The organism is Flavobacteriales bacterium (genome assembly GCA_019694795.1).
Taxonomy (GTDB): domain Bacteria; phylum Bacteroidota; class Bacteroidia; order Flavobacteriales_D; family UBA2798; genus UBA2798.
Window position 1 is genome coordinate 1 of record JAIBBF010000003.1, and the last position, 57,671, is coordinate 57,671.

The 57,671-nt window shown below is 39.6% G+C and carries 49 protein-coding genes and 1 riboswitch (1 of these 50 running past the window's edge); of the genes, 36 read left to right on the forward strand and 13 right to left on the reverse strand.

The window, feature by feature from the left end; translation table 11 throughout:
* From K1X56_02140 to K1X56_02155, 4 genes are all read left to right on the forward strand, one after another.
* Positions 1-1,061, forward strand: a 1,061-nt coding sequence (locus K1X56_02140) for a quinol:cytochrome C oxidoreductase (protein ID MBX7093492.1), incomplete at its 5' end; no start/stop codon positions are given.
* A 30-nt stretch (positions 1,062-1,091) separates the two neighbouring features.
* Positions 1,092-2,354, forward strand: a complete 1,263-nt coding sequence (locus K1X56_02145) for a cytochrome c oxidase subunit II (protein MBX7093493.1) — start codon at positions 1,092-1,094, stop codon at positions 2,352-2,354.
* Positions 2,355-2,391: 37 nt separating this feature from the next.
* Positions 2,392-4,200, forward strand: a complete 1,809-nt coding sequence (locus tag K1X56_02150) for a cbb3-type cytochrome c oxidase subunit I (GenBank protein MBX7093494.1) — start codon at positions 2,392-2,394, stop codon at positions 4,198-4,200.
* 51 nt (positions 4,201-4,251) lie between these two features.
* A complete protein-coding gene (locus K1X56_02155) occupies positions 4,252-4,878 on the forward strand; it encodes a hypothetical protein (GenBank protein ID MBX7093495.1) in 627 nt (208 codons plus the stop codon).
* Between the two features lie 40 nt (positions 4,879-4,918).
* Here K1X56_02155 and K1X56_02160 read toward each other — a convergent pair whose 3' ends face one another.
* The 6 genes from K1X56_02160 to K1X56_02185 form a co-directional block, all read right to left on the reverse strand.
* On the reverse strand, positions 4,919-5,596 hold the full coding sequence (locus K1X56_02160; protein ID MBX7093496.1) for a TonB family protein: 678 nt from the start codon (positions 5,594-5,596) through the stop codon (positions 4,919-4,921).
* A gap of 62 nt (positions 5,597-5,658) precedes the next feature.
* Positions 5,659-6,045 (reverse strand): VanZ family protein, encoded by a 387-nt coding sequence (locus K1X56_02165; GenBank protein ID MBX7093497.1) that lies wholly within the window; start codon positions 6,043-6,045, stop codon positions 5,659-5,661.
* A gap of 1 nt (position 6,046) precedes the next feature.
* Positions 6,047-6,424, reverse strand: coding sequence for a glycine cleavage system protein GcvH (gene gcvH, locus K1X56_02170; protein ID MBX7093498.1), 378 nt, complete (start codon positions 6,422-6,424; stop codon positions 6,047-6,049).
* Positions 6,425-6,461: 37 nt separating this feature from the next.
* Complete coding sequence (gene sprA, locus K1X56_02175; GenBank protein ID MBX7093499.1) at positions 6,462-13,835, reverse strand: cell surface protein SprA; 7,374 nt, start codon at positions 13,833-13,835, stop codon at positions 6,462-6,464.
* A 9-nt stretch (positions 13,836-13,844) separates the two neighbouring features.
* On the reverse strand, positions 13,845-14,417 hold the full coding sequence (ruvA, locus tag K1X56_02180; protein ID MBX7093500.1) for a Holliday junction branch migration protein RuvA: 573 nt from the start codon (positions 14,415-14,417) through the stop codon (positions 13,845-13,847).
* Entirely contained in the window at positions 14,417-16,696 is a 2,280-nt protein-coding gene (locus K1X56_02185) for an NADP-dependent malic enzyme (protein MBX7093501.1), read from the reverse strand. The genes ruvA and K1X56_02185 overlap by 1 nt, the downstream gene beginning before the upstream one ends.
* Before the next feature lie 100 nt (positions 16,697-16,796).
* On the opposite strand from K1X56_02185, the gene K1X56_02190 reads away from it, so the two are divergent.
* On the forward strand, positions 16,797-17,507 hold the full coding sequence (locus tag K1X56_02190) for an NAD-dependent deacylase (GenBank protein ID MBX7093502.1): 711 nt from the start codon (positions 16,797-16,799) through the stop codon (positions 17,505-17,507).
* Here K1X56_02190 and K1X56_02195 read toward each other — a convergent pair.
* Positions 17,497-18,261 (reverse strand): T9SS type A sorting domain-containing protein, encoded by a 765-nt coding sequence (locus K1X56_02195; protein ID MBX7093503.1) that lies wholly within the window; start codon positions 18,259-18,261, stop codon positions 17,497-17,499. The two genes, K1X56_02190 and K1X56_02195, sit on opposite strands and share 11 nt — an antisense overlap.
* A 330-nt stretch (positions 18,262-18,591) precedes the next feature.
* On the opposite strand from K1X56_02195, the gene K1X56_02200 reads away from it, so the two are divergent.
* The 7 genes from K1X56_02200 to K1X56_02230 all read left to right on the forward strand — a co-directional run bounded on the left by K1X56_02200 (position 18,592) and on the right by K1X56_02230 (position 25,377).
* Positions 18,592-20,502: an Omp28-related outer membrane protein gene (locus tag K1X56_02200; GenBank protein MBX7093504.1), complete on the forward strand. Its 1,911-nt coding sequence runs from the start codon at positions 18,592-18,594 to the stop codon at positions 20,500-20,502.
* 67 nt (positions 20,503-20,569) lie between these two features.
* Positions 20,570-21,274, forward strand: a complete 705-nt coding sequence (locus K1X56_02205; protein MBX7093505.1) for a T9SS type A sorting domain-containing protein — start codon at positions 20,570-20,572, stop codon at positions 21,272-21,274.
* 140 nt (positions 21,275-21,414) lie between these two features.
* The gene (locus tag K1X56_02210; GenBank protein MBX7093506.1) at positions 21,415-21,933 is read left to right on the forward strand and encodes a TlpA family protein disulfide reductase; all 519 of its coding nucleotides are present in this window, start codon (positions 21,415-21,417) and stop codon (positions 21,931-21,933) included.
* Between the two features lie 19 nt (positions 21,934-21,952).
* Entirely contained in the window at positions 21,953-23,590 is a 1,638-nt protein-coding gene (locus K1X56_02215) for a hypothetical protein (GenBank protein ID MBX7093507.1), read from the forward strand.
* Between the two features lie 11 nt (positions 23,591-23,601).
* Positions 23,602-24,501 (forward strand): Omp28-related outer membrane protein, encoded by a 900-nt coding sequence (locus K1X56_02220; protein ID MBX7093508.1) that lies wholly within the window; start codon positions 23,602-23,604, stop codon positions 24,499-24,501.
* Entirely contained in the window at positions 24,494-25,093 is a 600-nt protein-coding gene (locus K1X56_02225; protein MBX7093509.1) for a PorT family protein, read from the forward strand. The genes K1X56_02220 and K1X56_02225 overlap by 8 nt, the downstream gene beginning before the upstream one ends.
* A 98-nt stretch (positions 25,094-25,191) precedes the next feature.
* On the forward strand, positions 25,192-25,377 hold the full coding sequence (locus K1X56_02230) for a hypothetical protein (protein ID MBX7093510.1): 186 nt from the start codon (positions 25,192-25,194) through the stop codon (positions 25,375-25,377).
* Here K1X56_02230 and queG read toward each other — a convergent pair.
* Positions 25,372-26,313 carry a tRNA epoxyqueuosine(34) reductase QueG gene (queG, locus tag K1X56_02235; GenBank protein ID MBX7093511.1) on the reverse strand — a complete coding sequence of 314 codons (942 nt, stop codon included), beginning with the start codon at positions 26,311-26,313 and terminating at the stop codon, positions 25,372-25,374. The genes K1X56_02230 and queG overlap by 6 nt on opposite strands.
* Positions 26,304-27,329: a Holliday junction branch migration DNA helicase RuvB gene (gene ruvB, locus K1X56_02240; GenBank protein MBX7093512.1), complete on the reverse strand. Its 1,026-nt coding sequence runs from the start codon at positions 27,327-27,329 to the stop codon at positions 26,304-26,306. The genes queG and ruvB overlap by 10 nt, the downstream gene beginning before the upstream one ends.
* A 136-nt stretch (positions 27,330-27,465) precedes the next feature.
* Here ruvB and K1X56_02245 point away from each other — a divergent pair, with 136 nt between their 5' ends.
* Positions 27,466-28,959 (forward strand): hypothetical protein, encoded by a 1,494-nt coding sequence (locus K1X56_02245; protein ID MBX7093513.1) that lies wholly within the window; start codon positions 27,466-27,468, stop codon positions 28,957-28,959.
* Here the strand turns inward: K1X56_02245 and K1X56_02250 are convergent.
* Genes K1X56_02250 through cysC form a run of 4 tightly spaced genes read right to left on the reverse strand, consistent with a single transcriptional unit; the run spans position 28,956 to position 32,547 of the window.
* Complete coding sequence (locus K1X56_02250; GenBank protein ID MBX7093514.1) at positions 28,956-29,750, reverse strand: hypothetical protein; 795 nt, start codon at positions 29,748-29,750, stop codon at positions 28,956-28,958. The two genes, K1X56_02245 and K1X56_02250, sit on opposite strands and share 4 nt — an antisense overlap.
* Positions 29,751-29,763: 13 nt before the next feature.
* Positions 29,764-31,023 (reverse strand): sulfate adenylyltransferase subunit CysN, encoded by a 1,260-nt coding sequence (cysN, locus tag K1X56_02255; protein MBX7093515.1) that lies wholly within the window; start codon positions 31,021-31,023, stop codon positions 29,764-29,766.
* Between the two features lie 17 nt (positions 31,024-31,040).
* The gene (gene cysD, locus K1X56_02260; GenBank protein ID MBX7093516.1) at positions 31,041-31,946 is read right to left on the reverse strand and encodes a sulfate adenylyltransferase subunit CysD; all 906 of its coding nucleotides are present in this window, start codon (positions 31,944-31,946) and stop codon (positions 31,041-31,043) included.
* Positions 31,947-31,953: 7 nt separating this feature from the next.
* Complete coding sequence (gene cysC / locus K1X56_02265) at positions 31,954-32,547, reverse strand: adenylyl-sulfate kinase (GenBank protein MBX7093517.1); 594 nt, start codon at positions 32,545-32,547, stop codon at positions 31,954-31,956.
* 136 nt (positions 32,548-32,683) lie between these two features.
* Between cysC and deoC the strand changes: the two genes are divergently transcribed.
* The 23 genes from deoC to K1X56_02380 form a co-directional block, all read left to right on the forward strand.
* Entirely contained in the window at positions 32,684-33,598 is a 915-nt protein-coding gene (gene deoC / locus K1X56_02270) for a deoxyribose-phosphate aldolase (protein ID MBX7093518.1), read from the forward strand.
* A gap of 4 nt (positions 33,599-33,602) precedes the next feature.
* On the forward strand, positions 33,603-35,057 hold the full coding sequence (locus K1X56_02275; protein ID MBX7093519.1) for an aldehyde dehydrogenase family protein: 1,455 nt from the start codon (positions 33,603-33,605) through the stop codon (positions 35,055-35,057).
* A 12-nt stretch (positions 35,058-35,069) separates the two neighbouring features.
* Positions 35,070-35,951: an aldehyde dehydrogenase family protein gene (locus K1X56_02280; protein ID MBX7093520.1), complete on the forward strand. Its 882-nt coding sequence runs from the start codon at positions 35,070-35,072 to the stop codon at positions 35,949-35,951.
* A 3-nt stretch (positions 35,952-35,954) separates the two neighbouring features.
* The gene (locus K1X56_02285) at positions 35,955-37,730 is read left to right on the forward strand and encodes an SLC13 family permease (protein ID MBX7093521.1); all 1,776 of its coding nucleotides are present in this window, start codon (positions 35,955-35,957) and stop codon (positions 37,728-37,730) included.
* Complete coding sequence (gene cysQ, locus K1X56_02290; protein ID MBX7093522.1) at positions 37,727-38,524, forward strand: 3'(2'),5'-bisphosphate nucleotidase CysQ; 798 nt, start codon at positions 37,727-37,729, stop codon at positions 38,522-38,524. The genes K1X56_02285 and cysQ overlap by 4 nt, the downstream gene beginning before the upstream one ends.
* A gap of 68 nt (positions 38,525-38,592) precedes the next feature.
* Positions 38,593-39,681, forward strand: a complete 1,089-nt coding sequence (gmd, locus tag K1X56_02295) for a GDP-mannose 4,6-dehydratase (GenBank protein MBX7093523.1) — start codon at positions 38,593-38,595, stop codon at positions 39,679-39,681.
* A complete protein-coding gene (locus K1X56_02300) occupies positions 39,674-40,609 on the forward strand; it encodes a GDP-L-fucose synthase (protein ID MBX7093524.1) in 936 nt (311 codons plus the stop codon). Before gmd ends, K1X56_02300 begins: the two co-directional genes overlap by 8 nt.
* Positions 40,597-42,246 carry a hypothetical protein gene (locus tag K1X56_02305; protein ID MBX7093525.1) on the forward strand — a complete coding sequence of 550 codons (1,650 nt, stop codon included), beginning with the start codon at positions 40,597-40,599 and terminating at the stop codon, positions 42,244-42,246. The genes K1X56_02300 and K1X56_02305 overlap by 13 nt, the downstream gene beginning before the upstream one ends.
* 3 nt (positions 42,247-42,249) lie before the next feature.
* Positions 42,250-43,323 (forward strand): undecaprenyl/decaprenyl-phosphate alpha-N-acetylglucosaminyl 1-phosphate transferase, encoded by a 1,074-nt coding sequence (locus K1X56_02310; protein ID MBX7093526.1) that lies wholly within the window; start codon positions 42,250-42,252, stop codon positions 43,321-43,323.
* The gene (locus K1X56_02315) at positions 43,313-44,884 is read left to right on the forward strand and encodes a hypothetical protein (GenBank protein ID MBX7093527.1); all 1,572 of its coding nucleotides are present in this window, start codon (positions 43,313-43,315) and stop codon (positions 44,882-44,884) included. Before K1X56_02310 ends, K1X56_02315 begins: the two co-directional genes overlap by 11 nt.
* A gap of 109 nt (positions 44,885-44,993) precedes the next feature.
* Entirely contained in the window at positions 44,994-45,848 is an 855-nt protein-coding gene (gene cyoE / locus K1X56_02320) for a heme o synthase (protein MBX7093528.1), read from the forward strand.
* Positions 45,845-46,597, forward strand: coding sequence for a cytochrome c oxidase subunit 3 (locus K1X56_02325; protein MBX7093529.1), 753 nt, complete (start codon positions 45,845-45,847; stop codon positions 46,595-46,597). The genes cyoE and K1X56_02325 overlap by 4 nt, the downstream gene beginning before the upstream one ends.
* A gap of 24 nt (positions 46,598-46,621) precedes the next feature.
* Positions 46,622-47,389, forward strand: a complete 768-nt coding sequence (locus K1X56_02330; protein MBX7093530.1) for a cytochrome c oxidase subunit 3 — start codon at positions 46,622-46,624, stop codon at positions 47,387-47,389.
* A gap of 29 nt (positions 47,390-47,418) precedes the next feature.
* Positions 47,419-47,793, forward strand: coding sequence for a cytochrome C oxidase subunit IV family protein (locus tag K1X56_02335; protein ID MBX7093531.1), 375 nt, complete (start codon positions 47,419-47,421; stop codon positions 47,791-47,793).
* A 1-nt stretch (position 47,794) separates the two neighbouring features.
* Positions 47,795-48,445, forward strand: a complete 651-nt coding sequence (locus K1X56_02340; protein ID MBX7093532.1) for a hypothetical protein — start codon at positions 47,795-47,797, stop codon at positions 48,443-48,445.
* The gene (locus K1X56_02345) at positions 48,426-49,058 is read left to right on the forward strand and encodes an SCO family protein (protein MBX7093533.1); all 633 of its coding nucleotides are present in this window, start codon (positions 48,426-48,428) and stop codon (positions 49,056-49,058) included. The genes K1X56_02340 and K1X56_02345 overlap by 20 nt, the downstream gene beginning before the upstream one ends.
* On the forward strand, positions 49,045-49,587 hold the full coding sequence (locus tag K1X56_02350) for a DUF420 domain-containing protein (GenBank protein ID MBX7093534.1): 543 nt from the start codon (positions 49,045-49,047) through the stop codon (positions 49,585-49,587). Before K1X56_02345 ends, K1X56_02350 begins: the two co-directional genes overlap by 14 nt.
* Before the next feature lie 39 nt (positions 49,588-49,626).
* The gene (locus K1X56_02355; GenBank protein MBX7093535.1) at positions 49,627-49,896 is read left to right on the forward strand and encodes a hypothetical protein; all 270 of its coding nucleotides are present in this window, start codon (positions 49,627-49,629) and stop codon (positions 49,894-49,896) included.
* Between the two features lie 43 nt (positions 49,897-49,939).
* A riboswitch (SAM riboswitch) is annotated at positions 49,940-50,052 on the forward strand.
* Positions 50,053-50,126: 74 nt separating this feature from the next.
* Positions 50,127-53,810, forward strand: coding sequence for a methionine synthase (gene metH / locus K1X56_02360; protein ID MBX7093536.1), 3,684 nt, complete (start codon positions 50,127-50,129; stop codon positions 53,808-53,810).
* 52 nt (positions 53,811-53,862) lie between these two features.
* Positions 53,863-55,230, forward strand: coding sequence for a lysophospholipid acyltransferase family protein (locus K1X56_02365; GenBank protein MBX7093537.1), 1,368 nt, complete (start codon positions 53,863-53,865; stop codon positions 55,228-55,230).
* Between the two features lie 63 nt (positions 55,231-55,293).
* Positions 55,294-55,707, forward strand: a complete 414-nt coding sequence (locus tag K1X56_02370; GenBank protein MBX7093538.1) for a BlaI/MecI/CopY family transcriptional regulator — start codon at positions 55,294-55,296, stop codon at positions 55,705-55,707.
* A gap of 144 nt (positions 55,708-55,851) precedes the next feature.
* The gene (locus tag K1X56_02375; protein ID MBX7093539.1) at positions 55,852-56,925 is read left to right on the forward strand and encodes a TonB family protein; all 1,074 of its coding nucleotides are present in this window, start codon (positions 55,852-55,854) and stop codon (positions 56,923-56,925) included.
* Positions 56,926-57,096: 171 nt separating this feature from the next.
* Positions 57,097-57,671 carry the 5' end (the start) of a 2-oxoglutarate dehydrogenase E1 component gene (locus tag K1X56_02380; GenBank protein MBX7093540.1) on the forward strand. Its footprint extends 2,182 nt past the window's final position, so 575 of the gene's 2,757 nt are visible here — the first part of the coding sequence; the start codon lies at positions 57,097-57,099; its stop codon lies off the right edge, out of view.

Below are 57,671 nucleotides of genomic sequence, written 5' to 3' on the forward strand. Positions count from 1 at the left end.
GGGCCAACCTTCTGGTGAATGGATTCTTTTTCTTTGCAATTGCAATCGCTGCATTATTTATGCTGGCACTGCAATATGCAACAGAATCAGCATGGGGTGTAGTAACTAAGAGGGTATATGAGGCAGTAATGTCCTATATTCCGGTAGGTTCTATTTTCCTTCTGATTGTATTAATTGCTGGCTCACTTCACTTGAATCATCTTTATCATTGGATGGACCCTGAAGTAGCAAAGCATGATGAATTGATTGCAAACAAAGGAGCATTTCTTAACCTGCCTTTCTTTTGGGTAAGAACACTGGTTTACATCGCCACGTTTATCCTGTTTGCACGTTCATTCAGAAAACGCTCTTTACTGGAAGATCAGGTAGGCGGAACTGATATTCACTTTAAAAACTATCGCCAAGGTGCATTATTCCTTGTGTTTTTCGCAGTATTTTCCTCAACCTTATCGTGGGATTGGTTAATGTCAATCGACACCCACTGGTTCTCTACATTGTATGGATGGTATGTATTCTCCGGAATGTGGGTTTCAGCAATTATCGTTATTATTCTTACCGTATTCTATTTGCAAAGTCAGGGTCACCTCAAAGTGGTAAACGAAAGTCACATCCACGACTTAGGAAAATGGCTGTTTGCAATTTCATTCTTGTGGAGTTATTTATGGTTCTTCCAATTCATGTTGATTTGGTATTCCAACATCCCTGAAGAAGTAACGTATTTCATGTTCCGAATCGAGCATTATAAAGTTCCGTTCTTCCTGATGTTTGCGATCAACTTTGTGCTTCCAATGCTCTTCCTGATGAGCCGTGAATCAAAACGTCAGCGCACTTTGTTAACCATCATTGCCTTGGTGCTTTTCATTGGTCACTGGTTTGATACGTATTTGTTGGTTATGCCGGGAACCATGTTTGCCGAGCAGCATTATGGAATCCTTGAAGTTGGAATGTTCCTTGCGTTTTTAGGCTTGTTTATGTTTGTTGTACTTCGTGCACTTACAAAAGCACCATTAATGCCGGTGCATCATCCTTACCTGGAAGAAAGCATTCATCATCACATTTAATTCATTTAGCACCTTAATACACGACATATCATGGTTAAGCTTTTCATTGTTCTGATCATTCTGCTTGGGATTATCACTATTGCACAGTTGATGAGGGTTCTCGAGCTTTCGTCAGATCTTAGGAACAAAAAGGAGGAAGAAATTTCCGAAGGAGACAACAAACTGAATGCAAATCTCATGTTTGCGTTTATGATTTTCTTTTTTGGTTCCTTTATTTGGTTGATGGCTAAATATGGTGGAGGATCTTTACCTGTAGCTGCATCAAAGCATGGTGCTGAAACAGATTGGTTATTGAAAATCAATTTTGCAATTATCATTCTGGTGTTTTTTGCAACTAACTTTTTGCTTTTCTTTTTTGCAAACCGTTATTACTACCGTAAAGACAGAAAAGCGCTTTACTACCCGCATAATAACAAGCTAGAGTTATTGTGGACCGTTGTTCCTGCCTGTGTACTTGCCGTGATTATCATTCTTGGTTTGAAAACATGGAATGATATTACAGCCGAATCCGATCCTGAAGCTATTCGCATTGAATTATACTCTAAACAATTCGAATGGGTGGCACGCTATTCTGGAGATGACAATCAACTTGGAAGAAGTGATTTCCGTTTGGTTAGTCCTGAAAATCCACTCGGTGTACAAACCAATGCTACAATTGATTCTGCCATCGTAAGAATCGAAAAAATGATTGTAGATCTTGATTCTGCTTTAGCACATAACGAGAATCCCCGCACAACGGCTGATGTTATGACTGATGCTACTGCTGCAAAAACAAAAGCGAAAAAAGAACGAATGATGCGTCACCTTAAAAAGGTGATTGAACTGAAGAAGACCATGAACGCTGATCTTGATAAAATGGCCAATGACGACCGCGTTATCAAATTGAAAGAAATTCATTTAATCCAGGGTCAGGAATATGAATTCCTGTTCAGATCGCAAGACGTAATTCACTCAGCTTATTTCCCGCATTTCCGTGCACAAATGAATACAGTGCCTGGTATGACCACCCGTTTCAGAATTACTCCAACTATTACTACAGATAGTATGAGAACGGTTACCGGAAATCCTAAGTTTGATTACATTTTGCTTTGTAATAAAATTTGTGGAGCAGCGCATTACAACATGCAAATGGTAATTAAGGTTGATAAGCCTGCAGATTATAAAACATGGTATGAAGCTCAACCTATTTTTGCTGGAGCGCCTGTTGCTCCGGTAGAAAATTCAACTCCGGCAGATAGTATTCCTGTAGTGGCTGCAGATACTGCAAAAGTTGCAATGGTTGAAGGACATTAATTAAGAAGAATCAGAATCACAATTATACTGAGAGAAAATGGCAGAAGTTAATCACTCAAATGGAAATGCTCACCACGATGACGCGCATGGTCATCACCATCACAAAGAGCATTTTATTACAAAGTACTTTTTTAGCCAAGATCATAAAATGATCTCCAAGCAGTTTTTATTGACTGCAGTTTTTATGGGGGTTGTTGCTATGATTATGTCTGTATTGTTCCGTTTACAATTAGGCTGGCCAAATCAGGAGTTTGATATTCTCAACTTCTTTTTAGGAGATAAATGGGCACCGGGCGGAATCTTAGATCGAAACATGTACTTGGGTCTGGTTACCCTGCACGGTACAATCATGGTATTCTTCCTGCTTACTGGTGGTTTAAGTGGAACATTTAGTAACCTCTTAATTCCCTTACAAATTGGAGCAAGAGATATGGCCTCGGGCTTGTTGAATATGTTGTCTTACTGGATGTTCCTTGTTTCTTCTATTATAATGATTTATTCATTCTATGTAGAAACCGGACCAGCAAGTGGTGGTTGGACAGTTTATCCTCCATTAAGTGCCCATGCGGACTTCATGCCTGGTTCAGGATTAGGAATGACACTTTGGTTAGTTTCTATGGCCATTTTCGTTGCATCTTCTTTATTAGGTTCATTGAACTATATTGTTACGGTGTTGAACCTTCGTACTAAAGGAATGAAGATGACACGTATGCCGTTAACCATTTGGGCATTCCTGGTAACTGCAATTCTTGGGGTGTTATCATTCCCGGTTCTTCTTTCTGCGGTGTTACTGCTTATTATGGACCGTACTTTCGGAACAAGTTTCTACTTGTCTGATATCATAACCGCTAATGAAGGTATGTTAGATGCAACGGGAGGTTCACCAATTTTATACCAACACTTATTCTGGTTTTTAGGTCACCCTGAGGTATACATCGTTTTATTACCTGCATTAGGTATCACTTCCGAAATCATTGCAACGAATGCCCGTAAGCCAATTTTCGGATACAGAGCGATGATCGGATCAATTTTAGCAATTGGATTCCTTTCGTTCATTGTGTGGGGTCACCACATGTATGTAACGGGTATGAATCCATTCTTAGGAGGAGTGTTTGTATTTACAACACTTTTAATTGCCATTCCTTCGGCGGTTAAAGTATTTAACTACCTGACTACACTCTGGAAAGGAAATATCGTTTATACACCCGCGATGTTGTTCTCCATCGGATTGGTATCTACATTTATCACTGGTGGTTTAACAGGTATCATCCTTGCCGACTCAGCTTTAGATATTAATGTACACGATACTTATTTCGTAGTTGCCCACTTCCATATTGTGATGGGATTATCTGCAGTGTTCGGTATGTTTGCCGGGGTTTATCACTGGTTCCCTAAAATGTATGGTAAAATGATGAATACTAAATTGGGTTATGCTCACTTTTGGTTAACCATCATTTGCGGATACGGTGTATTCTTCCCAATGCACTTTGTTGGATTATCCGGTGCACCACGTCGTTATTACGACTATACTTCATATCCAATGTTCGACAGCATTCTTGATTTGAACGTAATCATTTCTGTTTCTGCGATTATCGGTTCACTTGCACAAATCATTTTCTTGTTCAATTTCTTCTACAGTATTTTCCGCGGAAGAAAAGCAAGTCAAAACCCTTGGAAATCGAATACACTGGAGTGGACCACACCGGTGGAACATGTACACGGAAACTGGCCTGGTGCTATTCCGGAAGTTCACCGTTGGCCGTATGATTATAGTAAACCAGGTCTGGCAGATGATTATTGTCCTCAAACCGTTCCTCTTAAGGATGGTGAGGAAGAAGGTCACTAAGAATAATATTTTCCTTATAAATGTCCGTACTTTTGTACGGACATTTTTTTTATGTATTTGCGGCTGACCATCTTTTTATATTTCATTGCTATTCCATTCTGCAATGCACAATTGATGGATAGTATTGCGCGAAGCTTTGAAGAAAAACCTAGTCTTTATTTTAATTACGGATCACAGTATTCCTTTATTTCAAATAAGCTAGCCACTATTTCTAATTTTAAGATTGGTGTAGATTATTCCGGAACGTTTAAACTAGGATTAGGTTTTAATTGGTTATCTAAAAAATATAAGGAGCGCAATCGTTTTTTGGAAGCGGACATGCGCTTATCCCAATTGCACATGTATTACTTTTCTGCATTTGCAGAATATACATTTTTCAAAACCTATCATTGGGAAGCAACTATTCCCGCACAAATTGGATGTGGTTGGGCAAATTACAGTTACAGTAATTCTTCTAATGCCAATGTTCATTCAGCGAATAAGCTATTTGTTTTGTATGAACCGATGATGACTATTCAATACCGCTTTTTGAAGTATTTTGGAATAGGTTGTGGAATAGGATATCGATTGGTGGTAATCAACAGAACGGTAATTGAAGAACAAATGACGTCACCACTTTTTGTATTAAAGAGCAAGTTATTTGTTGGGGATTTATGGCGGGATTTCACAAAAAAATAGGGATCCGAAGACCCCTATTTTCAATTGAAATTATAAGCGATTAATTCAATTTGAAATTGATTGGTAATGTAAAGCGGGAACTTACCGCTCTTCCGCGTTGTTTACCAGGTTCCCATTTCGGCATTGATCTTACTACACGGATAGCTTCTTCATCGCAACCGGAACCGATTCCGCGAAGAACGCGGATATCACCTACTGTTCCATCTTTAAACACTACGAACTGTACGAATACTTTTCCTTGTACGCCTGATTCGCGTGCCATTTGAGGGAATTTCAGATTGTCTTGAAGATATTTTTTCAATGACTCCATTCCGCCTGGGAAAGAAGCTTGTTCTTCTACAACGTCAAAAATTTCTTCTACAACCGGGGCTTCTTCAACTTTTACATCGAAAATTTCAACTTTATCGTTAGCGTCTGTTTCGTTAACGGTAATTTGATTTTCTTCAACTTTAACATCGTCATCTTTAATTTCAATGTCAGTCATAATTGCCGGTGGCGGTGGGGGAGCCGGTGGTGGTGGTGGTGGTGGGATGTCCTGTACAGTTTCATCCATTAAGTCGTCGTTTTCTACCGATTCATTTGAGGCTGTATATTTTTTTTCATATACAGTGTATTCAAACGCAGAAAGGGTAAAACCTAGGGCGACTAAAACTCCTAACATCATAAGCGAAGTACGCTTATTCTGTATGTTGGCTTCTTGACTTTTCTTGATTTCCATACGCTGAGGTATTGAATGGTAAATTTAAGTTTATTATCTGTACACTGCAAATGCAAAATGGTTCACCATGATAATTCTTTTCCATAAATCAAACGGAATAAGCTGATTCCCAAAAGGCTGCCGGCCACATCGGCCACTGCATCCTGCCAGTCAAAATGGCGTCCGGTAGAAATGAGTAATTGAACGGTTTCAATAATCAGTCCGTAGACAGACCCAATGATCAAAGCATACACCTTTGAATGGTAACGCAACTCAGAATACCTGTATTGTCTTCTAAATCCAACAATGATGAATAAACTCAATATGGCAAATAGAAAAATATGAATGGCTTTATCGGCAGAAACAAATGCCCACAAAGTCGCATCAGGTAATTGATCTGATGGAGAAGCGCAGAGCAACAGAATAAAAATTGCCCAGGAAATGCCTAAAATATTGCATCTCCAAAACATCTTAACCTAGCAGCTCTTTGTATTGCGAATCGCTTAACAGTTCGTTGACTTCGGATGAATTTGATAGTTTCACTTTAATCATCCATCCATCTCCGTATGGATCTTTATTTACAGCGTCGGGATTTCCTTCCAATGCAGAATTTACTTCTAAAATTTCTCCACTTACAGGCATAAATAAATCGCTCACTGTTTTAACAGCTTCAACAGTACCGAATACTTCTTCTTTATTCAGTGTTTCTCCACCGGTTTCAATTTCTACATAAACGATATCGCCAAGTTCACCTTGAGCAAAATCAGTAATGCCTACAAAGGCAATGTCTCCTTCTACACGGATCCATTCGTGATCTTTTGTGTACTTGAGATTAGCAGGAATATTCATGTTTCTTGATTTTTGCCAAAAGTAGGATTTTTTTAAATCACAAAGTGAATCTGATGGCAATACCTGCATTAGTATTTGCAGTAGGGAAGGAAGTTGATACAACAGGTCTGTTCAGTACTTTGTCGTAAAAGAAACGAACAGTCAATTTCTGGTTGATGGCATAATCTGCAGATGATTTAATGGAAATCATTCGCTGACCAGCTGTGGCCTGATTTTGGTTTTCCACCACTTTACGGGTGTATGTTACGTTGTTGCGAATAGAAAGGTCGATACGGCAATTTAAATCGCTTTCCAGAGGCTTATTCCCGATTTTGAATGGAAGTTTTACCTGGTTGAAACGATAGCCGGAACCAACCACAAATTCATTTCCGCGGATTTCCGTTACCTGATTATTTACCAAACTCAACGATAAATTGCGGTCTCTTTTGATTTCGACTTTAGTAATCAATCCACCAGGCTTCCCTTTGTTTTTTAAATTCCAGGTCATGTCGATGTTGATCAGCGGACTGAATTGCTCGGAAATCGCAATAATGCTGATTTGTTTTGGGTTGATAAAGTTACCTGTAATATCGGTAGCGTTTAGATTTCCATTGGCGTCTTTAGTACCTAATAAGTTGGTAGTATAATTTGCGATGGTCATGGTTGATCTGTAACCATGCGAAATGGAGAATGACTTAAACCATTTTTTCATGAATTTAACTTTCGTCTTCGCCATAGGATCGAAGGTTACTCTCCAGTTAGGTAGTGGAGTCATGCCAAATGGATTGGTATGCGAATTAGATACGTTTTTCCCTGTGTATGCGGCCAGGAATGAAGCGATCATTACGTCTTGTTGTGTTCCACCATATCCATCTCTGTATCCAGGTTCGGAAGAACTTTGACCATTTGAATTTGAATTGGCTGATCCCAGTAATTGAGAGGCATCTGCCCGGTTATCGCGGAAGTTTTCAAATACAGGGGAAACATGGTTGTCTTTATTGGCAACAAAAGCAGTTTTCCAGGTGATAATGGACATTGACATCATTCCATTAGTCATTGGATTTTGCGCCGCATAATCTAAGAATGGGGAGCCGCCTAAGGTGTCCACCCACCTAAAGAAGGTGGTATAGTTTTCAGTGATATTTTTATCTGCATTCAATTCAATTCTGAATCCTGTGAGCGGTTCAATGGATGTTCTTGCAGATAAATTGGAATTGTGATTTGAAGTGTATTGAGTATTTAAGAATTGATTTTTTACAAGCCAGCCCTGGTCAGCGGCATAAAAAGCATAGTCGTTAAATCCGGGAGCCCATTCAGCTTCTCTTCCGAATAAATCTTTGTTTTGTTTACCAGAAATAAATCCGAATCCGGGAGCATTCCATGCAGCATCCATTCCCATCAGATAATTTCTTTGGTTGTATCCCGGTAATAAAATACCATCGGTTGTGCTATAGGTAAAAGAGAATGTTTTTACACTCATCAACACACGTGCAATGTTTTCACCTACGGTGAAAATAGGTTCCCGTTCTTTCTTGTTTGTTTTGGTTGAGTCTGAATTATTTTTATCTGAATTATTATTCTCCTCAGCTTTTCCATTTTTACCTCGACCACCTTTTACTGCTTCTTTACCCCCATTTTTACCTTTTCCGCCACCTCCACTTTGAAGCTTGGTGTTTACTTTTTTCAGGTAAGGAACTTTATTGTAAAGCGTGGTCATGTTAAACTGTGCATTCCAGTTCACATTCCGGGAATTTTGGATGGTATTTCCTAGAGTGTCCTGACCAAATGCTGCACGTTGCCAATCGTAAGAGGTGCTGTAACGGGTAGTAACAGTTATCCAATCCAGAATTGGAATTTTATTGATGGGCCATGTGACATTTACATTGGCAGTATGATTGTATTGTTTATTGATACCGAATGTTTTTATGCTTTGCATCACACTATCCTTGAATACCTGATATTCGTCGCGGTATTGTTTGTCAACACGACCAATAGGTTCTCCGATAACACCGTTGTTGGTAGCATTAAAATCGAATTTGATGTTTTTGGTGAAGTCATATTTTAAATCATATGATCTCACCCAGGTGAAGTTCTTGTTATAGGTTGGGAAAACAATGGCATCAAAATTATTCCGGATTTGATTGGCATTGTAGGAGCGATTTAAATCTGTTCTGAACGCAATTAATTTCGGTCCTTTAGAAATATTAATATCCTTAATCAGCGTAAACCATTTTGATTTAGCCATGAATTTATTTTGCTTAAATGGCTCCCAGGCTTTTGGTGTAGCGTTATAGGTGTAATTTAAACCACCTCGGATAGTTTTGTTGATGTTGTATTCGGTATTGATATCTCTTTTGAAAATTTCGCTGTAGGAATAGGTAAGACTGACATTTTCTACATCGTAGAAGTGAGCTTTTTTTCCATTGGCTCTTTCTTTACGGACATTCGTAAAGTTCATACTTCTCCTTCGGGTATAATCGATTACTTTATCTTTAGAAATCGCTTTTTGATCTGAAGGAAGCTGATCAAATAGAATGTCCGGATTTAAAGGATCGTATTGGGGTTTAATGACCGTTTGCGAATAGCCCAGGAACATCGGAATTTTTAATCCCCATTTATCCGGGAAGAATTTGCCCATTTCAAAAGATGTGGATCCGTCCCAACCGTAACGGGTATCGCGTTGTCTTTCGCTAACCTTTTTTTCGATGCTTCCCCAATAAGGAGTACTGTAATTACCGGAAATGGCTACTTGTGCAAAATCTGCGAGATTTGCATTCACTCTTCCAATGGCAGCCCATCCGCCATGCTGATCGAAATCGGTGAGTCGTAATTCGTTAATCCAAACTTCGAAACATTTTGGATCGCCTAAATCTGTTGTAGAAAATTCGTTGCTGTTTTTATTCGGATTGCGCACACCGACCATTACCACTTTTAATCCCTGAAGATTCGGATTACCTATAATTTTCATTAACCGGTCGGGATAATTCGGGTCATGGATGGAGTACATCTGATTATTGGCCATTAGTCCCGCCAGCACTTTTGCATTTCTCTCCAATTTTAATTGGCGGAATAATTCGAACTCAATATCAATCTCGTTGGATGCCGGCCAAATATCCGTATCTACCGAAGCTCCCCAATTGGTCATGGTTAATGGCAACTCATATTCATAGTAGTTATCTGTGAAATCAGTTCCCATTCTAACGAAGAGGGTTACATCTTTACTGTTGGTTACTTGTTCTGTTAATGATGAAGTTTCTGCATGAACGAACATTTTCAAACGTTTGTACGAGCGGATATCAAACGCTACATTTCTGTAACAAGCACGTGCATCTCCATCTTCGAGTCCGCATACATCAAATGCCAATGATTGCTCATTCAGATTACGGAGGTTGGCAGTGGCTACATCCACCTGGCGGTTAATTCCCGGAGGTAGTACATAGGGTATTGGAACGCGGTTTCCGTTTTCTTCGATGTTTACTGCAAATAAATTGAAGGTGGTATTGGAAGGATCATCCTGAATATATTCTCCCGGTTGTAATAACGATTGCTGATAGGTTCTCCACTCACCGCGAATCATTTCAAGACGTGCAAAGCGTAAAACAATAGGGGTAGTGTGGTTTTTAACGAACATCCGGATAAAGCGGATTGAACGGAAATCTGAAATTCCATTGACCACCTTTTCGTATTTGCGAATCGGAACTTTAAACTGGTACCAGGTGATTTGTTTTGTTGACCCATCCGGTAACGTAACATTCTTTGTGAGCTTGTCGGTGATGAAGTTTTGACCAACGGTCATGTCTTGCGGACGCAAACTGATTTTATATTGGAAATAGGATTCAGCTTCGCTCAGGTTATTATCCTGATTGATATCTTCCACATTAGGAATGGTAGAAGCTGAAGTAGGATAACCATCCGCATTTAACCCCTGAGAAAATTCATTGGTTGGCGAGTTTCCTTCGTGACCATTGTATCTTTTGTAGCGCTGAATAATATTTAATTGGGCAGCGTCATAATCATCATCGCGATAATAATTATAGTCATCATTCGAAGGGTCGTTGATCAGCGCATCTTTAGCTGATTGTGATAATCCGGAAGAATTTACCCATGCTACATATTGCTGGAAAAATTGTTGTTCCTGCGCATCCGGTAATCCGTCTAATCCAACATCCTGACGAAGTCGCACGCTCGGGTCGGAAGAGTTTTCAAATGCATTTACGATGGGTTGGGTGGTAGCTACAATTCCCCAGGCAGTTGTATCCAGAATAGAGGGATCAAAAACATCACTTGTGGGCAAACCATTTTCGAAACTTTTTCTTGAATCGGCGAGAATATCTTCTGAAACATTTCCAAGATTGAAATACAAATCACCACCCGTGGTGCCATAATCACTTACTGCATCCACGTTGAATGGATCCATTAACCAAAACTGGATGAATTCAATATTTGCTGCTTCGAAATCGGTCGTTTGGAGCTGACGCATAATTCCTCCCCAGCGAGATCCCGGATCGGCTAAGGTCCCATCGTTTAATAATCCTGCAGAATATGCCGAAGCTGCTGTATCGAAATTGTATGGTCCTCTTTCATTCGGCCAGAAAGAAACATCGAAAACCGCAATGTTGGTGGGTTGACCCTGTGCTAATTGTCGATTCGGAAAAACCTCCTGCTCAAAAATCTGACGCATGGTGTGATTAGATTGCATCGGGGAATTTTTGATATGATCCGGAGTAAGGTTGTTATTGTTATAGAACAACGGATCTACAACGTGCCAGTTAAATAAAGCTCTGTTTTTACCGTAATCTCTATTGTTGGTTAGACTTGCTTCCGGAAATAAATCTGGTTGTCCTTTAGGAACACTTGCCAGATGCCACATGGAAAAAGAACGGATATCGATAGCAGATTGTGATCCTTCAAAATCGTCGATATACGAAATTCCGTTAATGGCTCTTGCAGTTCCGGGAATAATGGTTGCATATTCCGCTGATGCCGTTACTACTGATTTTTCTTTGGTGGAGATCAATGGAAGTTTATCTACCAAGCGAGTGAGAAGTGGGACTTCTTTTTTGAAACTTCCATCAACACCTAACATGGTATTGCTTACAGGTTCATCACCAATATTTATTTTTTGTGTAAGCGGACGCTCTGTCATATTCAAAACGGTTCCGCCAACACTGATGTCTTTACTCAAGCGATAGTCGAATCGTGTTCCGATCATCGTTTTAGTAAGCATGCTAAATAATGTATTACTCTCAACAGAAACTTTAATGGGAGTTTGTGATTCAAGTAAGCCCTGATTAATTATTCGCACTCTTCCCAGGTTGTAATCTACGGTATAATCGGTGTTTTCTACAAGTGTTCTGCCACCTGCGGTGACGGTAACTGCGCCTTGAGGAATGTTCAGTGCGTTTAATGAAATTTCAGAGCTGGTAGAAGATTGATATTTCCCTTTTAGTTTAAAGCGATTTAATTGAGGAATCTGTTGTGCGGCAGTTTTGGTGGAATCGTATAAGGGTTGATACACGATAGTGTTTACGACATTAGGATCAATGCCGGCGGCCAATAATTTATTTTTCAGTGTCGTTCCAAATGGTTCAACGCTGGTAAAAATTACACGACCATTCACCGGGTTTATAGTACCACCTCCATTTGCCTTATTTCCTGTAAAGGTTAAAGGCATAAAATCGAAAACCCCATCCGGAAAAGGATTGTTGTTGGGGTCGAATTTATCCATGTTTAAAATCTGGATGAGCGGTTTATCATCCACTCCCGTTTGAGGAATGAAGTTGACATCTACAGATGTAGCAGGATTATTATACCAAACATCTAATCTGAAATTGTCTTTGTTTACCTGATAAGCACCAATGGAATAAATGTTTTTCATCATTAAATCCCAGCGTTTAAAGCGTGGATTTGTAACGGTACCTTTCAGTAATTTTAAAATCAATGCTTCCTGACCGGCAACACCATCGGTGGAAAACTCACCCACCTGGAAGGTTTGTCCCTGATACGTGTACTGATAAGCTACAGCGAGAACCTCGTCGTTATTTAGCGGTTGATTTAAAGTGATGAATCCGAGTAATGGATTGTATTGGTATTCCTGTTCGGTCAGCTTTCGCGAGTTCTGCACTTTTTCATAATGTACCGATTGTTGGAATGGTCCGGGAGAAGTGATGACTGAATTTAAAGTTGCAGTTGCATTATTGAAACCGCGAACGCCGGAGTTATTTGCTGCAAAGGCGTAAATTCCATTGGCGGAATTGTTTGGCAGCGTTCCGGAAATAGAACCGGGACTTCCCTCCAACACTGAAGTTTCGCCGAGGTCGGCAAATGCGATGATGTTCCGTGTATTGTCGACCGTGTTATTTGTATTTGTAACCCAAACTTCAATTCTGGTAATGTTAATTTGAGAAGCAACTTGTGGCAATGCCATCATGGCATTATCGTAACTATTTCTGAAATGATGAGCAAGGAAATAGTGTTTGTTAGCCTCGTAATTATCGGCAGTGATTTCGAAGGTGCTTACCTGTGCTCCACCCGAAACCTCTACTTCCGTACGCTTACCTTTCTGCTGCGAGAATACGGTTGTGGCAGTTAATTTCCCGAATTTTAATTGGGTTTTGATACCGAATAATGACTGACTACCCGTAATGAGCGAACCTGATAATGGTAATTGAACGTTACCGGCTTCAATACTTTGAATGATTTCATCTTCATCGCCTTTGTATTCGAGTTTCATTTGATTTTCGAAATCGAAGGTGGCTTCTGTATTGTAGCTGGTATTGAGTTTAAGTTTGTTTCCAATGGTACCAACCACATTCAGCTGAATGCGCTGGTCGAAATCGAACACTGTGATTTTTCTTTGCTTTTCCGGTATTTGAGGATTTTCTGTTTTTGAAGTATTGATTCCAAATCTCAACTCAGCTGTTCCCGAAGGTTTAATGTCGATAAAATTACTTCCAAAGATTCCTTCCATTCCTTTTACATTTAGCGTAGGAATCGGGCTTTTGGAAGAATTGCTAGGAGATAGTTCGTTATCTAAGTCTTGCCAACCTTTTTTCAGCGCATTTTCCATGTCGTAATCGATGTACTCCTCGAGCGTCATGCTTTGTCCGGGTTGGTAGGGAACACCGTTACTTAGGTTGTAGTTGAAATTATAATTTCCTGTAGTAGGATCGTAAACTACATTGTTTTGAAGGTTGAGAGGATCCTGCAGGTTGATGTTGCTCGAATTGGGAGCATTTGGATCTCCCTGGGGATAAATGGGGAAGGGCAGGTTTACAGTTGGGGAATCGAGGGCAGAGTAAAAATATTCAGCATCACCCTCACTTACAAGCATTAACTCATCTATACCAAAGGTATAACTTGCGATCAAAACAGTCGCAAGAATGCCCAGGAAAGGCAATGCTTTCAGTTTATTTTTTCCTTTTGCCGCCACGCTGTGGTATTACATATTTTTCAAAGCCAGTTTAATTAACTCTTCAACGGCCAGATTATTTTGTGAAGCTAATACTTTATCAATTCCTTTTTCTGCGGTTGACTTATCAAATCCTAAGGTAACAAGAGCCGACAAAGCCTCTTGGCGCACGGCGGAGCCTTGATTTCCAGCTGATAAGTCTAATTTTTCCAGTTTTCCGGACAGGTCAACGATGATTCGTTGTGCTGTTTTTCCTCCAATTCCTTTTATTTTTTGAAAGGCAGAAACATTTCCTGTACCAATGGCAGTTTGTACTTCATCGGGTGTCATGGAGGATAAAACCATTCGGGCAGTGCTTGCTCCAACACCGGAAACATTCAGCAGTGAGCGAAAAACCGATCGCTCTTCTTTGGATTTAAAACCGAATAATATATGTGCATCTTCACGAATCACCTGGTGGGTGAAAAGAAGAACGTTCTCCTCATTCCCTAATTGTGTATAGGTGTTGAGAGATATATGAAGGAAATACCCAAGGCCATTACAATCGATTACTACATAGGCAGGATTTTTTTCAGTCATTCTGCCCTTAACGAATTCGTACATTATTTTTTGCTTTTGGTTTGAGCGTCGAGAACGGCGATTTTTACCATGTTTACAATTTCACGAACCGAACATCCGATTTGAAGTACATGGAATGACTTTTTCATACCAAGCAGGATGGGTCCGATAACCTCGGCATTGGTCATTTCCTGAATCATTTTGTAGGCAATGTTTCCAGCCGACAAATTCGGGAAAATGAACGTGTTTGGTTTTTTTCCATTGAGGTCGGAAAAGGTGAAAAACTCTTCCAGCAGTTCCTGATTGAATGCAAAATTGGCTTGCATTTCACCATCCACCACCATGTTCGGATGTTCTTTATGAAGAATAGAAACAGCTTTCCGCATTTTTTCCGGATCATCACCATTGGCAGATCCAAAATTGGAATACGAAAGCAGCGCAATTCTCGGATTGATTTTAAAGTTTTTTACCGCCTTTGAAACCATCAGTGTGATATCAACAATTTCTTCGGCAGATGGATTATGGTTCACAGTGGTGTCGGCAAAAAACACGGGACCTTCTTTTGAAAAGATTACATACATTCCAGCAACACGTTTAACATCTTCTGCGGTTCCGATAATTTGCAAAGCAGGTTTAATGACCTCTTTATAGCTTCGGGTAATCCCGCTGATTAAAGCATCTGCAGCACCCACCTCTACCATCATTGCACCAAAGTGATTTCGCTCACGCATGATTTTTTGTGACTCAAACAAAGTCATGCCTTTTCTCTGGCGTTTCTTAAATAACAACTCGCCATATTTCATTCTGCGTTCCTGTTCGGAAGGATCGCGGGGATCTATTATTTCGGCCTCTTCAAGATCCAATGAATATTCTTTAATAAGGCTTTCTATTTTTTTACGGTCTCCAAGTAAAATCGGTATTGCGATTCCTTCTTCAATTGCTGTTTGAGCCGCTTTTAAAATTTTATAATTATCGCCCTCTGCGAAGACTATCTTTTTAGGGTTTTTACTCGCTTTTTCGGTGATATTACGAAGCAGTTTATTATCGTGACCCGTTTTCTTTTTTAGTTCCTCGATGTATAAATCGATGTCCTCAATTGGCTCGCGCGCCACACCGGATTCGGAAGCGGCTTTTGCCACTGCAGGAGCAACGGTCCATAATAAACGTGGATCTAGTGGTTTGGGAATAATGTTTTCTTTTCCGAATGAAATGTTTTTTTCGCCATAAGCTTCATTCACTTCTTCCGGAACAGGTTCCTTGGCTAAGGATGCAATAGCGCGTACTGCAGCCAGTTTCATTTCTTCGTTAATGGTGGTTGCTCTAACATCAAGTGCTCCTCTGAAAATGTAGGGGAAACCAAGTACGTTGTTTACCTGATTGGGTTGGTCGGATCTCCCTGTTGCAACAATAACATCTTCGCGTACAGCACGTGCATCTTTATATGAAATTTCAGGATCGGGATTGGCAAGTGCAAATACAATCGGATTTTTTGCCATGCTTTTAATCATCTCACGGGTTAGAATGTTCCCTTTTGATAAGCCTAAAAACACGTCAGCATTTTCCATCGCTTCCGATAGGTCAGCTACTTTTTTACTCGTTGCAAAATATGATTTGTATTCATCAAGGTCTTTTCTTGATTTTGTAATAGGCCCTTTGGAATCGAGCATGATTACATTCTCTTTTTTAGCACCTAATGCAATGTAAAGTTTTGCGCAAGATATGGCAGCTGCTCCGGCCCCGTTAACAACAATCCGTACTTTTTCAATCTTTTTACCTGCGAGCTCAAGTGCATTTAATAAGGCTGCACTGCTTATAATTGCCGTACCATGCTGGTCGTCATGCATGATAGGAATATCCAGCTCTTCTTTCAGCCGTTTTTCTATTTCAAAGCATTCGGGAGCTTTAATATCCTCCAGATTAATTCCACCAAAAGTTGGTGATATTGCTTTTACCACCTTAACGAATTCATCAACGCGGTTTTCAGAAATTTCGATATCAAAAACATCAATATCCGCATATATTTTAAAGAGCATTCCCTTACCCTCCATGACAGGCTTTGAAGCTTCTGGTCCAATATCTCCTAAGCCCAGCACCGCTGTTCCGTTAGAGATTACTGCCACCAGATTTCCTTTGGAAGTGTATTTGTACACGTCTTGTTTTCGCTTGTGAATAGCCAAACAAGGTTCTGCCACTCCGGGTGAATAAGCCAGGGAAAGATCGCGTTGCGAGGCGTATGGCTTGGTGGGAATTACTTCAATTTTACCTTTTCGTCCTTGCGAATGGTAATCGAGTGCTTCCTGTTTTTTGAATTTAACTTGCGTCATGAGTGGTTCCGGGTAAGAACGGTAAAAATAACAATTTGGATCATATGCCCTTCAATCAATATTTGGCACGATTGGCAAAAATCTTATCTTAACGCCTTGGATGAAAAAGAAACTTGTCGTTTTCTCTGGAGCTGGTATCAGCGCTGAAAGTGGTTTAAGGACCTTCCGCGACTCCGATGGTTTGTGGGAGGAGTATAATGTAATGGATGTTGCTACCCCAGAAGCCTGGCAAAAGGATATGGCGCTGGTTTTAGAGTTTTACAATAAACGAAGGGTCCAGATTTTAGAGGCCAATCCAAATCCGGCACATCACGCTGTGAAATTGCTGGAGGAGAAGTATGATGTTACCGTAATTACCCAAAATATTGATGATCTGCATGAACGTGCGGGTTCATCTCATGTGGTTCATTTGCATGGAAATATTCGCTTTGCCCGAAGCACAAATCCATCCGACGCTGATCGTTTATACCCGATAAAGGGGAATCATTTAAACCCGGGGGATAAATGTCCGGAAGGTTTTCAGCTTCGGCCCCACGTCGTTTGGTTTGGCGAAGAAGTTCCCTTATTGCCCGTAGCTCAAAAAATCGTAGAAAGAGCGGACTATTTAATTATTTCAGGCACTTCTTTAACTGTATATCCAGCAGCTAACCTGATTTATGCCGCTAATTATAAATGCAAAAAGTATCTGGTGGATCCCGGGTCCATCCATGTTACCGATATCGAGAACCTTTCCTTTATTAAAGAAAAAGCCAGTCTCGGGTTACCGAAACTGGCTGAAATGTTATTAAAGGAAGAAGTGATTAACGGCTAATAACTAATCTTTTAGTTGAAACAGCTTCTCCGTTGCGAACAATCGTTACAAAGTAAATTCCGGTAGCTAAATCTTCAGCGTTTAAGTTTACGGTTCCTTCCTGACCATTCAGTGAAATAGATTTCTTGCGGGCACCAATCATATCTGTTACGATCAATTGCTGTTCCTGGGCAATGCTGTTGAATTGATAACGAATCATTGCATTTGAGTTAGCAGGATTTGGCCAGATATTAAATAGAGCAGGACTCGCATCCACATCATTTACACCTACACTGGATGAAATGTTGAAAGTAACATCTACATAAACGGAGTCGTTAACGTTATTACCATCAAAGGCAACAAAACGATAGGTAGAAGTTCCTGTAGTTCCATTGGGCTTGTGGTAAGCGATCAATTGATTAGGCGCATACGATGAAGCACTTGCTGTTACGAAATCAGCATAGGCACCGTCGGATGGTAAAGGGAAAATTGGTTTTACTCCGGCGTTCATCGGGGGATAACAAACTGTCCAGCAAAAATAGTTGATGGAAGTAGGTACCACTGTTACCTCGTAGCGTTTGATTTTGATGTTTTTTGAAGCGCCACTTGTATTCATTACCTTGATATAGGTATCTAATTCGTAATCGGTATCAATACCTGTTAATACAACTTCGGTACCTGAGATATTGGCGTTAGACTGGTCGTGAAATTGAAAACTCTGAGCATTTGCTCCAAATGCAAACAGGAATGCTGATCCAAGTAAAAGTGCTTTCATAATTGTGTTTTTTTCAAAAATAATCATTTATCCTTCAGTTTTTTAGTCCGCCAACAAGGTGAATAAAGGTAGGAAAGCAAGGCAAAAGCCCCTTTTTTAATTTCCTTTACTCAGGAAACGGCCAGTATTAAGCTTTAAACGGTAAGATTTTTGAAATGTTTCCGGTGCTGATGGATTGGCTGCATTCGAAATCAAAAAATTAGCTTCCCAAGTTTAGGACTTCAATTTTACCAAAACTAGGATTCAAAGAATCTGGCCAATAAAGGCTGTTTTAGTTTTTTTTTCTCTTCTTTTTCCTTAAAATTTGTCTGCATCAAAAAAAACAGGAACATGAAAAAACTATTACTATCTGTAGGTTGTGTGTTGGCTGCATCGGTTTCATTTGGCCAAACCACAATTCTTAATGAAGATTTTGAAGGAGGAGCTCTTCCTTCAGGATGGCAAAACACGCACTCCAGTCCTTCTGTGGGATGGGAGTTTGGTAACGCTTTAGGTTCAACCTATTGGGCTGTTCCTACACATACCAAATATGCTGCATCAAATGATGATGCGCACGATAACAGTTCAATGACTGCAAATGTTGCTGATAAAGACCGTTTGGTTACCACCTCACTTGATTTAAGCGCATTTTCTGTTGTTTTCTTAAAGTATGATGCATATTTCAATGGAACTTATGGTTCAGTTGCAACTGTAGAGGTTAGTACCAACGGAGGAACTTCCTGGACAACTGTTTCTACATTAACCGGTGTTGACGGTGCTTGGCAGGAAGATTTAGTAGTAAATCTATCTGCATATGCAGGAAATGCTAACGTATTGGTGGCATTCCGTCATAATGATAGCGGACAATGGGCATCTGGTTTTGCAGTGGATAACGTAAACATCTACTCGCCTGCTGCTAACGATGTGGCTTTAACTGACCTTTCTTATACTCAGTACGTAGTTGGTCCATCTAACTTGTCTATTACAGGAACAATCACTAACCTTGGTTCGAACACGATTACTTCTGTAGATATCGACTGGAATGACGGTTCTGCACACAATCAAACTTTCAGCGTAAGCATTCCGCCACTTGGAACGTATAACTTTACCCATGGTACACAATTAGCGGTTGCTGCCGGTACTAACTATAACATCACTGTTACAGTTACCTTAGGTGGTGATGCAAATACTGCAGACAACACAATGGGCAGAAATGTATACGGACTTACTTTTCTTCCTACTAAACGCGTAGTTGGTGAAGAAGGTACAGGTACATGGTGCGGATGGTGTCCACGTGGTGCTGTTTTCATGGATCAAATGGCTACTACTTATCCAAACACTTGGGTTGGAGTTGCGGTTCACAACAGTGACCCAATGACCGTAACTGCTTATGACAATGCAATTGGCGCATTAATTTCTGGTTATCCTTCAGGAGTTGTTGACCGTGATCTTTTGGATGTTGATCCAAGCGATTTCCCAACTGCCTACTCTCAATTAATTACCAAAGTTGCTCCAGCAAACATTGGTGTTACTTCAGACATTAATCTTGTTACTCGTGCAATGACTGTAACCGTTACTGCTGACTGGGCTGGTTCTTTCACTGGAATTGACTATCGTTTAGCTGCTATCGTAATTGAAGATAACGTTCACGGAACTACTTCTGGTTACAATCAAACCAACTATTACAGCTCAACTTCACAAAACCTTCCACTTAATGGTGCTGGTCACAACTGGCAAACTGAACCAAATCCGGTTCCTGCTGCGAATATGGAATATGACCACGTTGGACGTGCTTTATTAGGTGGCTTTGCTGGTCAGGCTGGATCTGTACCTAGCTCTGTAACTGCAGGATCATCTACTAGCTATACATTCAATCACACTCTTCCAACTACACAAAATGAAAACAACATTAAAGTAGCTGGTATTTTGATTGACAATGCTACCGGTAAAATCCTTAACGCTGCTGAGGCTGACCTCGTACTTGGAATTGCTGAGGACGCTGCTCCAAACTTTGACATGAATATTTTCCCTAATCCTGCAAATGATTTCGCAGCGATTAAATTAAATATCCTCGAAGCAGGAGAAGTTAACATCAGTATCGTAAGCGTAACTGGTGCTTTAGTTAGCAGCTTTAACTATGGTACTTTAAGCGGAGAAAACACATTCATGATTGATGGAAATCGTCTTGATGCAGGTATTTACTTCGTTAACGTTAATGTAAATGGTTCTGTAATTTCTAAGAAAGTGGTTATTACTCACTAATAGAAATAAATAATAATTGAAAAGGCCCCGGTTTTTGCCGGGGCTTTTTTATACCTAACTTTCAGCTATGAAAAATTTGTTTACAGTTGCAGGAATTTGTTTCCTACATATTGTATCCCTTGCTCAGGGATTCGGTGTAGATACAGTGTATAAGGATATTCATAAAACCACAACTTCGATTACACCCCCGCATGAATATTTTCAATTATTTAATTATTCCGGCGATGATATCCATATGCGCTGGAAAGTTAATCAACATTATACCTTTTATCCTTCTCAATGGGGAATTGCCATTCAGGATAATGTAACCTATCACAATCCCGCTCCCGACAGTGCTGATTTTTTATTACCTGCTGTTACGGGTACCATGGACAAAATAATCATCAATGTTTTTACAAATTCAACACCCGGTCATGGTGTTTTTGCTGTTGATTTAATTAATCTTGATTCCACCGCCCAACAAATAACAGTGTTGTTTGATATTTATATTACGGTTGCCACATCAATTACCGAAACAGAAAATTCGTTCATCGAATTATTCCCAAATCCATTCACCGACGTGATAACATTGAAAGCGAACCAAGAGTTGCCATCTCCTCTTTTCATTGATTTGTACACGATAGATGGTCGCCATTGTATTCAATCTTCTGTATCCTCAGGAAGTTTAAGTCAGGAATTAAATCTTTCGGAGCTACTTCCAGGGTTGTATCTTGTAAAAATTTCGGGCTATAACACTGATTTTGTTACATATAGAACGGTGCTTAAGAATTAAATTTAAAATAAAGACCCTCTATATTTTTAAATAGAAATAAAAGAATGTTTTGCATTATTAGAATCATAAAACGGCGCAATTAATTACATTTATACCTGTAGATGGCCTGATATTTGATTTTGAAAAAGAAAACGAAAAAAATGAAAAAGTTATTGATCCCTTTTGTTGCATTTTGCCTGATGGCTTTTACCCAGGTTGATAATGCTGACCTTGCTGTGAATGATAAAAAAGTTCCGTCCGTAAAAGTAAAAACACTGGATGGTGGAACGTTTGATATGGCAAATATTTCTAACGACGGAAAACCAATTGTAATTTCTTTTTGGGCAACCTGGTGTTCGCCTTGTAAAAAGGAACTTGAAAACATGGCTGAGGTTTATGAAGAATGGCAAAAGGAAACTGGCGTAAAAATTATTGCAATTTCTATTGATGATGCAAGAAATTCTTCAAAGGTTAAACCGTATATCATGTCGAAAGAACTTCCTTATGATGTATATATCGACGAGAATCAGGATTTCAAACGTGCAATGAATGTGAACAATGTTCCCCATACTTTTTTGGTGGATGGGAACGGTAACATCGTTTGGGATCATAACAATTATTCCGAAGGAGATGAAGAACATCTTTATGAGGAAATCAAAAAATTAGTAGGTAAACACTAAATTCCACCAATAGAGTTCAATGAAAAAATTTTTACTTGCCGCTTTATCATTTGGAGTAGCGGGGAGCATTCAAGCTCAAAGCAATTTTGGACAGGTAAGCGGAAACTTCGGTTTGGATGCGCAATATTATTTTGCAGACTCGCTGATTAATGCAAAAGAAGTACAAGAAAAAACAAGAATGAACTCGTTCGCGAATATCAATTATTCGCTTGGGAAATTTAAAGCCGGATTTCGTTATGAAGCCTATCTGAAACCATTACAAGGTTTTCTTCCTGGATGGGAAGGCCAAGGGGTGATGTATCGTTATGCTCAATTTACTGAGGACAAGTTTGACATCACCGTAGGTGGCTTTTATGAGCAATTCGGTAGCGGAATGATTCTTCGTACCTATGAAGAAAGAGCTCTGGGTTACGATAATATGCTTGATGGAATTCGCGTAAAATTTAATCCTTACAAAGGGATTTATTTAAAGGGTATTTACGGAAAACAGCGCTTGTTCTGGGAATTGGCTCCGGGAATTGTGCGGGGCGCAGATGCTGAAATTATCGTTAATGAAGTACTCGATAGTTTAATGGCAAATTCAAAAACCCGCGTAATTATTGGCGGTAGTTTTGTAAGTAAATATCAGGATCCTACGGATGTAAACTACATTATGCCGGCTAACGTTGGTTCATTTGCTGCACGGATGAATCTGATTCGTGACAAATGGAATTTAAGTGCTGAATATGTGCATAAAGTAAATGATCCATCCAACGATAATGGATACATCTATAAAGATGGACAAGGATTATTGATCCAAACCAATTATGCCACTAAAGGATTTGGTGTGTCGTTGTCGGCAAAATACATTGACAACATGAGTTACAGATCCAACAGGTATGAAGGATTTACCAATGTATTTATCAATTATAATCCTGCTTTAACCCGACCGCATACGTATAATCTTGCCGCTACTTTATATCCTTATGCGTGTCAACCCAACGGAGAAGTTGCATTTCAGGCGGATGTGAGTTATAAATTTAAAAAGGGAAGTTTGTTAGGTGGTAAATATGGAGCTTCCGTTGCAGTTAATTTCTCTTCGGCCAATGGTCTGGACTCAACAAAATACAATCCGGAAAATGATTCTGCGCGAAAAAGTTACACCGCGAAATTTTTTATGCCCGGTGCCAATAAATATTTCCGGGATTTCAACGTTGAATTTAAAAAGAAGGTAAGTGATAAGTTCAAATTTACTTTGATGTATGCCTATTTTGAATACGACATGGAAGTTGTACAAAATCTAATCGGTAAAGGAACAATCTATTCTCACATTGGTGTTGCTGAATTAAATTATAAAGTGAATAAGCGCAATAATTTAAGAATGGAATTGCAGCATTTATATACAAAACAAGACAAGGGAAGTTGGGCAACTGCATTACTCGAATATACATATTCGCCCAGTTGGTTTGTTGCGGTGTTAGATCAGTACAATTATGGAAATCCGGATGAACATCATCAATTACACTATCCTTATTTCACGTTAGGTTACATTAATAATTCATCACGTATCAGTATTGGTTACGGTAAACAACGTCAAGGTTTATTTTGTGTAGGAGGAGTTTGCAGAGCGGTACCTGCCTCGAATGGATTTATTATTTCAATTACTAGTAGCTTCTAATTTCTTGGGTCATGAAAAACAAATTAATTTTTACAGGAATTGCGGGAATTTTAATTGGCTTTTCTTCATGCGACAGAGTGGAGCAACCTTATTATGATATTGCTGCTTGTCCGCCGGTTTCATTTCCGGATACAAGTGGAACAGTGCGCAACATGTTGTTTGAGGAATTCACAGGACATACCTGTGGGAATTGTCCTTCCGGAGCCTATGATCTCAGAGAAGTTTGGCAGCCCTTATATGGAGAACGATTGGTGATCGTTTCTATTCACGCCGGTGCATTTGCCTATGTAGATGCTCCCGGTGGATACACAGCCGATTACACCACTGTTGCTGGTGAGGAATACAACACATTTTTTAATGTAACCGGATATCCCTCCGGAATGTTAAATCGTGTTCCTTATGCAGGAAGTGCTGTAATCGGGAAAGCGAACTGGGGAAATGCGTTTAACATCGAAGCACCGAAACCATTAGAAATTGATCTTCAAATGTATCTTGAATATGATTCAATTAATGATCCGTATTCATTGTGTGTTCACATGCGTTCTAAATTCCTGACGTCTAAAACGGGGACATATAACGTTGTGGGATATTTTGTAGAGGACAGTATTGTATCTAAACAAAAAAACTATCCCGGTGCACAAGGTGATCCCACTTATGCTAATCCATATGATGTAAATTATGTTCACCGTCACGTTTTACGTGATAATATTGGAGGAACATGGGGAGTGAACATGTGGAGCGGAAATGCATCGGCAGGAACAGATACAACCATCAGTTTAAAGTATAACTTTACAGCGCGTGATACGGTAGATTTTGATCATCGTAAACATCATTATTATTTTGTTGGTTATATTTTTGATTTTGACACAAAAGAAATACATCAGGTTATTGAGAAGAAGTTTATTGAATAAGACTTTTTTAATCCTGTTTTTACTTTTTAACTCAACGTCTTATTCTCAGGTTTCTTTTTCTGCAGGTCCCGTATTAGGCATACAGGGTAGTCAGCTTTCGGGCGACACTTATGCAGGTTATAACAAGCCGGGACTTTATGCCGGTTTGTTTGCCAATTGGAGTTCTAAAGATGATTATTTCTGGCAATTTGAAATAGCATTTTCTCAAAAGGGCGCAAGGCATATCCCGAATCCGGGCAAAGGCGATTACACCAGTTATGATTTACGACTGAATTATATTGAAATCCCCTTTTTCTGGCGCCCACATTTTAAAGGATTTACATTTGATGTAGGATTATCCTACGGCCGATTATTAGGCTATTCAGAATATGATCAAAATGGCGTTCGAAATCCTGTTCGTCCGTTTCGCAAATCTGAATTTGCCGGATTAATTTCTGCCGGATATAAATGGGGCGATCACTTTATTTTTTCCGTCCGTGCAACACGATCCCTGATTCCGGTGCGCGATCATCAATCAGCGCAATACTTTTGGTGGAATCCCGGTCAGATGAACTCGGTTTTGTCCTTCAACCTGTGTTACATATTGCTGTAATCACATTTAACACATTTTCCTAAAATTCGTTAAAGAGAAAATCTTTTTGGCTTTTGCGCGTTTTATATGTAAATTCAATAGCGTAAAACCAGAATCTTATGTTGGAATTCAGCAAGAAAATTTTGCTTAAGGTAAGTTTTGACCGATTGTTGTTTGAAAAGGAACTTCGGAAATCCATCAAGTGGATCAGGAAGGAAGAAGTCCTGGTTTTAAAGGCCTGGTGTGTTGCCACATTCGGACAACAATATTATGACGTGATTGCCCGAACCTTTGAAAATTTATAAATCAAGAAATTCAATATTACGTTTCAGTCCTTCGAATTTAGTTCGTTTTACGGCAGAACGTTTAAATAATTCCTGATATACATCTTCAGTCAGATCTTTCCAGTCCGATTTCGATAAGGAAAGCAAATCGGGATGCGGGTTAAATTTATTTTCCCTGTGTGGTTTCGAAAAGCGATTCCAGGGACAAACATCCTGACAGATATCGCAACCGAACATCCAGTTTTCGAATTTGCCTTTGTAATCCTGAGGTAAAACGGCGTCCTTTAATTCAATCGTGAAATAGGAAATACATTTTGATCCATCCACTTCATAGGGGGCAGATATGGCATCGGTAGGACAAGCATCAATGCAAGCTGTGCATGTTCCGCAATAATCTTTAATCGGACCATCAGGAAGTATCATTAAATCGGATATGATTTCGGCAATAAAGAAAAAACTACCCTGATTTTTTGTAATCAGATTTGTGTTTTTGCCCATCCATCCTAAACCTGATTTTACTGCCCAGGCTTTATCCATTACCGGTGCGGAGTCAACAAAAATCCGATAATTAAAATTTCCAATTTTTTCCTGTGCTCTTTCTACGAGTACTGCAAGTTTTTCTTTTATCACCAGGTGATAATCTTCTCCATAAGCGTACTGTGAAATTTTTGGAGCATCATCATTTTTATTTTTTTCAGGATTATAGTAATTGAACAATAAAGAGATTACACTTTTACTTCCTTCTACTAATTTCCGGGGATCGATTCGTTTATCAAAATGGTTTTCCATGTACGACATCTTGCCATGGAAATCTTTGTTTAACCATTTTTCCAGTCGGTGTGCTTCTGTTGTTAACTCTTCTGCAATAGAGAATCCCACATAGGAAAATCCTTCGGCTAATGCCAACTGCTTTATAGTTGAAGTATTAAGTTCCGGATTTTGCAAGTTTAATCGAATAAACTACCTCTGTGGAATGGCACGGTTAAACCAAAATGTTTATACGCAAATTCTGTTGCTTTCCTTCCGCGTGGCGTACGAATTAAATAACCTTCCTGAATGAGATATGGTTCATACACTTCTTCAATGGTTCCGGCTTGTTCGCCAACAGCAGTAGCAATGGTTGTTAATCCAACCGGACCACCCTTGAATTTTTCAATGATGGCGCGGAGAATTTTATTATCCATTTCATCTAAGCCATGTTTGTCAACATTTAAAGCATCCAGCGCATGTTGCACAATGGGAAGATCAATATTTCCATCGCCTTTGATTTGTGCAAAGTCTCTTACCCTTCGTAAAAGTGCATTGGCAATACGTGGTGTGCCTCTGCTTCTGAAAGCAATTTCGTAGGCCGCTTTTTCATCAATAGGAATATTGAGGATACTCGAAGATCGCTCAACGATGAGGGTTAGCGTTTTTGAATCATAATATTCAAGTCGCGAATTAATTCCAAATCGTGCACGTAATGGTGCAGTTAATAATCCGGAACGTGTAGTTGCTCCAATTAACGTAAATGGATTAAGTGATATTTGAACCGTGCGTGCGTTGGGACCGGTATCAATCATGATATCGATGGTGTAATCTTCCATAGCGGAGTAGAGATACTCTTCTACCACCGGACTTAAACGATGTATTTCATCAATGAATAATACATCTCCTTTTTCAAGATTGGTAAGTAAACCTGCCAGATCACCCGGTTTATCTAATACGGGTCCGGAAGTGATTTTAATATTTACTCCCAGTTCATTGGCAATGATGTTGGCTAGAGTAGTTTTACCCAATCCCGGAGGTCCGTGCAACAATACATGGTCTAATGCTTCATCACGTTGTTTGGCAGCTTGCACAAATACGCTGAGGTTTTCAATTACTTTTTGCTGACCCGTAAAATCATCAAACATCTTGGGCCGGAGCACCCGGTCAAGATCCTTGTCTGAAGATTCAGCATCTTCTGCCCGCAAATCAAAATTTTCTTCCATTCTGGTGTAAAGATAATGCAGTATTTGTTCAAAGAATACCTGAATCTTTTATGTAGCTAGTATAACAAAATTTTCGAGATAATTATTAACCTGGGTTAATAAATTTCAGGATCATCTCAGCTATTTTTGGTCAAGTATGGCGGTACAATCAGCTTCAGATATTTTTTGCCTGGTCAAGTCCTTAAGCGTAGCAGAGAAGCGTCACTTTGTGATATATGCAGGACTTTACGAAAGGGAGTCAACTAAAAGCTATTTGCGTTTGTTCGAAATGATTGAGGGCATGAGTGAGTACGATGAGGACTATCTCAAGGCCAGACTTTCTGTATCGCAATTTTCTGTTTTAAAAAGCAGATTGTATCATTTGATTTTAAAAGTACTCTCTACCATTGGCACCGAAAAAAGCTCAGATGTCGAACTCAGGTCGCAATTAGGTCAGGCAACGTTTTTGTCGGATCGCGGTATGGTGGATCAGGCATTACGGCTTCTCGATAGGGTTCGCATTAAAGCCATCGAGTCGGGCAGGTACGAAATGGCTTTGCAATCGGTTCGAATGGCCATTCCATTAGTGTTTTCTTCTGAACAACTCCATGAATTGCATACCAGAGAAAATGCCTTGATTGAACTGACGAACAATTTATCCGTGTTTAAATCGCTTTATCATCAAATTGAAGCGGTATTCCGGTCCAGAGGAACAATCCGGTCGATGGATGAATTGGAGGATTTAGAAAAAATCATCAGAAATCCTGCATTACTCAACTATGTTGAAGATGCTTCTATTGAAAATGTGTATTGGTACCACCTCATTCATATCAGGTATTATCAATTGGTTTCAAAATTGGATTTTGCATATGATCATTTAACCAGATTGCTTTTGCGCATGCAATTGAATCTTGATTTGGTTAATGGAGATAAAGTTTGGATTAACCGGATGTCGAGCATAAAATTAATCTACCTTAAAATCTGTGTTCAGCTCGATCGGGTAGTGGAGTGTCGCTTTATTATTGACGAATTGGAAGAAGCTGAATTACCTTATTTGGATAAGGTGGAATATTATGCACATCTACTTAATTATTATTCCCGCTGTTCTAATTTTTCGGAAGCAGAATATGCATTTGGGCAAGCTCAAAAGATAATTCGCAGATTGGATAAAGGAGATTTATCACCTTGCTTTTTCCCGCTGGTATATCAAATGGCAAGATTTCTATTTATAAAAGGAGAATATAAAAAATCAGCAAAATATTGCGAATTGATTTTGCGTGAGCGTGAAGCTTGTTCAACACCTTCTTATTTCCCTGCTTTTCAATTGCAAATTTTGAGTTATTTCGAATTGGGCAACAATAACCTCATCATTGTTCAATGTAAAGCCTACGGAAGAAAATTATCGACATGTGCTTATTCGCATAAGGCAGATTCTCTTTTCCTATCTATGATTAAAAAGCTGGTTTCTCCAACCAGAAGGTTTAAGGAAAAAGTTGAATCGCAAGCCTTAAATGAGTTCACTAAAATGCTTAACGATCCGTTCGAGGTGCAATCGATAATGGATTCCGAAATCATTAATTGGTTATTGGCGCGTATTTCAGGTCAATCTGTATCTGAAATCATCAAGGAAAAGGCGCTTGATGCAGCCTAATAGGTGGTCAACTCCTCTTCGTTTCCATTAAAACTTAAAGTGGCAATTTGATCACAATTTCCGCTACCGAAATCAAGAATCCGATCAGATAAATTACCTACTTGTATTTTAAGGATTCCTGATGTAAACGTAGAACAACTAAAGTTATAGTTTAAGCTTGCGGTTATGCTGTTGGTGTATGAAGCTCCTTTTCGATCTAAGCCGGATGCTGTTCCGCTGATGGTATAGATGTCGTCTGAAATTTGACTCGTTCCAATTCCTGCCAGCCATTTAAAATTTCGCGTACAGTTATATTGAATTACTGATCCGTCGGTATCTGTAATTTTTCCATTGGAAACGGTCCAGCTAAATGTATAATAACCGCCACTTATGCGTCCATTGTTGGTCATTGAAACCGCTCCTTCTATTTTGCGGTCCTGCACATAATAGTTTTGTGGGGTAATTTGTATTTGACAAAGTGAGTCGGAGTAGTGACCGCTTAGACTGGCATAAATGATTCCTCTCCTGTTTCTTCCATCCGCACAAAGTGAATTGTTGTTTCCAAAATCAATCATTACAATTTTTGGATTGGATAAAGTGTCCGAATAAATAGTTGCGTTGGGAAAAAGGTTAGAAACAGATCGCAGTCCGGATTCCACTTCCGTTGCCTCTTTAATCATGGTATGAATATCAATAAATGCAAATTCTGCCAATAGATTGTCTGTCGCCTGCACGGTGCCAGTGTCATTATCGCGATCTGCTTTGGAACAGGCCAGGATTAGGATTGCGAATACTAAGGGCAAATATCTCATGGGTGGATATTATTTAAATAATCATTCCCGCGCCAACAGTTTCATTGGTGCCTTCGTCGATCAGAATAAAACTACCCGTTGAGCGGTTGCGATGGTATTTATCAATAAACAAGGGAGATGTTGTTCTTAATACTACACGTGCAATATCGTTCATCCGAATGGTTTTATCTTCCTCATTTCGGTGTAGCGTGTTGATGTCCATTTTATACCGGATATCTTTCACTACCGAACGTACATCTTTCGATGTATGTCTTAAAGCATATTTTCCATTGCTTTGCATGGGTTTGTCGTTTAACCAACATACCATCGCCTCCACATCCTGTGTTTGTTCAGGCACATTATTTTTACGCACTATCATATCACCACGTGAAATGTCAATTTCATCTTCGAGTGTGAGCGTAACCGACATAGGTGCAAATGCCTCTTCAATTTCTTTTTCCATGGTAACGATGGATTTGATTTTAGAGGTAAATCCGGATGGCAATACCATGATTTCGTCTCCCTTGCGGATTACGCCGCTGGAAACACGACCTGCGTAGCCTCTGAAATCGTGAAATTCGTTTGACATCGGACGCACAACATACTGCACCGGAAAACGTGCATCAATATGGTTATGGTCGCCCGAGATGTGAACATTTTCGAGGAGGTACATCAGTGTGGGACCGTCATACCATTTCATTTTTTCTGAACGGTCTACAACATTATCGCCGTTTAATGCAGAAATGGGAATGAAATTAATGTCTTTCACTTCTAATTTTGCACTGAAATCTTCCAGATCTTTTTTGATTTTGTAGAATGTTTCCTCATTATAGTCCACCAGATCCATTTTATTGATACAGTAAACAACATGTGGAATTTGCAAAAGTGAAGCAATAAACGAATGACGGGCGGTTTGCTCAATCAATCCTTTTCTTGCGTCTACAAGTATGATTGCAAGATTTGCAGTTGAAGCGCCGGTAACCATATTTCTGGTGTATTGAATATGACCCGGAGTGTCGGCAACAATGAATTTACGCTTGGGCGTTGCAAAATATCTATAAGCAACATCAATCGTAATTCCTTGTTCTCTTTCCGCTCTTAAACCATCTGTAAGCAATGCTAAATTAACATGCTCTTCACCTTTTTTCTGACTCGCCTTTTCGATGGCCTCCATTTGATCTTCGAAAATTGATTTCGAATCGTACAGCAAGCGACCTATTAACGTACTTTTTCCATCGTCAACACTACCTGCCGTAGTGAAGCGTAATAAATCCATATCTAAATATCCACTCATAATCTTCAGTAAAAAAATTAAAAATACCCTGCTTTTTTGCGGTCTTCCATTGCGGCTTCCGATCGTTTATCATCAATACGGGATCCACGTTCAGTTACTCGTGTTGATGCAACTTCTTCAATGATTTCATCGAGACTTGAAGCCTGAGAAACGACAGCACCGGTACAGGTCATGTCGCCAATCGTTCTGAACCGGATTTTTCTTTTTTCTAGTTTTTCGGTGGGCTTTAATTGCATGAAATCGGAGTATGCATAAATGACTCCGTCGCGCTCAAAGCATTCTCGTTCGTGAGTAAAATAAATGGAAGGGATATCGATGTTTTCCTGCAGGATATATTGCCATACATCCATTTCTGTCCAGTTGGAAATCGGAAATACTCTGAAATGTTCTCCTATATTTTTTTTCCCGTTGAAGAGATTCCATAATTCGGGACGCTGGTTTTTTGGATCCCATTGTCCGAATTCATCACGATGTGAAAAGAAGCGTTCTTTTGCTCTTGCTTTTTCTTCATCACGACGTGCACCTCCGATTGCTGCATCGAATTTGTATTTTTCAATGGTGTCGAGAAGCGTTACAGTTTGAAGCGCATTTCGACTCGCGTTGTATCCTTTTTCTTCGGTAACGCGTCCGCTGTCGATGGAATCCTGCACTAATCCGATGACCATATTCACCCCGTTTTTGGCAACGAGTTCATCACGAAAGGTGATGGTTTCCTGAAAATTATGACCTGTATCAATATGAACAAGCGTAAACGGAACTTTTGCAGGCCAGAATGCTTTTTTCGCTAAGTGAAAACAGACAATACTATCTTTTCCACCCGAAAACAATAGAGCTGGGTTTTCAAACTGAGCAGCTACTTCACGAAGAACGTATATGCTTTCTGCTTCTAGTTCCTTTAAATGGGTTAAGTGATATCCCGACATGGATCTTTTATTTTATTTTTCCAATTATTTTATTGTACAATTCATCCACTGATTCCTCAATAGATTTTTGTTCAGTTTTAATTTCTACATCCGCAGAATCCGGTGCTTCAAAGGGAGCATTAATACCGGTAAAATCTTTAATTTCTCCTGCCCTTGCTTTTTTGTATAAACCTTTCACATCCCTCGATTCGCACACTTCTAAAGGTGTATTGATAAATACTTCAGTGAAGTTTGGTTCACCAATAATTTTTTTTGCCTGGTTGCGAATGGCCTTTGTAGGCGACACAAAACAATTGATGCATACAATTCCGCAATTCACAAACAATTTAGAAACCTCTGCAATCCGGCGAATATTCTCTGTTCTGTCCTCATCGGAAAAGCCCAGATTGTTATTGATTCCGGCACGAATATTATCACCATCCAGTACCTGCGTTAATATTCCTTCAGCGTGAAGTTTTTTTTCCAGCCCGATTGCAATCGTCGATTTTCCCGATCCGGATAAGCCCGTCATCCAAATAACGAGACCTCTTTGATGTAAAAGCGCCTCCTTATCCTCTTTCTGAAGAATCCGGTCGAATATGGGATGGATGTTTGAACTCATTGCCGAGTACTTTTAACAAATTTAGGAATTTGAAGCATAGGAAAAACACGAAATTATTTAATTTGTCCTATCGAATTAGTAGAATTTTGATTTTTACAGTTATTTATTCTCTATATTTGGTTACATTTTGATTTTCATGGCACAAAAGAATTTATTCCGATTTCCTCCGGTGTCCCCTCCGGTAGATTTGGTGGGTGTGGAGGAACGTTGCGCGAAATTTACTTCCAGAAGCATTAAATCATCCAGTAAACTTCAGGGATTAAAAATGGTGTTGAACATGATTGATCTCACCACTTTAGAAGGGACGGATACGCCTCAAAAAGTGCGTCAATTATGTTATAAAGCAGCACATTTACATGAGGCGATTCCCGGTTTACCAACGGTTGCGGCTGTTTGTGTTTATCCAACCATGGTTGCCACGGCAAAGAAAGCACTCGCAGGCACCGGTGTGAAGGTGGCTTCTGTATCTACTGCTTTTCCCTCAGGCCAGGGTCCGCAGGATGTAAAAATTTCCGATACCAAAATGGCTCTTGATAATGGGGCAGATGAAATTGACATGGTTATTTCGAGAGGGAAATTTTTATCGGGCGATTATGATTTTGTGTTTGATGAAATTGCCATGATTAAAGAATTGTGCGGAAAAAAAGCGCGTTTGAAGGTTATTTTTGAAACCGGTGAATTAGGAAATCTGGACAGGGTTCGTCGCGCCAGTGATATCGCTATATATGCAGGTGCTGATTTTATAAAAACATCAACCGGAAAAATTTCGCCGGCTGCAACGATGCCGGTCACACTGGTAATGCTTGAGGCAATTCGCGATTATTATTTTAAAACGGGAACCATGGTGGGAATGAAACCTGCGGGTGGAATTTCAACTGCCAAATCGGCCCTCCATTATTTAGTAATGGTGAAGGAAACGCTGGGCGATGAATGGTTAAGTAATGAGTGGTTTCGTTTTGGTGCATCTCGTCTTGCAAACGATGTATTGATGCAGATTGCCAAACAAAGCACAGGAAATTATCAATCGGGAGATTACTTCTCAAAAGATTAACATTATGGCAGAAAAGAAAAAAGAGAATTTGAATTGGGAGTATTCACCTGCTCCTGAAAGTGCTTCGATAGGTAAAATTTCAAAGTCGTACGATTTATTTATCGACGGAAAATTTGTTCGTCCCGCCAAGGGAAAATATTTCCCAACCATTAATCCGGCCACCGAACAAAAGCTTGCTGATATTGCTGAAGCAGATGCTTCGGATGTAGACAAAGCGGTAAAAGCCGCACGAAAAGCCTCTGCTTCCTGGTCGCGACTACCCGCCAAAGAACGAGCGAAATACATATACCGCATTGCACGAATGATTCAGGAGCGTGCCCGCGAATTTGCGGTTATAGAAACACTGGATGGAGGTAAGCCGATTAAGGAAAGCAGAGATGTAGATATTCCGCTTGCTGCAAATCACTTTTTCTATTATGCGGGTTGGGCCGATAAGCTTGATTATGCATTTCCGAATCGCAAGGTATCACCGGTAGGTGTAGCGGGACAAATCATTCCCTGGAATTTCCCCTTGCTAATGGCCGCCTGGAAAATTGCACCAGCACTTGCCACCGGGAATACAGTTGTTTTAAAACCCGCAGAAACTACATCGTTAACCGCACTTAAATTAGCCGAACTTTTTGCTGATGCTGATTTGCCTGCAGGAGTCGTTAATATCATCACTGGTGCAGGTAGTACCGGTGCAGCATTGGTAAATCACAAAGGCGTTGATAAGATTGCATTCACCGGATCTACGGATGTGGGTAAAATCATTCAGCGTGCAATTGCCGGTACTCCTAAAAAAGCCACATTGGAATTAGGAGGTAAAGCAGCGAATATCATTTTTGAGGATGCCACCATCGATCAGGCAGTGGAAGGAATTATTAATGGAATTTATTTTAATCAGGGACATGTGTGTTGCGCCGGATCCAGATTGTTTGTTCAGGAATCGGTATATGATGAAGTTGTTCGGAAATTAAAACACCGTTTAAAATCACTTCGTGTAGGCGATCCTATGGATAAGAACACGGATGTAGGAGCTATCAATTCAAAATCGCAATTAAGCACGATTCGCAAATACATTGATTTAGGTAAAAAAGAAGGTGCAGAAATGTTTCAGCCACAGTGTGATTTGCCTAGCAAAGGATTTTGGTGTGCACCAACTTTATTTACCAACGTTTCTCAATCGCATACCATAGCGAATGAGGAAATTTTCGGACCCGTTTTAGCTATCCAAACATTTCGTACCGAGGCTGAGGTGATTGAAAAGGCGAATAATACGCCTTATGGATTATCAGCCGGAGTGTGGACCGACAAGGGCTCTAAAATATTTAATCTCACTTCTAAATTAAGAGCCGGTGTGGTTTGGGCAAATACATACAATAAATTCGATCCTGTTTCTCCATTTGGTGGTTATAAAGAAAGTGGTTTTGGACGAGAAGGTGGTGTACACGGATTAAATCCTTATGTTAATTTTTGAAATTAAAATGGTATGAGTCGTTTGGAAGTTTTAAAAACATATAAGCTGTTCGTGGGAGGAAAATTTCCTCGAACAGAAAGTGGTCGTTATTATTCTCCCCGTGATAAAAAAGGAAAATTGCTGGCTAATGTTTCTTTGTCGTCGCGCAAAGATTTTCGTGAAGCAGTAGTTGCAGCGCGGGGCGCTTTTGCTTCGTGGTCGGGAAGAGCGGCGTTTAATCGTGGACAATTACTTTATCGTATTGCCGAAATTTTAGAAGGAAGAAAATCACAATTCATCAGTGAATTGGTCCTTATGGGTTCTAGTCCCAAAGCAGCAGAAACAGAAGTCAATCTTTGTATCGACCGTTTGGTTTATTATTCCGGTTGGTGCGATAAATACCAACAATTATTTAGTTCTGTAAATCCTGTTGCAAGCTCACATTTTAATTTTTCTGTTCCTGAACCAATGGGAGTGGTTGCTGCATTTGCAGATGAAAATTCCGGTTTAATCGGATTGGTTTCCCTTGTCGCTTCTGTAATTGCCGGAGGGAATACCATTGTGGTATTGGCCAGCGAATCGAAACCCTTAACGGCCATAACTTTTGGTGAAGTATTAAATACTTCTGATGTGCCTGGTGGGGTGGTAAATATTCTTACCGGTAACAAGACTGAATTAGGAGAACATTTTGCCAGCCATATGGATGTAAATGCACTTGTAATTCAAGGCGAGGATTATAAATCAATTTATGCGCTTAAAGAGATTGCAGCAGTAAATGTAAAGCGTGTGTTTTCTTATGCTAAAAACTGGATGGATGAAAAGGAAGAATCGCCTTATTACATTATGGATTTGCAAGAAATAAAAACCACATGGCACCCTATTGAAAATATCGGCGGTTCAGGAGGGTCATATTAAACTATGCTTACAGGGGGAGGTATATTAGTGATTTTGGTGATCTTATTTTTGGTCGTCAGTTTGTACTTTGACCTGATTCGTCCTGTCCTTGTATTTTTCCTTGCATCCCTTGTTTTTCTGGTTTCTGGAGTAATCGATTCCAAAGATTTTATGGCCGGATTTGCCAATGAGCAAATTGTGGTTGTTATTCTTTTATTGGTGCTGAGTGATATCGTTAAGAAAACAGGGATTCTGGATGTGTTATTGGTTAACATCTTTAACCCGGAAATCGGATATCGCCGTTTTTTGGCGAAGATGTCGGCCTCGGTTGCCTCTATTTCCGGCTTTGTAAACAATACTCCACTGGTGGCAATCATGATGCCTTATGTGTATGACTGGGCCAGAAAGAAAAACATTTCTCCGAGTAAAGTACTCATCCCTTTAAGTTATGCTACCATATTTGGAGGAACTATTACTTTAGTTGGTACATCAACTAATTTAGTAGTTAATGGATTTGCTACGGATGCGGGACTTCCTTCGTTGGGCATGTTTGATTTTACCATCGTTGGTGTTCCGCTGGCGTTTTTTGGTGTTTTATACCTCACCTTTGTTGCTTCCCGCTTATTACCCGATCGCAAAGATGCATTGAGTGATTTTAAGGAAAAGTCGAGGGAGTATATCGTAGAAACTAAAATTGCAAAAGGTTCTCATTTGATCGGCAAAACGGTTGAAGCAGCCGGTTTAAGAAAATTACAGGGATTATTTCTTGTAGAAATTGTTCGTGATGAGGAGCGCATTGCTCCGGTGAGTCCAAAACAATCACTGGAAGAAGGAGACGTATTACTTTTTGCAGGAGCTACCAATACAATTATAGATTTACTGCAGGCGAATAACGGATTATCCTTACCGAAATATTCCGCTATTCCCGATCAGGAGCAAATGCAAATTATCGAAGTGGTTATTTCTGCACAGTCCGACTTAATCGGTCGCATTGTAAAGGAAACCAATTTCAGGGGTAAATATGATTCTGCCATTGTTGCCATTAACCGAAATGGAGAGCGTATAAACGGAAAGCTGGGAGAAGTTGAGCTGCAGTCGGGCGATTTATTGCTCCTCGTTGCCGGTAGCGATTTTGAAAGCAGGGCAAATGATGAGCAAGATTTTTATCTCATCAGCAGAGTGCGGGAAATTCATAATATCAATAGGTTTAAATCATTCTCTTTATTAGCAGGAACCGTTGCAGCGTTTGTATGTGCTGCTATGGGAGTCCTTTCTCTCTTTGAAAGTTTATTGCTTTTGTTTTGTGGGATTGCTGCAATGCGGTTGGTGAAATTTTCAGATTTGAAAAAATCGTTTGATGCGGATTTATATCTCATTTTAGTGTTGTCGCTTTCATTTGGTAAAGCCATTTCAAAAAGTGGTTTAGATCAGATGATCGCCGAAAAAATTATTAATGGCGTTGCTCCTCTGGGAAGTTCGATTGCGATTCTTGCAGTAATATATATTATCACCAATGTGCTGGCGATGTTAATTACCAATAAAGCAGCTGTTGCGATTATGTTCCCGATTACACTGGCCACGGTTAAAGCATCTGGATTGGATCCCACACCTTTTATTTTGGCGATTGCATTTGCTGGCTCGGCGGAATTTATGACACCATACGGTTATCAAACGAACCTCATGGTGTATGGTCCCGGGGGATATAAGTTTAAGGACTACATCAAAGTGGGTTGGGGATTATCTCTGATTTATATGATTGTTGCCGTTACCATACTTTCTTATTACTACGAATTGAAATGAAGAATTTTTTACAAACAGCCATTATTGCCGCTATAAAAGCAGGAAATGAAATTCTTGAAGTTTACAACACTGAATTTGCAGTTGAAACAAAAGAGGATGATTCGCCATTGACCCTTGCAGATAAAAAATCTAATGATGTAATTGTGCATCATCTCGCAAATACTTGTATACCGATTTTAAGTGAGGAGGGCATTGAAATTCCATTTTCAGAACGGAAAAACTGGAATCAATTATGGATTGTTGATCCGCTGGATGGGACCAAAGAATTTATTAAACGTAATGGTGAATTTACCGTCAACATTGCTTTGGTGCGCAATCATTTTCCTGTGCTTGGCGTTATTTATGTTCCTGTAAGCAAACAACTTTATTTTGCTTCCACTGAATACGGCGCTTTTATGGCCACCTCAGATGATGTGATGGATTCTCCCAATTGGTTGGACGAATTAATTTCCAATTCCAAGAAACTCCCGCATCAACCTTCAGCGCCTAACGAAATTCGAATAGTTGCCAGCCGTTCTCATATGAGTCCGGAAACGGAACAATTTATTGCTGATCAGGAAAAGCAATTTGAAAAAGTAGAGCTGGTATCGATGGGTAGTTCTTTAAAAATTTGCCTTGTTGCAGAAGGGAAAGCGGATGTGTACCCTCGTTTTGCACCCACGATGGAATGGGATACAGCGGCCGGTCAAGCCATTGCAGAATGTGCGGGCAGGACCTTTATCGATTATAAATTGGGAGAACGTATGGCTTACAACCGTGAAAACCTCAGAAACAACTGGTTTCTTGTCAGCTAATTCCCTGTTTTCGTAAGCTTTTCCTCTTATAAGTCTGCTATTTTCTTAATTTTGGAAAAAATTAAAAGATGGCAAAAGTCGCATTGATTACAGGCGTAACCGGTCAGGATGGTGCTTATTTATCAGAACTCCTCCTTTCGAAGGGTTATATCGTTCATGGAATTAAACGAAGAAGTTCCTTGTTTAATACTGATCGGGTTGACCATCTTTATAAAGATCAGCATGAATCCAATGTGAATTTCATTCTTCACTATGGTGATCTTACCGATAGTACCAATCTGATTCGCATTATACAAGAGGTTCAACCGGATGAGATTTATAACCTGGGTGCGCAATCGCATGTACAGGTTTCATTTGAGACTCCGGAATATACCGCGAATTCAGATGCGATGGGAACACTGAGAATTCTTGAAGCAATTCGGATTCTTAAGCTGGAAAAGAAGACTAAATTTTATCAGGCTTCTACTTCTGAATTGTATGGAAAAGTGCAAGAAGTTCCACAAAAAGAAACGACTCCTTTTTACCCGCGTAGTCCCTATGCCGTAGCAAAATTATACGCGTTTTGGATCACCAAAAATTACCGCGAGGCTTATGGAATTTTTGCTTGTAACGGCATTTTGTTTAATCATGAAAGTCCTTTACGCGGCGAAACATTTGTTACCCGAAAAATCACCCGTGCCGTTGCTAAAATAAAATTGGGACTCCAAAAGAAATTATTTCTTGGAAATCTCGATGCACAGCGCGACTGGGGACATGCGAAAGATTATGTAGAAGGGATGTGGTTAATGTTGCAGCAAAAGGAAGCTGACGATTTTGTACTGGCTACCGGAAAAACGTATTCTGTTCGTCACTTCGTGAACCTGGCCTTTAAGGAAGTGGGTATTGAAGTGGAATGGAAAGGCGAAGGCGTTAACGAAAAAGGATATCGTGCAGGAACCAATGAAATTTTAGTTGAAGTAGATCCTAAGTATTTCCGTCCTACAGAAGTTGAATTGCTCATTGGTGATCCTACCAAAGCACAAAACATTCTGGGATGGAAACACAAATATGAGCTGGATGGATTAGTGCGTGAAATGGTAAAAGCGGATGTTGATCTTTTTACACGTGATAAATATTTGATGGAGGGTGGACATAAGGTGTTGAATTACCATGAATAAAGATTCAAAAATATTTATTGCCGGTCACAGAGGGATGGTAGGAAGTGCTATTCTTCGGAAATTACAATCGGAGGGATTCAATAATGTTATTGTCCGAACTTCTTCTGAATTAGATCTTACTTCACAAATAGCGGTGCAGGATTTTTTCATGACTGAAAAACCCGAATTTGTTTTTTTAGCTGCTGCCAAAGTGGGAGGGATTCACGCTAACAATGTTTATCGCGCCGAATTTCTTTACCAGAATCTGATGATTGAATCCAACGTGATTCATGCTGCTTATGAAAATAAAGTAAAAAAATTATTGTTCCTCGGTTCTTCCTGCATTTACCCAAAACTTGCTCCACAACCGCTTAAGGAAGAATCGTTGTTGACGGGTTTATTGGAGTCGACCAACGAACCTTATGCCATTGCTAAAATTGCCGGTATTAAACTTTGCGAAGCCTATCGCTCGCAATACGGATGTAATTTTATTTCAGCCATGCCAACTAATTTGTATGGTCCGAATGATAATTATGATTTAAATAACTCACATGTTCTTCCTGCGCTGATCCGTAAGTTTCACACTGCAAAAATGGAAAATAGTCCGCAAGTAGAAATTTGGGGAACAGGCTCGCCCAAACGCGAATTTTTGCATGTTGATGATCTTGCTGAGGCATGTTTGTTTTTAATGGAAAACTACAACGAAGCATTGTTTGTGAATGTGGGTACCGGAGTGGATTTAAGCATTCGTGAATTGGCCGAAATGGTGAAATCTATTGTTGAATACAAAGGTGAACTTGTTTTTAATACGGAAAAACCAGATGGTACACCTCGCAAATTAATGGATGTTTCACGCATTCATCAACTCGGTTGGAAACACCGCATTCAGCTGGCCGAAGGAATCCGGTCGGTTTACGATCAGGTAAAACAAATGGAATGGGCAATGTGATATTAAGGTTGGTGTTCATTGCATCCGGATTATTTTCCATCAGTATAATCCGCGCACAGCAATTAAATCTCCCTTTAAATCATGATATGAATATTGGTTATGAACGCATACTTCATCAGTCCGATTCATTGAATTATCACAGCAGCTTTAAACCTTTAATCGAAAACAATCAACTTTCTTACACCGCTTTTCAGCAGGCTAATAAAACCCAGGTTACAAAGCATTTTGCCTGGTTGTTTAAGGACAAAAACTGGATAAAGCGGAAAATGAAATGGGAAAACCTGTACGAGGCAAAAGGCAAGGATTTTTATTTTGATATTAATCCGCTTCTTTATCTTGAATATGGACGCGATCTTGCTAATGATAATTCTAAAAAATTTAATAAAAACGGCCGCGGTGTTTTGATTAATGGTCATCTGACTCCTAAGGTTTCCTTTTCAACTTCCTTTATGGAAAACCAGATGTATTTGCCAACCTATCTTCGCAATTACAGTGTTGACATTGGAACCAGTGCATGGAATGGACATTCATTTTCATTCGAGAATCCGGTAGTCCCCGGACAAGGCCGTGCAAAATTATTTAAAACGGCATCCTACGATTTTGCCTATGCCCAGGGATATGTTTCCTATTCTCCCGTTAAGAATATCAACCTTCAATTTGGAAACGGAAAGTTGTTTGTTGGAGATGGTTACCGATCAATCTTTTTATCGGATAATGCCTGCAATTACCCTTATTTTAGATTTACGGGAGATTTTCTAAAAGGGAAATTGAGGTATACTGCAGTATGGGCTTCTCTTACCAATGCCATTCGTTTAAAATATTATAATACCATTGAGCCTTTGTATGAAAAGAAGGCAGCAAGTTTTTTCCATGTTTCATATCAACTAAGCAAAAAGTGGAATGTGGGTTTGTTTGAAGGAAATGTGTTTCGCAGAACAAATAATGATCAAACGAGTGCAGATTTTGATCCCTTGTTTTTTAATCCGGTCATCTTTGGAAATACGGTTAGGACCGGTTTTTCCAATTCGGACAGATATGTCCTGGTGGGGGCCAATTTTAAATTTCTGCCGAGAAAGAACATGTATTTCTATGGTCAACTGGCAACGGATGGTCCAACAGATTCCCGTTGGGCCTATCAATTAGGTGGAAAGTGGTTTGATGCCTTTAAAACGAAAAACCTGATGCTTCAGTTCGAAATGAATCATGCTTCGCGGCATTTTTATTCTACGGATGGAGGTCGAACGAATTATGGCCATTATAACCAACCACTGGGTTTAACAACCGGAGGCGGTACCTTTGAAAGCATACTACGAGGGTACTACCGAACAGATGATTATTTCTATGAAATAAAATTGTCGTACCAGACCTACCGAAATTACGATGATAAGGTGCAGTACGGCAAGGATATTTATCTTCCTTATGGAACGTATGTAGATCCGGCTGTTTCACCATCCTCCATGGCCCAGTTGTTTTATAAGGATATATCCTTTGGATACATTCTTAATCCCTTATATAACATGCATTTGGTCATCGGCTGGTTTCACCGTAATCTGAGTCATGTTAACTCCCCGTATAAGACCAGTTATCTGTATATCGGATTCAGGACATCATTGTCGAATTTTTATTATGATATTTGAGGAATGAGTATTTTATTAATATCTCTTGGCTTTTTTACGGCATTGGTGGTGGTGGTCATAGCTACTCCAACGCTGATTAAAGTTGCCAAGCTTAAACATTTGGTGGACGAACCCGGGGAGGAACGAAAGTTACATTCACGGAGTGTTCCTACTATTGGCGGCGTTATCATTTTCAGTTCTATTTTGTTTTCCTACTCCTTATGGTTTCCCGATACCGGAGATGATTTACATCGTTACATCAGAGAATATAAATACATCATTGCCTCCCTGGTTATTTTATTTTTCGTTGGGGTAAAGGATGATATTATCGGAACCGCACCCATAAAAAAATTATTGGCTCACATAGTCGTTGCCTTTATTTTGGTTATGATGGGAGAAACACAAATAAAAGGAATGCATGGCTTGTTTGGTATTTGGGATATCCCCGAATGGGCGAGGATTTTATTATCGGTATTTGTATACATTGTTATTGTAAATGCATTTAATCTTATCGACGGGGTTGACGGTTTAGCTTCAGGGATTGGTTTTATTACTTCTGTTTTTTTCGGAACATGGTTTGCTTTGGTGGGTAATTCCCCAATGGCTTTATTGTCCTTTATTCTTGCAGGATCGTTATTAGGATTTTTACTTTTTAATTTTTCACCGGCAAAAATTTTCATGGGCGATAGTGGTTCACTTACAATTGGATGCATCATTTCGGTGTTAGTAATACACATGATTGAAACACCGGCTTCAAAAATTCCGGATTTTCTGCTTTCTCATTCCGTACCCGTCTTGGCAATGTCTATTTTGGTTTATCCGCTGATTGACACATTGAGGGTTTTTATTGTTCGCGCTTTAAACGGACAATCGCCTTTTTCTGCCGACAAAAATCATTTGCATCATCGTTTAATTGCCAGTGGATTTTCTCATGCAAAAACGGTATTAATTCTCTATGCTTACAATATAGTTGTGGTTTTATCCGCATTTGCTTTTGGATTCCTGAACCACACACTGGCTTTCTTTTTGTCATTAGGCACAGCGGTATTATTGGCCTCCTTGTTTTTTGCAATTCCTTCCAAGAAAAATGAAATATAAACTGCTGTTTATTTTATTTTTTCTTGCTGAGATTTCACTTTTTGCTCAGGAAAATCTTCCTTTATCTCACACCTATAATGCTTATCGTGCAGAATACCTCGATCGGTTAAATGTAAATTTTCATTCCTCCGTTAAACCCTATTTGTCCTCCGAAATTAATGCGCTGAGGACCCGTTCAGTTTTTTCGGGCGACACCATCGATAATTGGAATTATCAATTCGCTGCTGAATTATTTCATAAGGATACTTCAATCAGTGATTGGTCATGGAATGTATCACCTGTTCTCCGCGGAATTTACAGTTTGGATGTTGTAAATGACACTTCATATTTTGGAAGGGGACTCGGTCTTAGTGCGAGTATTTCCTATCGTGAAAAATTATCTTTTCATGCCGAGGTTGTTACGGACAATTCTCCCTGGCCCACTTATGTTGATAGCATGATTCACCCCTATGGAATAATACCTGCATATGGAATAGCACATCCAACATCACAAGGATATTCATTTACAATGCCCGGTGGATATGTGTCATGGTCGCCACACACCATTTTTAATTTTCAGGCGGGTTACGGCAAACATTTTTGGGGCGATGGATATCGCTCATTATTGTTGTCGGACAACAGTTATAACTACCCCTATTTTAAAGCTACGGCAACTTTCTGGAGAGTGAAATATTCGGTGTTATACACGATGATGAAAGATATAACCGGTACAAATGGTGATCCTTCCTTGTTCAGGAATAAATATTCTACTTTGCATTATTTGGATTGGAACATTTCCAAACGCGTTTCATTAGGGATTTTTGAATCGGTGGTATGGAGGGCAAAAGACACCTTGTTGAACAGGGGATATGATGTAAATTATCTCAATCCATTTGTGTTTTTTCGTCCTGTAGAATACTCACAAGGTTCTTCTGATAATGTTTTAATTGGACTTAATCTTAAAGTCAACATTACCGATCATTATTTGATTTATGGTCAGATGATTCTGGATGAATTTTTACTCAAAGAAATAAAGGCGGATTCCGGTTGGTGGGCTAATAAATACGGATTTCAAATTGGTGCCAAAGCATTTTCTCCATTTGGAATTGAACATTTACAATTGCAGGCAGAGTACAATTTCGTTCGTCCGTTTACTTATTCTCATCGTTCATCGATTGAAAGTTATTCTCACTATGGTGCACCATTGGCTCATCCCTTGGGGGCTAATTTTAAAGAAGGCGTTTTTATAATCCGTTATTTCCTGAAGCGATTTTCGTTCGAGGAAAAGTGTGTTGTTGCCCATTACGGCACCGATCAGTTAGGTTTATCCTATGGAGGAGACCCATTGAAATCCTACAGCCTGCGTGTTGGCGACTACCATAACTTCATTGGTCAGGGATTGTCTAATGATTTGATTTATAATGAGCTGAAGGTTTCTTATGTGCTGGATCAAAAATCGGATCTTCGACTATTTACGGCCTACACCTTTCGTTCATTAAATCAGGGAAGCAATAAGGATCAGTTTTCCATGATAAGTTTCGGACTTAGTGCCTGGTTATTTAACCAGTATACAGATCGCTAAATAATACTTCTTCTAAATTGCATTATTTCGGCTTCACTTTTTCCATTTATGATACCTTTGTGCCGATTTCAGGCTTTTGATTGCTCAGGAAACATATAAATCAGAAAAGATAAGTATCGCTTTGCGTTTCAGAGAATATATCATATTAACCAAATTCCGGTTATCTTTTTTGGTTGTTATTTCTGCCATTACAGGTTACCTGATGGCCGATAAGTTTATTCTGAACGATTTTTTACTCATGATTGTGGGTGGCTTCATGGTAACGGGTTCTTCTAATGCTTTTAATCAGGTTTTAGAACGTGAGTTTGATAAACTAATGACAAGAACCCAAAATCGTCCGCTGGTAAAAGGCACCTTGTCGGTTACGGAAGCCATGATTGTTGCAATTCTATTGGGTGTAGTAGGTTTGTTTTGTCTTTATCAGATTAATCGCCTCTCAGTGATTCTCGGTTTTTTTGCACTATTCAGTTACGTTGCCATTTATACCCCAATGAAACGTGTTTCTCCATGGGCAGTTTTTGTTGGCGCATTTCCCGGTGCTATTCCCCCAATGTTAGGATATGTGGCAGCGGAAGGGAGTTTCGGGTTATTACCCGGATTATTATTTTTCGTGCAATTTATGTGGCAGTTTCCTCATTTCTGGGCTATCGCCTGGGTGTTGGATGATGATTATAAAAAAGCCGGTTATCATTTGCTTCCTTCCAGGTTTGGACGCAATCCTTTTTCTTCCTTACAAATCATCATTTTTACATTGGCAATGATCCTCGCCAGTGCATCACCATGGGTGATGAATTTAACCGGACATTGGGCACTTACTACCTGCATGATTTCCGGATTTATATTTTATCGCTTTGCTTTAAAATTACATCATACACAAGAAATAAGTGATGCGAGAAAATTAATGTTCGCTTCGTTTTTCTATTTGCCCATCATTCAATTCATTTACGTTTTCGATAAATTATGAGTTCAACAGAAAATTTAAGTCCGGAAACCGAGGCCCTCATTACAAAGGCTCGTGCATCCAAAGGCATGCTCTATGTGGCTATTGCCAGTATCGTGATGCTGTTTTCTGCTTTTTTAAGCGCATACATTGTATCCAAAGGCGGAATATTCTGGGTTAATATTTCACTGCCCTCTTCGTTTTGGATCTCGACCGCCCTGATTTTATTAAGTTCCGTTACCGTAAATATGGCACTGAGCGCGATTAAAAAGAATAATCAGAAAGCCAGCAATTATCTATTGTTAGTTACATTGTTGTTAGGAGTGTCTTTTGCTGTTTTTCAGTGGTTTGGATGGGGACAAATGATTAAGTCGGGGAACTACTTTGTCAGCAATATCATGGATCCGGAGAAGCCTGGATTTTTTGTTAAAGGCGAATACGGGAAGGATTTTACGTTGACATTTAAAGGTCAGGAATTGTCCTACAAAGAAGGCCGCTTGTTTTTTCCAGATGGAGAAGAATTAAATGCGGTTCAATACGATAATCTGAAACAACAACGCAATACGGCCAGCTCCTACATCTATGTCATTACTGCACTGCATATTTTGCATGTATTAGGTGGTTTATTTTATCTTATTTCGGTAGTCCTGGCTGCTTTTCGCATGCAATTTAGTTCCGACAATTATTTGAGAATAAGTCTCATTTCCATTTATTGGCATTTTTTAGATGCCCTATGGGTGATTTTGTTCTTGTTTTTTCAATTTATTCATTAAACTTGCAGCAAACTATTTCAATCTATGTCAGCACACGCTACACATCCCGTTGATGCAGCCACTCTTTGGGGCGGCAAGGGATCACCATTCACAGCCAGCTATGGTAAACTGATGATGTGGTTTTTCCTTGTGTCAGATGCTCTAACATTTGGCGGACTTCTAACAGCTTACGGCTTTGCACGTCATGCCTACACCGGCGAATGGCCATCTGCCGATCACGTGTTTACGCACTTACCGTTTACACATGTACATGCACCGCTAATTTATGTGGCGTTAATGACCTTTATCCTTATCGTTTCTTCTGTTACCATGGTACTTGCTGTAGAAGCGGGTCATCGTATGGATAAAAAAGGGGTAATGAAATGGATGGGATTAACTGTATTGGGTGGAGCTATCTTCCTTGGTTCACAAGCTTGGGAATGGTACACATTCATCGCGGGTCCCGATGGAAATTTCTGGAATTTTGGTCCAACCGGCGACAATGGTACGCTTTGGTATAATTCATTTGCCACCTTGCGTGATGCCAATGGTGCTGCAGTCATTGAGCATGGACATGAAATGATTGGTGCAGCTGGTCCGCAACAATATGCCATGTTCTTCTTTTTCATTACCGGATTCCACGGATTCCACGTATTCTCCGGTGTAATCATCAACTTAATTGTTTTTATCCAGGTTGTTCGCGGTACATATCACAAACGTGGCCATTATGAAATGGTAGAAAAAGCAGGTTTGTACTGGCACTTTGTGGACCTTGTTTGGGTATTCGTATTTACCTTCTTCTACTTATTGTAATTCATTGTTAAACCCCAATCATTCCGAACATGGAAAGAGATGACATCATAGAATATTCCCTTCATACACATCACAGTGAAGAAGAAGGAAAAAAAATCAGAGCTAAAATCTGGAAAGTAACTGCGATTTTAACGTTGATTACAACAGTAGAAATTATTGTTGGTATTTACGCTCCACGTTATTTGGTTACACCAACTGTTTGGTTGCTGATTAAGTTTGGCTATATCGGGTTAACCATTTTAAAAGCTGCATACATTGTTTTAGTATTTATGCACCTTGGTGATGAGCGCAAAAACCTTCGTTGGGTAATTTTAGCTCCTTACGGATTATTTATTCTTTACCTCATATTCATCGTACTTACAGAAGGTACGTATGTAAATGGAGTTTGGAACACTTTGATGTAAAATGAACAACCGACTCGGCAGGAAGATTATATTTTTTATTATCATCCTTTTCCTGCCTTTCTCATTGATTTATATTTTTTCTAAAGGCAGTCAGCATTATAAGCGACTGCCTTTTTTAGGTCCTGCCCAATCCGATTCCACCCCCTTTGTATTTTCAGATTTTAGTTTTAGGACTTCAGACGGAAGAATCATTGATAAAAAAGATCTTCAGGGGAAAATTCTGATTGTAACAGCGCTTAATTCCACTTGTCCCGGAAATTGCCTACTGGCGGCTAATCCGTTTAAACTTGAGGTGTATAACCTGATTCAGGATAAAGATTTTGCAGATGTCGTTATTTTATCGGAATTGCTTGATACCAATGAAGTCCCCTTTAATCTGATGCATGAAAAAATGAAGGTGGATCCTGAGCGTTGGACCATTTTTACCACAGCGCACAATCCATTTTGGGATGTTGAATTAAATGGCTCCGTTCTCCGCGAAACGCCGGATCCGGATAGTAAAGTAGCAATGTTTTATCCCCGCGCCATTTTGCTCGTTGATACTTCATTTCGTCCGAGAGGATTTTATGATGGTGCAGAAACCATCGAAATTAAGCGCTTAATAGATGAACTCCGATTGCTTAAGAAAGAGTATGATCAGAAGCTTAACTAAATTATTAGTTGTTTTGCTTTTTTTTGCCTGTAGCAGTGCTGAAAAAAATAAAAGCGGACTTCCACACCTTGGTTTTCACGAAGTAGATCCAAATCACCCGGGTGATACCATTTATCACACTGTGCCTCCATTTGCATTTATGGATCAACATGGCGAAATGATCAGCAATGAAAATGTAAAGGGGAAAATTTATCTGGCAAATTTCTTCTTTACGTCGTGCCCAACGATTTGTCCTAAAATGATGTCGCAACTAAAACGAGTGCATAAACTAACCGAAGATTCAGAAATCATTATTTTATCCCATTCCATCGACCCTAAACGTGATTCCGTTGAGCGATTAAAAAAATACGCAGATGATAATGGAATAACATCTCCGAATTGGCATTTACTTACCGGTGATGGCGAGGAAATTTATACGCTTGGAATGGAAGGTTATAATTTAAGCGCCATGGAAGATTCAACAGCAGATGGCGGTTATCTCCATTCAGAAATGGTGGTGCTGGTAGATAAGGAAGGCCATTTGCGAGGAATGTATGAGGGGACCGAAACAAAAGCGATGGACCGTTTGTTGGAAGATTTGAAAAAGCTTGAAAAGGAATATGAACAACACTGAAGTTACCCCCATCGATTACGAGAAAAAATACAAGGGTTTAATCCTTACGCTTTCCATTGTTATTCCTGTAGCCGTAGCTGCGCTCTTCCGAATTAAAATAGATGGAATTGACACTTCCATTTTACCTCCTATTTATGCCGGAATTAACGGATTAACAGCTCTTCTTTTAGTAGTGGCCGTAATGGCAATTAAAAAAGGCAACCGAAAACTGCATGAGCGCCTGATTAAGTTGAGTATTGCTCTGTCGGTATTATTTCTGGTTTTATATGTTTTACGACATATGACGAGTGATCCAACACCGTATGAAGGTTCAGGAGCATTAAAAGTCATTTATTATTTTATTCTAATCACTCACATTGCTTTGTCAGTTGCTATTATTCCTCTGGTATTATTTACGTATGTAAAGGCCTGGAGTGGCAAATTTGAGGCACATAAGAAATGGGCCAGGGTTACTTTCCCCATCTGGTTGTATGTGGCCGTTACTGGTGTTATCGTTTATTTGATGATCAGTCCGTATTATTCTGCCTGAAAGTTTTGAATCGGTGGATCTCTGCCGTAGTTTTGTAGTATGAAATTAAAAACGGCCTTCTTCCTGGCAATTGTTGTAATTTTCGTTCTTGTATCGCTGGACGCAGATGCGCAGTGTGCCATGTGTAAAGCGGTAGCAGAAACCGGTTCGGATGGTCAGGATCAAGCCAATATCGGAGAGCAATTGAATATTGGGGTACTTCTTCTGATGGCTGTTCCTTATGTTTTTATTTTAATTATTCCATTGATATTTTTTAGAAAACAGATAAAGAATTTTATCAGGGAGTTTAGAGGAATTCACAAAGGTTGAGTTCTGAAATTCTTTTATTATTTTTGCATTCGTTCTTTGCGGTAACTTATCCAGAAAGGTGGAGGGACTGAGCCCTGTGAAACCTTGGCAACCCTGATTTGATTTTTTCATTCAGAAGGTGCCAATTCCTGCCCTAATCAGGGGAGCAGATAAGTCGGAAATAGATTCGTTTCATAACTACAGAAATATGATCCTTTCCGGCACCGGAAGGGATTTTTTTTTGAAGTATTATGAAACATTTGATTGAAGAATTACTCGAAAAACGAGTTTTGGTTATCGATGGTGCCATGGGGACCATGATTCAGCGTTATAAACTGGAGGAAGAAGATTTTCGCGGCGATCGATTTAAAAACCACAGCCATTCCCTGAAGGGGAATAACGATTTATTAGCGCTTACCCGACCTGATATTTTAACAGCTATTCATCTGCAATACCTCGAAGCAGGTGCTGATATTATCGAAACCAATACCTTCTCCGGAACCAGTATTGCACAGGCTGATTATAAACTGGAATCTGCGGTTTATGATATCAATTTTCTTTCTGCTAAAGCTGCAGTAGCAGCCGTTGAAGCATTCTATCAGAAAAATCCGGAAGCAAAATTGAATCGCCCGCGTTTCGTTGCCGGGGCAATGGGACCCACCAACCGCACCGCTTCTTTATCTCCGGACGTAAATGATCCGGGATTCCGAGCCATTACATTTGATCAGTTGGTAGAAGCTTATGCCGAACAAGTAAAAGCATTAATGGATGGAGGGGTTGATTTGTTGCTGGTGGAAACCGTGTTTGATACCCTTAACGCAAAGGCTGCTTTATTTGCTATTCAGAGCGTTTTTAAGCAACTGAACAGGGAATTACCAATCATGGTGTCGGGAACAATTACGGATGCAAGCGGGAGAACTTTATCGGGACAAACGGTAGAGGCATTTTTGAATTCTGTTTCACATGTGAAATTATTGAGCATCGGATTAAACTGTGCACTTGGAGCAAAGGATATGCGTCCCTACCTCGAAGAACTCTCCGAAAAATCTCCTTTTTATATTTCATCCTATCCTAATGCAGGATTACCCAATCAATTTGGTGAATACGATGAAACACCTCATGAAATGGCCTGTACCATTCATGACTTTTTAGATGCTGGATTTGTAAATATTGTTGGCGGTTGTTGCGGTACAACACCGGACCACATCGCTCATATTGCAAAACATGCTGAAAAGGCTGTGCCCAGAAAGCGACCACGTATCCAACCCTATTTGCGCTTAAGCGGACTGGAGGCATTAACGCTTCGTCCCGAAAGCAATTTTATGAATGTTGGAGAACGCACCAATGTAACCGGATCGCGAAAATTTGCGCGACTGATTATTGAAGGTAATTATGATGAAGCACTTTCTATTGCACGTGATCAGGTAGAAGGAGGAGCACAAGTGATTGATGTCAACATGGACGAAGGCATGCTTGATGCAGTAGAAGCCATGACGAAATTCCTTCATCTGGTGGCTTCTGAACCGGATATCGCTAAAGTTCCGGTAATGATCGACTCCTCTAAATTTCATGTTATAGAGGCAGGACTAAAATGCATCCAGGGCAAAGGCATTGTTAATTCCATTTCTTTAAAAGAAGGAGAAAAATCATTTATTGAACATGCGGATCTGATTAAACAGTATGGTGCCGCTGTTATAGTAATGGCATTTGATGAGAAGGGACAGGCAGATACTTATGAACGCAGGATTGAAATTTGTAAACGTGCTTATGATATTCTCACGAAGGTGGTACATTTCCCGGCGCAGGATATCATTTTCGATCCAAATATTTTTCCGGTGGCAACAGGAATGGAAGAGCACCGAAAAAATGCGCTTGATTTTTTTAATGCAACGAAGTGGATTAAAGAAAACCTTCCATTAGCGAAAGTAAGTGGTGGAGTAAGTAATGTTTCCTTTTCCTTCCGCGGAAACGATGTTGTGCGTGAGGCGATTCATTCAGCATTTCTTTTTCACGCCGTGAAAGCAGGAATGGATATGGGGATTGTAAATCCTTCGCAACTTCAGGTGTATGATGATATTCCAAAGGAATTACTCCAATTGGTTGAAGATGTTTTGCTGGATCGCAACGACGATGCAACTGAAAAATTAATTGCCTATGCGGAACAATTAAAAGGAACTAAAAATGCTACTAAAGAAAAAGATGAGGAATGGCGCAAAGGAAGTGTGGAAGAACGCTTGTCGCATGCATTAGTTAAAGGGATTGTAGAGCATATTGACGAAGACACTGAAGAAGCGCGATTAAAGTACGGCGAGCCTCTAAAAGTGATTGAAGGTCCACTCATGGATGGAATGAATGTTGTGGGAGATTTGTTCGGTGCAGGAAAGATGTTTTTGCCTCAGGTGGTAAAAAGTGCCCGCGTTATGAAAAAGGCTGTCGCTTATTTGCAACCTTATATTGAAGCAGAAAAAAATGCGAATTCCAAAGCGGCCGGAAAAATTTTATTAGCTACAGTGAAAGGAGATGTACACGATATTGGGAAAAATATTGTTGGTGTAGTGCTTGGATGTAATAATTACGAAGTCATAGATATGGGTGTGATGGTTCCGGCTGAGAAAATTCTGGAAACCGCCCGTAAAGAAAATGTGGATGTAATTGGATTGTCAGGATTAATTACACCTTCGCTTGACGAAATGGTGCACGTAGCAAAAGAAATGCAGCGGGAAGGATTTACCATTCCCTTGCTGATCGGAGGAGCTACCACATCAAAAGTTCACACCGCGGTGAAGATAGAAGGGGCATATCCTGCAGGACAAACCGTTCATGTGCTGGATGCGTCACGTTCTGTACCCGTTGTAGGAAGTTTGCTAGGTGCCGGCAAAGGAGCGTTTGTTGATCAGATAAAATCTGAATATCAAAAATTAAGAGAACATCATGAAAAACACCGTGGTTCCAAAACGTATCTGAGTTTGGAAGACGCAAGGAAAAATAAATTTTCAATTGATTGGAACGCGTTTACTCCTGCATCACCTAAGAATTTAGGTGTTCAGAAATTTTCTTCCGTTTCGCTGGAGAAACTGGTTCCTTATATCGACTGGACTCCGTTCTTTCAAACCTGGGAATTGGCCGGACGTTATCCAAAAATTCTAGAAGATGAGGTTGTAGGCGCAGAAGCAAAACGATTGTTTGATGATGCTCAAAAAATGCTTCAGCGGATTATTTCCGAACAATGGATTTCTGCTAATGCTGTTATTGGAATCTGGCCGGCAAACAGCAACGGAAAAGAAGATATTGAAATTTATTCCAACGAAGACAGGAATGAACTTCTTGCCAATAGTCATCAGCTACGTCAGCAGTTAAAGAAAGCCGATGGAGCGAACAATATGTGTCTTGCCGACTTCATTGCGCCGAAGTCCTCAGGAAAAAAAGATTACATCGGTGGATTTGTCGTTACGGCCGGATTGGGGATTGAGAAATGGATTGAGAAGTTTGAAAAAGATCATGATGATTATTCAAGCATATTATTAAAGGCGTTGGCGGATCGCTTTGCTGAAGCCTTGGCTGAGTATATGCATGAAAAGGTGCGGAAGGAAATTTGGGCTTATTCAACTTCCGAAAATCTCGCGAACGAAGATTTAATCAACGAAAACTATCAGGGCATTCGTCCTGCACCGGGATATCCTGCTTGTCCGGACCATACCGAGAAGAAAACGCTTTTCCGCTTATTGGATGCAGAAAAAAACAGTGGGGTAGAACTCACAGAATCGCTGGCGATGTATCCTGCTGCTTCGGTAAGCGGATGGTATTTTGCTCATCCGGATTCGAAGTATTTTGGAATTGGTCAAATACAAAAGGACCAGGCTGAGGATCTCGCTATGCGTAAGGCAGAAGATCTAAGCATGATTGAACGTTGGTTGAGTCCTGTATTGGGATATTGATTTCTTAACCGGAGTTTAGAATAGTAACAGCAGTTTTTTATTTATTTGCTGTATGATATATTCATTTTTAAAGTTGTTGTTCCGCATTACGGTAAAAGCTTTTTTTAAGCACCAGGAAACAATCAACATCGAACATATTCCGGTAAAGGGTCCGGTGATATTGGTTGCCAATCACCCCAGTACATTTATGGACCCCATCATCATTGCTACTAAGGTTCCTCGTGAGGTTTCTTTTATTGCGAAATCAACGGCTTTTAAATCGAAATTTACCTCCTGGATTTTGCCCAAATTCAACATGATTCCGGTATTCAGAGCTCAGGATGATCCTTCTCAAATGCACAAAAACCAACAAACCTTCGAAAAGGTCTTTCAATTATTGGAACGAAATGGTTGCATATTGATTTTCCCTGAAGGAATTAGTCTTACTGAACGTAAATTAAAAGAAATAAAAACCGGTGCCGCTCGAATGGCCCTGGGTGCTGAGGCCAGAAATAATTTTTCGTTGGGCGTGAAAATATTACCAATTGGGTTGACCTATTCCGATCAGCATAGTTTTCAAAGTGATCTTTTAGTTCGCATTGGTGAACCCATCGAATTAATTAACTATAAAGATAGTTATAACACCGATCCTCTTGCAGCAGGTAAACAGATTACCGAAGAAATCCGGGTTCGACTTGAAAAATTAACCATAGATATTCAGGACGAGGAAGTAGACCTATTTGTAAAAGATGTAGAAACCGTTTACAAATCTCAATTAATCCGCGACATGGGATTTTCAAAGGAAATTCCAGAGCATGATTATATCGTGACAAAATTGATTTATAAGCGCATTCATTATTATTTGGAAACCGATCCTGACCGCGTTAGCAAAGTCAGACAGTACATGGATAATTACAAGCGATTATTGAATAAACTCAATTTGGAAGATCATATTATCCGGGGTAAACGAAGAAGATCTTCTGCTATTCTTAATTTCATTGGTCTATTTCTTTATTTTTTGATTGGATTTCCCTTGTTTGTTTTCGGCACCTTTAATAATTACATCCCCTATAAATTACCTTACCGGATTGCGATATGGTCGAAAGTGGAAGCTCAATATATTGGTGCAATTATGATGGTGAGCGGAACATTTGTTTTTCTTATTTTTTACCTGCTCCAGATTTATCTGGTTCAATGGTGGATTTCCGATTGGAGGGTAACTGCCGTGTACACATTGGTATTGCCATTAAGCGGATTGTTTGCCTATAATTACTGGAAAGCATTTACCCAACTGCGAAGAAAATGGCATTTCATTTCTTTATTTATGAAAAAGAAAGAACTGGTAAGTCAATTGATTACCATGCGTACGCAGATTATGGATGAACTGGAAAAGGGCAGGAAGGAATACGATAAAGCACATCCGGTAGCCCCAGTTCAATAACCGTTCCCTCAATTTTAAGAGACTTTAGTTGTATAACTAAGAATTTAGTTATATAATTGATTCATGAAAAAGCATAAGGAACTTACCAAAGCAGAAGAGGAAGTAATGCTTGCTCTCTGGAAAATTGAATCGGGTTATATTAAGGATATTCTGGAACAATTTCCTAATCCAAAACCTGCATATAATACTATTTCTACTATTGTCCGGATTCTGGAAACAAAAGGCTTTATCAAGCACAAGGCTCAGGGTAAAACCCACCAGTATTTTCCTGCGATAAAAAAAGAAGATTATACCCGCAATTACATGCAGGGAATTATGAAGGGTTATTTTGGTAATTCCTTTAAAAACCTGGTTTCATTTTTTGTTTCTAACGGGGAGTTGTCCATGGGAGATGTCAATGATCTTCTAAAGGATATTAAAAAAGAACGGAAAGAGGAAAAGAAAGAAAAGAAGGAAAAGAAGAAGAAGAAGAAGTAATACTGATTATTTATGGTGACCAATGAATTTCTGACAAAGATATTTCTTTGTCAGCTAGCCCTCTTATTGCCCTATTTTTTGTTATTGGGATCCGCCAATTTTGGTTTCCGACGTTTTTGGTTGCTTTTTTCAGTACCCTTTTCTATGTTAATTGTAGGATTGGAACATGTAATTCCTATGGCTACAACAGAAGAGATGGAGTATGTTGTTTGGCTTAATCCGGTAGAGATTGGTTCAGAAATAAGTCATTCACTTTCCTTTGATTTTGTGCAGATTTATTTCATTGGATTAACTGTTTTTTCGCTGATTTTTTTGTTGCGTTTAGCTCGATTATTTCTGGAAATCAGAAAGGCGCTGGAAGTAAAACCCGAATCACAAAATTTATTTGTCTTACCAGAAGCGAAAGGTAGTTTTACTTTTTTCGGTAGAATATTTTTATCGCTGGAGGATGTTAGCGATGAAATGGTTATTCAGCATGAAAACGAGCATAGAAAACAAAGACACAGCGCCGATTTAATTATCTACGAAATCTACGCCTGTTTATTTTGGTTTAATCCTCTGATTTGGATAGGCAGAGTCGAATTGAAAAAGGTGCACGAATATTTAGTGGATCAACAAATGTGCAATCAGTTTTCTGTGGCTGATTATAAACAGCGCCTTTTAGAAAAAGCATTGTATGATGGCAATAACGTTTTTTTAAAAAATACATTTAATTCAAATCAATTAAAAAACAGATTTAAAATGATGAACACGAAGAAAAATTTTATTGGACGGATTAAGGTTTTTTCTGTCCTTTTCATTGCAGGTTTTACCATGATGTCCTTTACGCTGAATCAAAATTCATTGAGCATCTGGGAAAATAATCTGGAATCATTCACTGAAATTGCAGGTCAAAAAGAAAAGGTGTACGACGCTCCTGAAAAGATGGCTGAATTTATCGGAGGAATGGATGGATTAATGAAATACCTGCAGTCCAACATGGTTTATCCTTCATCCGCAAAGGAAAAAGGGATACAGGGTAAAGTTCATGTTTCATTTGTGGTTAGTTCTAAAGGAAAAGTTAAGGATGTAAAAATTTTGCGTGGTGTAGAATCCAGTTTAGATAATGAGGCCATGCGGGTTGTATCTGCAATGCCAAGTTGGACACCCGCCGAAAATGAAGGGAAAAAAGTAGCCTGCCGGATGGTACTTCCCATCAATTTTAAGTTGCAGGATTAACACAGGTTTCAACTTACTTATGGGGAGGCATGGGAGTGCTTCCCCTTTTTTTGTCATTTGTATAGTTTCAAAGTATTGATTATCAATGTTTTGATTTAAAATACTTATTCCTTATTCTCAATGGGAAAGTCTCGAAAAACATTAACTTTGCTTCCCTATATTTTGAGAGACATGGATAATTATTCCTACCTGAGCAATGCGCACCCTGATGCGATTGAGGATTTGTACAATCAGTACCTGAAAAATCCGGATTCACTGGAACACGGATGGAAAAAATTCTTTGAAGGGTTTGAATTTGCAAGAACAAATTTTGAAGACTCTGGTGTGTTACCTGAGAATGTTACTGCAGAAATTAAAGTGATGAATTTAATTCACGCTTATCGTCAGCGTGGACATTTATTCACGAAAACAAATCCTGTACGTGAGCGTAGAAAATATACACCAACGCTTGATATTGAAAATTTTGGTTTAACTGAAAAAGATCTTGATAAAGTTTTTCAGGCCGGTTCACAAATAGGAATTGGTGCAGCCACATTGCGTGATATTGTTGCGCATTTAAATCAAACTTATTGCGGAAGTATAGGCGTGGAATATCTCTATATGCGTTCGCCGGAAGTAGTGGAATGGCTACGCGAAAAAATGGAAGGCTCCAAAAACACTCCAAAATATTCGGTAGAAGAGAAAAAAACAATTCTGAATAAATTAAATCAGGCTGTTGTTTTCGAAAATTTTCTTGCAACAAAATT

Coding starts and splice junctions, on each gene's coding strand:
- K1X56_02145 (MBX7093493.1), top strand. CDS start 1,092: ATGGTTAAGCTTTTCATTGTTCTGATCATTCTGCTTGGGATTATCACT.
- K1X56_02150 (MBX7093494.1), top strand. CDS start 2,392: ATGGCAGAAGTTAATCACTCAAATGGAAATGCTCACCACGATGACGCG.
- K1X56_02155 (MBX7093495.1), top strand. CDS start 4,252: ATGTATTTGCGGCTGACCATCTTTTTATATTTCATTGCTATTCCATTC.
- K1X56_02160 (MBX7093496.1), bottom strand. CDS start 5,596: ATGGAAATCAAGAAAAGTCAAGAAGCCAACATACAGAATAAGCGTACT.
- K1X56_02165 (MBX7093497.1), bottom strand. CDS start 6,045: ATGTTTTGGAGATGCAATATTTTAGGCATTTCCTGGGCAATTTTTATT.
- gcvH (MBX7093498.1), bottom strand. CDS start 6,424: ATGAATATTCCTGCTAATCTCAAGTACACAAAAGATCACGAATGGATC.
- ruvA (MBX7093500.1), bottom strand. CDS start 14,417: ATGTACGAATTCGTTAAGGGCAGAATGACTGAAAAAAATCCTGCCTAT.
- K1X56_02185 (MBX7093501.1), bottom strand. CDS start 16,696: ATGACGCAAGTTAAATTCAAAAAACAGGAAGCACTCGATTACCATTCG.
- K1X56_02190 (MBX7093502.1), top strand. CDS start 16,797: ATGAAAAAGAAACTTGTCGTTTTCTCTGGAGCTGGTATCAGCGCTGAA.
- K1X56_02195 (MBX7093503.1), bottom strand. CDS start 18,261: ATGAAAGCACTTTTACTTGGATCAGCATTCCTGTTTGCATTTGGAGCA.
- K1X56_02200 (MBX7093504.1), top strand. CDS start 18,592: ATGAAAAAACTATTACTATCTGTAGGTTGTGTGTTGGCTGCATCGGTT.
- K1X56_02205 (MBX7093505.1), top strand. CDS start 20,570: ATGAAAAATTTGTTTACAGTTGCAGGAATTTGTTTCCTACATATTGTA.
- K1X56_02210 (MBX7093506.1), top strand. CDS start 21,415: ATGAAAAAGTTATTGATCCCTTTTGTTGCATTTTGCCTGATGGCTTTT.
- K1X56_02215 (MBX7093507.1), top strand. CDS start 21,953: ATGAAAAAATTTTTACTTGCCGCTTTATCATTTGGAGTAGCGGGGAGC.
- K1X56_02220 (MBX7093508.1), top strand. CDS start 23,602: ATGAAAAACAAATTAATTTTTACAGGAATTGCGGGAATTTTAATTGGC.
- K1X56_02230 (MBX7093510.1), top strand. CDS start 25,192: ATGTTGGAATTCAGCAAGAAAATTTTGCTTAAGGTAAGTTTTGACCGA.
- ruvB (MBX7093512.1), bottom strand. CDS start 27,329: ATGGAAGAAAATTTTGATTTGCGGGCAGAAGATGCTGAATCTTCAGAC.
- K1X56_02245 (MBX7093513.1), top strand. CDS start 27,466: ATGGCGGTACAATCAGCTTCAGATATTTTTTGCCTGGTCAAGTCCTTA.
- K1X56_02250 (MBX7093514.1), bottom strand. CDS start 29,750: ATGAGATATTTGCCCTTAGTATTCGCAATCCTAATCCTGGCCTGTTCC.
- cysN (MBX7093515.1), bottom strand. CDS start 31,023: ATGAGTGGATATTTAGATATGGATTTATTACGCTTCACTACGGCAGGT.
- cysD (MBX7093516.1), bottom strand. CDS start 31,946: ATGTCGGGATATCACTTAACCCATTTAAAGGAACTAGAAGCAGAAAGC.
- cysC (MBX7093517.1), bottom strand. CDS start 32,547: ATGAGTTCAAACATCCATCCCATATTCGACCGGATTCTTCAGAAAGAG.
- deoC (MBX7093518.1), top strand. CDS start 32,684: ATGGCACAAAAGAATTTATTCCGATTTCCTCCGGTGTCCCCTCCGGTA.
- K1X56_02275 (MBX7093519.1), top strand. CDS start 33,603: ATGGCAGAAAAGAAAAAAGAGAATTTGAATTGGGAGTATTCACCTGCT.
- K1X56_02280 (MBX7093520.1), top strand. CDS start 35,070: ATGAGTCGTTTGGAAGTTTTAAAAACATATAAGCTGTTCGTGGGAGGA.
- K1X56_02285 (MBX7093521.1), top strand. CDS start 35,955: ATGCTTACAGGGGGAGGTATATTAGTGATTTTGGTGATCTTATTTTTG.
- cysQ (MBX7093522.1), top strand. CDS start 37,727: ATGAAGAATTTTTTACAAACAGCCATTATTGCCGCTATAAAAGCAGGA.
- gmd (MBX7093523.1), top strand. CDS start 38,593: ATGGCAAAAGTCGCATTGATTACAGGCGTAACCGGTCAGGATGGTGCT.
- K1X56_02300 (MBX7093524.1), top strand. CDS start 39,674: ATGAATAAAGATTCAAAAATATTTATTGCCGGTCACAGAGGGATGGTA.
- K1X56_02305 (MBX7093525.1), top strand. CDS start 40,597: ATGGGCAATGTGATATTAAGGTTGGTGTTCATTGCATCCGGATTATTT.
- K1X56_02310 (MBX7093526.1), top strand. CDS start 42,250: ATGAGTATTTTATTAATATCTCTTGGCTTTTTTACGGCATTGGTGGTG.
- K1X56_02315 (MBX7093527.1), top strand. CDS start 43,313: ATGAAATATAAACTGCTGTTTATTTTATTTTTTCTTGCTGAGATTTCA.
- K1X56_02325 (MBX7093529.1), top strand. CDS start 45,845: ATGAGTTCAACAGAAAATTTAAGTCCGGAAACCGAGGCCCTCATTACA.
- K1X56_02330 (MBX7093530.1), top strand. CDS start 46,622: ATGTCAGCACACGCTACACATCCCGTTGATGCAGCCACTCTTTGGGGC.
- K1X56_02335 (MBX7093531.1), top strand. CDS start 47,419: ATGGAAAGAGATGACATCATAGAATATTCCCTTCATACACATCACAGT.
- K1X56_02340 (MBX7093532.1), top strand. CDS start 47,795: ATGAACAACCGACTCGGCAGGAAGATTATATTTTTTATTATCATCCTT.
- K1X56_02345 (MBX7093533.1), top strand. CDS start 48,426: ATGATCAGAAGCTTAACTAAATTATTAGTTGTTTTGCTTTTTTTTGCC.
- K1X56_02350 (MBX7093534.1), top strand. CDS start 49,045: ATGAACAACACTGAAGTTACCCCCATCGATTACGAGAAAAAATACAAG.
- K1X56_02355 (MBX7093535.1), top strand. CDS start 49,627: ATGAAATTAAAAACGGCCTTCTTCCTGGCAATTGTTGTAATTTTCGTT.
- metH (MBX7093536.1), top strand. CDS start 50,127: ATGAAACATTTGATTGAAGAATTACTCGAAAAACGAGTTTTGGTTATC.
- K1X56_02365 (MBX7093537.1), top strand. CDS start 53,863: ATGATATATTCATTTTTAAAGTTGTTGTTCCGCATTACGGTAAAAGCT.
- K1X56_02370 (MBX7093538.1), top strand. CDS start 55,294: ATGAAAAAGCATAAGGAACTTACCAAAGCAGAAGAGGAAGTAATGCTT.
- K1X56_02375 (MBX7093539.1), top strand. CDS start 55,852: ATGTTAATTGTAGGATTGGAACATGTAATTCCTATGGCTACAACAGAA.